The organism is Rhizobium sp. BK275 (genome assembly GCF_014193555.1).
Classification (GTDB): domain Bacteria; phylum Pseudomonadota; class Alphaproteobacteria; order Rhizobiales; family Rhizobiaceae; genus Rhizobium.
Genome location: NZ_JACHZL010000004.1, coordinates 1 through 57424, shown reverse-complemented (window position 1 = coordinate 57424; position 57424 = coordinate 1). Strand labels below are relative to the sequence as shown.

49 protein-coding genes and 1 other RNA gene (1 of these 50 cut by a window edge) are annotated in these 57424 nt (G+C 61.0%); 35 read left to right on the top strand and 15 right to left on the bottom strand.

Features of this window, described 5'->3' with window-relative positions:
• On the bottom strand, positions 1 to 1298 hold the 5' portion of the coding sequence (locus tag FHT82_RS13700) for a L,D-transpeptidase (RefSeq protein ID WP_183731182.1). It extends 91 nt beyond the left edge of the window; 1298 of the gene's 1389 nt are visible here — the first part of the coding sequence; its start codon is at positions 1296 to 1298; the stop codon falls past the left edge of the window.
• A 255-nt stretch (positions 1299 to 1553) separates the two neighbouring features.
• Here FHT82_RS13700 and FHT82_RS13695 point away from each other — a divergent pair, with 255 nt between their 5' ends.
• The 3 genes from FHT82_RS13695 (at position 1554) to FHT82_RS13685 (ending at position 3232) form a co-directional block, all read left to right on the top strand.
• Complete coding sequence (locus FHT82_RS13695) at positions 1554 to 2390, top strand: DUF4432 family protein (protein WP_183731179.1); 837 nt, start codon at positions 1554 to 1556, stop codon at positions 2388 to 2390.
• Positions 2391 to 2476: 86 nt separating this feature from the next.
• Positions 2477 to 2815: a TIGR01244 family sulfur transferase gene (locus FHT82_RS13690; RefSeq protein WP_183731176.1), complete on the top strand. Its 339-nt coding sequence runs from the start codon at positions 2477 to 2479 to the stop codon at positions 2813 to 2815.
• Positions 2816 to 2887: 72 nt separating this feature from the next.
• A complete protein-coding gene (locus FHT82_RS13685) occupies positions 2888 to 3232 on the top strand; it encodes a RidA family protein (protein WP_183731173.1) in 345 nt (114 codons plus the stop codon).
• A 59-nt stretch (positions 3233 to 3291) separates the two neighbouring features.
• Here the strand turns inward: FHT82_RS13685 and FHT82_RS13680 are convergent, their stop codons facing one another.
• Genes FHT82_RS13680 through FHT82_RS13665 form a run of 4 tightly spaced genes read right to left on the bottom strand, consistent with a single transcriptional unit; the run spans position 3292 to position 8111 of the window.
• Entirely contained in the window at positions 3292 to 4950 is a 1659-nt protein-coding gene (locus FHT82_RS13680; RefSeq protein WP_183731170.1) for a thiamine pyrophosphate-binding protein, read from the bottom strand.
• A 13-nt stretch (positions 4951 to 4963) separates the two neighbouring features.
• Positions 4964 to 6163 (bottom strand): CaiB/BaiF CoA-transferase family protein, encoded by a 1200-nt coding sequence (locus FHT82_RS13675; RefSeq protein WP_183731167.1) that lies wholly within the window; start codon positions 6161 to 6163, stop codon positions 4964 to 4966.
• 45 nt (positions 6164 to 6208) lie between these two features.
• Complete coding sequence (locus FHT82_RS13670; RefSeq protein WP_183731164.1) at positions 6209 to 7165, bottom strand: DMT family transporter; 957 nt, start codon at positions 7163 to 7165, stop codon at positions 6209 to 6211.
• 1 nt (position 7166) lies between these two features.
• Positions 7167 to 8111 carry an alpha/beta hydrolase gene (locus FHT82_RS13665; RefSeq protein ID WP_183731161.1) on the bottom strand — a complete coding sequence of 315 codons (945 nt, stop codon included), beginning with the start codon at positions 8109 to 8111 and terminating at the stop codon, positions 7167 to 7169.
• A gap of 157 nt (positions 8112 to 8268) precedes the next feature.
• Between FHT82_RS13665 and FHT82_RS13660 the strand changes: the two genes are divergently transcribed.
• From FHT82_RS13660 to metF, 4 genes are all read left to right on the top strand, one after another.
• The gene (locus tag FHT82_RS13660; RefSeq protein WP_183731157.1) at positions 8269 to 9006 is read left to right on the top strand and encodes a ribonuclease; all 738 of its coding nucleotides are present in this window, start codon (positions 8269 to 8271) and stop codon (positions 9004 to 9006) included.
• Positions 9007 to 9114: 108 nt separating this feature from the next.
• On the top strand, positions 9115 to 10764 hold the full coding sequence (gene ettA, locus FHT82_RS13655; protein WP_183731154.1) for an energy-dependent translational throttle protein EttA: 1650 nt from the start codon (positions 9115 to 9117) through the stop codon (positions 10762 to 10764).
• Positions 10765 to 10921: 157 nt separating this feature from the next.
• On the top strand, positions 10922 to 11947 hold the full coding sequence (locus FHT82_RS13650) for a metalloregulator ArsR/SmtB family transcription factor (RefSeq protein WP_183731151.1): 1026 nt from the start codon (positions 10922 to 10924) through the stop codon (positions 11945 to 11947).
• Entirely contained in the window at positions 11948 to 12850 is a 903-nt protein-coding gene (gene metF / locus FHT82_RS13645; RefSeq protein WP_183731148.1) for a methylenetetrahydrofolate reductase [NAD(P)H], read from the top strand. It begins immediately after the preceding gene.
• Positions 12851 to 13282: 432 nt separating this feature from the next.
• Here metF and FHT82_RS13640 read toward each other — a convergent pair whose 3' ends face one another.
• The 5 genes from FHT82_RS13640 to FHT82_RS13620 form a co-directional block, all read right to left on the bottom strand.
• Positions 13283 to 14188 (bottom strand): DMT family transporter, encoded by a 906-nt coding sequence (locus tag FHT82_RS13640; RefSeq protein WP_183731145.1) that lies wholly within the window; start codon positions 14186 to 14188, stop codon positions 13283 to 13285.
• A 94-nt stretch (positions 14189 to 14282) separates the two neighbouring features.
• Positions 14283 to 15509 (bottom strand): lytic murein transglycosylase, encoded by a 1227-nt coding sequence (locus FHT82_RS13635; RefSeq protein WP_183731142.1) that lies wholly within the window; start codon positions 15507 to 15509, stop codon positions 14283 to 14285.
• 83 nt (positions 15510 to 15592) lie between these two features.
• Positions 15593 to 16390 (bottom strand): GH25 family lysozyme, encoded by a 798-nt coding sequence (locus tag FHT82_RS13630; RefSeq protein WP_183731139.1) that lies wholly within the window; start codon positions 16388 to 16390, stop codon positions 15593 to 15595.
• Positions 16391 to 16510: 120 nt separating this feature from the next.
• Positions 16511 to 17182: a class I SAM-dependent methyltransferase gene (locus tag FHT82_RS13625; protein ID WP_183731136.1), complete on the bottom strand. Its 672-nt coding sequence runs from the start codon at positions 17180 to 17182 to the stop codon at positions 16511 to 16513.
• Positions 17179 to 18423, bottom strand: coding sequence for a DUF3419 family protein (locus tag FHT82_RS13620; protein WP_183731134.1), 1245 nt, complete (start codon positions 18421 to 18423; stop codon positions 17179 to 17181). The genes FHT82_RS13625 and FHT82_RS13620 overlap by 4 nt, the downstream gene beginning before the upstream one ends.
• A 196-nt stretch (positions 18424 to 18619) precedes the next feature.
• On the opposite strand from FHT82_RS13620, the gene FHT82_RS13615 reads away from it, so the two are divergent.
• A complete protein-coding gene (locus FHT82_RS13615; RefSeq protein WP_183731131.1) occupies positions 18620 to 20011 on the top strand; it encodes a serine hydrolase in 1392 nt (463 codons plus the stop codon).
• Between the two features lie 26 nt (positions 20012 to 20037).
• Here the strand turns inward: FHT82_RS13615 and FHT82_RS13610 are convergent, their stop codons facing one another.
• The 3 genes from FHT82_RS13610 to FHT82_RS13600 all read right to left on the bottom strand — a co-directional run bounded on the left by FHT82_RS13610 (position 20038) and on the right by FHT82_RS13600 (position 23026).
• Entirely contained in the window at positions 20038 to 21006 is a 969-nt protein-coding gene (locus tag FHT82_RS13610; protein WP_183731128.1) for a lytic transglycosylase domain-containing protein, read from the bottom strand.
• A gap of 115 nt (positions 21007 to 21121) precedes the next feature.
• Positions 21122 to 21757 carry a LysE family translocator gene (locus FHT82_RS13605; RefSeq protein ID WP_183731125.1) on the bottom strand — a complete coding sequence of 212 codons (636 nt, stop codon included), beginning with the start codon at positions 21755 to 21757 and terminating at the stop codon, positions 21122 to 21124.
• Between the two features lie 57 nt (positions 21758 to 21814).
• Positions 21815 to 23026 (bottom strand): pyrophosphate--fructose-6-phosphate 1-phosphotransferase, encoded by a 1212-nt coding sequence (locus FHT82_RS13600; protein WP_183731123.1) that lies wholly within the window; start codon positions 23024 to 23026, stop codon positions 21815 to 21817.
• Between the two features lie 428 nt (positions 23027 to 23454).
• On the opposite strand from FHT82_RS13600, the gene FHT82_RS13595 reads away from it, so the two are divergent.
• The 17 genes from FHT82_RS13595 to murB all read left to right on the top strand — a co-directional run bounded on the left by FHT82_RS13595 (position 23455) and on the right by murB (position 41783).
• Positions 23455 to 24162, top strand: coding sequence for a DnaJ family molecular chaperone (locus tag FHT82_RS13595; RefSeq protein ID WP_183731120.1), 708 nt, complete (start codon positions 23455 to 23457; stop codon positions 24160 to 24162).
• Positions 24159 to 24920, top strand: a complete 762-nt coding sequence (locus tag FHT82_RS13590) for an N-acetylmuramoyl-L-alanine amidase (RefSeq protein ID WP_183731117.1) — start codon at positions 24159 to 24161, stop codon at positions 24918 to 24920. The genes FHT82_RS13595 and FHT82_RS13590 overlap by 4 nt, the downstream gene beginning before the upstream one ends.
• Positions 24921 to 25183: 263 nt before the next feature.
• The gene (locus FHT82_RS13585; protein WP_183731114.1) at positions 25184 to 25801 is read left to right on the top strand and encodes a lytic transglycosylase domain-containing protein; all 618 of its coding nucleotides are present in this window, start codon (positions 25184 to 25186) and stop codon (positions 25799 to 25801) included.
• Between the two features lie 81 nt (positions 25802 to 25882).
• A complete protein-coding gene (locus FHT82_RS13580) occupies positions 25883 to 27058 on the top strand; it encodes an FAD-dependent oxidoreductase (RefSeq protein ID WP_183731111.1) in 1176 nt (391 codons plus the stop codon).
• Positions 27059 to 27115: 57 nt separating this feature from the next.
• Positions 27116 to 27509, top strand: an RNA gene (rnpB, locus tag FHT82_RS13575) — RNase P RNA component class A.
• Between the two features lie 430 nt (positions 27510 to 27939).
• On the top strand, positions 27940 to 28377 hold the full coding sequence (gene mraZ, locus FHT82_RS13570) for a division/cell wall cluster transcriptional repressor MraZ (RefSeq protein WP_246698135.1): 438 nt from the start codon (positions 27940 to 27942) through the stop codon (positions 28375 to 28377).
• A gap of 17 nt (positions 28378 to 28394) precedes the next feature.
• Complete coding sequence (gene rsmH, locus FHT82_RS13565) at positions 28395 to 29420, top strand: 16S rRNA (cytosine(1402)-N(4))-methyltransferase RsmH (protein ID WP_183731106.1); 1026 nt, start codon at positions 28395 to 28397, stop codon at positions 29418 to 29420.
• A 1-nt stretch (position 29421) separates the two neighbouring features.
• Positions 29422 to 29862: a hypothetical protein gene (locus FHT82_RS13560; protein ID WP_183731103.1), complete on the top strand. Its 441-nt coding sequence runs from the start codon at positions 29422 to 29424 to the stop codon at positions 29860 to 29862.
• On the top strand, positions 29862 to 31616 hold the full coding sequence (locus tag FHT82_RS13555) for a penicillin-binding protein 2 (RefSeq protein WP_183731100.1): 1755 nt from the start codon (positions 29862 to 29864) through the stop codon (positions 31614 to 31616). Before FHT82_RS13560 ends, FHT82_RS13555 begins: the two co-directional genes overlap by 1 nt.
• 64 nt (positions 31617 to 31680) lie before the next feature.
• Positions 31681 to 33141 carry a UDP-N-acetylmuramoyl-L-alanyl-D-glutamate--2,6-diaminopimelate ligase gene (locus FHT82_RS13550; protein WP_183731097.1) on the top strand — a complete coding sequence of 487 codons (1461 nt, stop codon included), beginning with the start codon at positions 31681 to 31683 and terminating at the stop codon, positions 33139 to 33141.
• Positions 33138 to 34571 (top strand): UDP-N-acetylmuramoylalanyl-D-glutamyl-2,6-diaminopimelate--D-alanyl-D-alanine ligase, encoded by a 1434-nt coding sequence (locus FHT82_RS13545; RefSeq protein WP_183731094.1) that lies wholly within the window; start codon positions 33138 to 33140, stop codon positions 34569 to 34571. The genes FHT82_RS13550 and FHT82_RS13545 overlap by 4 nt, the downstream gene beginning before the upstream one ends.
• Before the next feature lie 20 nt (positions 34572 to 34591).
• Positions 34592 to 35692, top strand: a complete 1101-nt coding sequence (gene mraY, locus FHT82_RS13540) for a phospho-N-acetylmuramoyl-pentapeptide-transferase (protein ID WP_183731091.1) — start codon at positions 34592 to 34594, stop codon at positions 35690 to 35692.
• 7 nt (positions 35693 to 35699) lie between these two features.
• Positions 35700 to 37112, top strand: coding sequence for a UDP-N-acetylmuramoyl-L-alanine--D-glutamate ligase (gene murD, locus FHT82_RS13535; protein ID WP_183731088.1), 1413 nt, complete (start codon positions 35700 to 35702; stop codon positions 37110 to 37112).
• A gap of 1 nt (position 37113) precedes the next feature.
• A complete protein-coding gene (gene ftsW, locus FHT82_RS13530; RefSeq protein ID WP_183731085.1) occupies positions 37114 to 38268 on the top strand; it encodes a putative lipid II flippase FtsW in 1155 nt (384 codons plus the stop codon).
• Positions 38269 to 38275: 7 nt separating this feature from the next.
• On the top strand, positions 38276 to 39400 hold the full coding sequence (murG, locus tag FHT82_RS13525) for an undecaprenyldiphospho-muramoylpentapeptide beta-N-acetylglucosaminyltransferase (RefSeq protein ID WP_183731082.1): 1125 nt from the start codon (positions 38276 to 38278) through the stop codon (positions 39398 to 39400).
• Complete coding sequence (murC, locus tag FHT82_RS13520) at positions 39397 to 40812, top strand: UDP-N-acetylmuramate--L-alanine ligase (RefSeq protein WP_183731079.1); 1416 nt, start codon at positions 39397 to 39399, stop codon at positions 40810 to 40812. The genes murG and murC overlap by 4 nt, the downstream gene beginning before the upstream one ends.
• Positions 40809 to 41783 carry a UDP-N-acetylmuramate dehydrogenase gene (gene murB / locus FHT82_RS13515; protein WP_183731077.1) on the top strand — a complete coding sequence of 325 codons (975 nt, stop codon included), beginning with the start codon at positions 40809 to 40811 and terminating at the stop codon, positions 41781 to 41783. The genes murC and murB overlap by 4 nt, the downstream gene beginning before the upstream one ends.
• A gap of 105 nt (positions 41784 to 41888) precedes the next feature.
• Here murB and FHT82_RS13510 read toward each other — a convergent pair whose 3' ends face one another.
• Complete coding sequence (locus tag FHT82_RS13510) at positions 41889 to 42818, bottom strand: SDR family oxidoreductase (protein WP_183731074.1); 930 nt, start codon at positions 42816 to 42818, stop codon at positions 41889 to 41891.
• Between the two features lie 113 nt (positions 42819 to 42931).
• Positions 42932 to 44227 carry an MFS transporter gene (locus FHT82_RS13505; protein ID WP_183731072.1) on the bottom strand — a complete coding sequence of 432 codons (1296 nt, stop codon included), beginning with the start codon at positions 44225 to 44227 and terminating at the stop codon, positions 42932 to 42934.
• Positions 44228 to 44489: 262 nt separating this feature from the next.
• Here FHT82_RS13505 and aqpZ point away from each other — a divergent pair, with 262 nt between their 5' ends.
• The 10 genes from aqpZ to ligA all read left to right on the top strand — a co-directional run bounded on the left by aqpZ (position 44490) and on the right by ligA (position 57252).
• A complete protein-coding gene (gene aqpZ, locus FHT82_RS13500; RefSeq protein WP_183731069.1) occupies positions 44490 to 45176 on the top strand; it encodes an aquaporin Z in 687 nt (228 codons plus the stop codon).
• A gap of 275 nt (positions 45177 to 45451) precedes the next feature.
• Complete coding sequence (locus FHT82_RS13495; protein WP_183732723.1) at positions 45452 to 46378, top strand: D-alanine--D-alanine ligase; 927 nt, start codon at positions 45452 to 45454, stop codon at positions 46376 to 46378.
• Positions 46366 to 47298: a cell division protein FtsQ/DivIB gene (locus tag FHT82_RS13490; RefSeq protein ID WP_183731066.1), complete on the top strand. Its 933-nt coding sequence runs from the start codon at positions 46366 to 46368 to the stop codon at positions 47296 to 47298. Before FHT82_RS13495 ends, FHT82_RS13490 begins: the two co-directional genes overlap by 13 nt.
• Positions 47295 to 48626: a cell division protein FtsA gene (gene ftsA / locus FHT82_RS13485; RefSeq protein ID WP_183731063.1), complete on the top strand. Its 1332-nt coding sequence runs from the start codon at positions 47295 to 47297 to the stop codon at positions 48624 to 48626. Before FHT82_RS13490 ends, ftsA begins: the two co-directional genes overlap by 4 nt.
• Positions 48627 to 48682: 56 nt before the next feature.
• Positions 48683 to 50389, top strand: coding sequence for a cell division protein FtsZ (gene ftsZ / locus FHT82_RS13480; protein ID WP_183731060.1), 1707 nt, complete (start codon positions 48683 to 48685; stop codon positions 50387 to 50389).
• 261 nt (positions 50390 to 50650) lie between these two features.
• Entirely contained in the window at positions 50651 to 51607 is a 957-nt protein-coding gene (gene lpxC / locus FHT82_RS13475; protein ID WP_183731057.1) for a UDP-3-O-acyl-N-acetylglucosamine deacetylase, read from the top strand.
• A gap of 272 nt (positions 51608 to 51879) precedes the next feature.
• A complete protein-coding gene (locus tag FHT82_RS13470; protein ID WP_183731054.1) occupies positions 51880 to 52749 on the top strand; it encodes an outer membrane protein assembly factor BamD in 870 nt (289 codons plus the stop codon).
• A 5-nt stretch (positions 52750 to 52754) separates the two neighbouring features.
• Positions 52755 to 54428 (top strand): DNA repair protein RecN, encoded by a 1674-nt coding sequence (gene recN / locus FHT82_RS13465; protein WP_183731051.1) that lies wholly within the window; start codon positions 52755 to 52757, stop codon positions 54426 to 54428.
• Positions 54429 to 54501: 73 nt separating this feature from the next.
• Positions 54502 to 55020, top strand: coding sequence for a DUF6886 family protein (locus FHT82_RS13460; RefSeq protein ID WP_183731048.1), 519 nt, complete (start codon positions 54502 to 54504; stop codon positions 55018 to 55020).
• 75 nt (positions 55021 to 55095) lie between these two features.
• A complete protein-coding gene (ligA, locus tag FHT82_RS13455) occupies positions 55096 to 57252 on the top strand; it encodes an NAD-dependent DNA ligase LigA (protein ID WP_183731045.1) in 2157 nt (718 codons plus the stop codon).
• Positions 57253 to 57424: the final 172 nt, after the last annotated feature.

The window sequence follows — 57424 nt, the reverse complement described above, 5'->3', positions numbered from 1 at the left end:
TGGGTGCGGCCGATCCTAGAGGGGTCGGGCGTGCCGTGGATGCCGTAGGTCGGCTTGGAAAGCGCCATCCAGACCGTGCCAACTGGGCCATTCGGGCCGGGCGGAATGTCGAGGATCTTGTCGTTTGTGCCCTGCTGGAAATTGATCTTCGGATTGTAGGTGTAGCCAGGGTTAAAGGCGACGCGCTCGACTGTCACCGTGCCAGAAGGCGAGGGCGTGTCCGTGGAGCCGATAGAGGCGGGATAGGCGGCAACGAGGTTGCCGGCGTCGTCATAGGCAAAGACCTGCTTGCGGCCCTTGTCGGCGAGGATCTTTGCGACTGCTCCCTTCTTGTTGTCGCCGGGATTGACGACCTTGATAACAGTACCGGGAATGGTGAAGTTCGCGCCGGGGTTCATCTCCTTCAGGAAATTCTCATCCATGTGGAAACGTTCGGCGAGCGCTTCCGTCACAGTCGTATAGGCGAGCGAGGGCAGGAGCGCCTTCTGCGAATAGTCTTCCGGGATCTGCGCGACATAGGGACCGGCGGCATCCGCATCCGTGATCGTGTAGTTCACGACCGGCAGACCGCCATTCATGCGCAGCTCTTCGAGGATTGCGTCCGTATTATTCGGATCGAGCTTGGTGCCGGTCATCTGTTCATAGGCGTAAATCGCCTTGGTGACATTGGAGCCCATGTGGCCGTCGATGACGCCGGGCGAAACGCCTGCGCGATCCAGAAACACCTGAAGCGCCACGATTTCCGGCTTGGACTTGTCCTTGAGCGTGATCACCGGCTCCGGCGGTGCCTGGCGGAGCTCGTCGGCCGGTGGGATCTGCTGGTCTGGCTCGATCGCGGCATAGTCGTCCTGGCCCTGCGGATCGCCGGGATAGGCCTGCTCCTCGAGCGGGCCGCGCTCGATGGCCACGTCACGCGGGATGGAGCCCGTTACCGGGCCGCGCTCGGAATAGCGCGTATCGCCGTAGCCGTTACCATCAGGATAATAGGGATCGTTGTTGTAAGGAGCGTTGGAAGCCTCACGTGTCGTGCGGGGCGAGTAGTAGCCGCGAGCGCGCATTTCCGTCGCGATGATGTTGCCGTAGCGATCGATCAGCACGCGGTTGCCGCGATAGTCCTGGGCATAGACGAAGCCGCGGCCCGGCGGGACGTAGTCGAGGATTTCGCCGCTCGGCGTCACCAGCACGATATCGCTTCTGTTGCGTCCATATTGCTGCGCGTCGGCCTGCTGCGGCGTGAAAGCAGCAAGCGCCAAAAACATGGCCGAAAAAGAAAGGGCCGATTTCATAAAGCGATTCACGTCTCACACCTCGATCAGTGGCTCGGCAGACACACACCTGCGAATTTTGACGCTAGTGTGGAATTTCTTAAGCCGTGCTGAACAAAACATAAAAACAACGGTGTTTTGCGTTTACTCGTAAACGCTTGCGCGAAGATGACGTTCCTGTGAGGTCGTCAGTTATGGTACTCCCCGGCCATCTCATCGGTCCCGATTGACGAGGGTGGCCGCACGACCTAACCCTACCGCAACCAAGATTCCCTGGGAGGACAGCCGATGATCGAATTTGCCGCCGCAACCGGGCCGCGCCTGATGCTGGACGAAACATCGGTGCTGGATATCGCCGGCTGCATCGTCGAAGGCGTCGACATCGCGCCCAAGCGGGCCATCCCCGACGACGGCGATCCGCGAATCGATCATTCGCTGGAAGGCTTCCTCTTTACCTGCGGTCCCGATCATATCCGTCACCGCCAGCCAATTCCCGGCACGGACGGTAGGATCTATCCGCTGCACGGCTCTGCCTCCGGCCATCCGGCCAAGGTACTCTGGACGACGTTGGAGAACGGCAATGCCGAATGCCGCGCCGATATCGATATCACCACGGTGGAGGGGCTGCCGCAGCGCATCGAGCGGCTGTGGCGGATCGACGGGGCCACCGGCGAGGTTTCGCTGGAGGATCGCATCGTCAATACGAGCAATGAGACCGTGCCGACCTTCCTGATGTATCATATGAACATCGGCGGCAAATGGCTGGATGCGGGGACACGGCTCGAAGGCCGGATGCTGGAGGGCGGCGGTTTTCCCTGGACTTTCGGCGAGGAGCCGGGCGGTATCTTCTGCGTCGAGGCTCCGGCCACCGAGGAGAGCTTTGCCGAAGTCCGGCTCGGGCCGATTGCGGCGACTGGCGGCAAGACGTTGAGGGTGCGTTTCCGCGCCGATACGCTGCCGCATCTGCAGATCTGGCGGAACCAGAAGGCACCGGCGCATATCGTCGGTATCGAGCCAGTCTCGCACCGCTGGGTGCTGCGCGATGAACTGGAAGCGGCCGGCGAGTTCAACTGGCTGAAATCTGGTGAAAGCCGCAGCTATGGCCTGCGTTTCGCTTTCGTCTAATGAAGGAGCGTTCGACGAAGACGTGTTGACGCTTGACAGGACGCGTCGTAGACCTTCAGCCCACCATTTTCGAGGAGATTGAGACGATGGATATCCGCCAGATCGACGATGAATACTCCGTTTCCGGCCAGATCACGGTTGACGAACTCGATGAGATCAAGGCGCTCGGCTTCAAGTCTATCGTCTGCCATCGTCCGGATGGCGAAAGCCCTGATCAACCGCCCTTTGCCGTCATCGAAACCCGCGCCAAGGAGCTTGGCCTGCAGATCACGCATGTACCGGTTGGACCGATGGGCGTGACCGAGGAGGCCGTGCAGGGCATGGTCGATGCGCTCGACGAATTCGAGCGCCCGATGCTCGGCTACTGCCGCTCCGGCGCGCGCTCCACGGCGATCTATCAGAAGACGCACCACATCCGCGCCTGATCCGGTCCCGTCCGGACATAATCCGACGCCGCCCGAAAGCGGCGTCTTTCATTTGATGAACAGGAGAACACGATGAGCATCAAGCGTATCGACATCGGCGCCCGCATGAGCGGTGCCGTCATCCACGGCAACACCGTCTATCTCGCCGGCCAGGTCGGCGAAGGCGAAAGCGTTACCGATCAGTGCAAGTCGGCACTCGGCGAAGTCGACCGCCTGCTCGCCGCTGCCGGCAGCAGCAAATCCAAGATCCTGCAGACGATCATCTATCTCTCCGACATCGCTTACTTCGCAGAGATGAACGCCATCTGGGAAGGCTGGATCGACCCGGCAAACCCGCCGGCCCGCGCCACCAGTGAAGCCAAGCTCGCTGCGCCAAAGTACAAGGTCGAGTTCATCGTCACGGCTGCTCTCGACTAAGAGCGCTAACGATCGACCAATCAAAGCCGGTGAAGTGTGAACCAGATTGGTTCACAGACTCATCGGCTTTTTGTTTGGGCGATTTCCGAGAGAGTGCGGGTCGGCGTGATGGCCTCGGGATCGAGCTTGATTTCGATGATTGCCGGCTTGCCGCTGTCGCGCGCGCGTTCGAAGGCCGGTGCGAAATCCCCGGTCTTTTCCACCGTCTCGCCATGGCCGCCATAGGCGCGGGCGAGAGCGGCAAAATCCGGATTGGTGAGATCCGTGGCGCTGATGCGGCCCGGATAGTCGCGTTCCTGATGCATGCGGATCGTGCCGTAGATGCCATTGTTGACCACGACCGTGATGATCGCCAAGCCGTAGTGCACGGCGGTCGCAAATTCCTGTCCGTGCATCAGGAAGCAGCCGTCGCCGGCAAAGCAGATGACGTCCCGATCGGGGAAGAGTTGCTTGGCGGCGACTGCGGCCGGCAGGCCGTAGCCCATGGAGCCCGATGTCGGCGCTGCCTGCGTGTTGAAGCGGCGGAAGCGGTGGAAGCGATGCACCCAGGTGGCGTAGTTGCCGGCGCCATTGGTGAAGATCGTGTCCGGCTTGGTATTGGCCTCCAGCCATTCCATGACCGGCCCCATATGGACGGCGCCCGGACCTGTTGCCGGGGGCTTCGACCAAGAAAGATAGGCCTGATGCATACGCGCGGTGCGTTCGGCCCAGCGCGGCTCGGCGGGGGCTTCGAGATCGGCAAGTGCTTGGACGAAATCGATGGGGCTGGCGCAGATAGCAATGTCTGGGCGGTAGACGCGGCCAAGTTCCGACGGGTCCGGATAGATGTGGACGAGCGACTGGGCCGGGTAGGGGATATCGAGCAGCGTATAGCCCGAGGAGGGCATTTCCGACATGCGGCTGCCGAGCAGGATCAGCAGGTCGGCCTCCTTGATCTCTTTCGCCAGCGCCGGATTGATGCCGATGCCGACATCGCCGGCGTAGCAAGGATGCAGGTGGTCGAACAGCATCTGACGACGGAAGGAACAGCCGACGGGCAAGTTGAAGCGTTCGGTGAAGGTCTGGAAATCGGCAACCGCATCGGCATCCCAGCGCGTGCCGCCGAGAATGACCATCGGCCGCTCGGCTTTCAGAAGGCGCAGATAGAGATCGTCGATCTGGCTGCGGCCCGGATGGGCCTCGACGCGGGTGTAGCGCTTCGCTTTCGGGGCCTCCACCTCGTCGCGCAGCATGTCTTCCGGCAGCGTCAGCACAACCGGACCCGGGCGGCCGGATGTGGCGATCGCAAAGGCGCGGGTGACGAATTCGGGGATGCGGGCGGCATCGTCGATCTCGCCGACCCATTTGGCAAACTCGGTGAAGGCGCGGCGGAACTCGACTTCCTGGAAGGCTTCGCGTTCGCGCGCCTCCCGCTGCACCTGGCCGATGAAGAGGATCATCGGGATCGAATCCTGCCTGGCGATGTGCAGGCCGGCAGAAGCATTGGTTGCACCTGGACCGCGGGTGACCATGCAGATGCCGGGCTCGCCGGTCAGCCGACCCCAGCAATCGGCCATCATCGCCGCCCCGCCTTCCTGACGGCAGACGATGACCTCGATATCGCTGTCATGCAGCGCATCGAGCACCGCAAGGAAGCTCTCTCCCGGCACGCAGGAGAGGCGTTTGACCCCATTTGCCTTCAGGGCCTCGACGATCAACTGCCCGCCTGTCCTCTTCATGGCCATTTCCTTCTCAAGGCGATGTCTTCCTCTCCCATTCCTGAAGTTCGGCCAGAACCTCTTCGTTGTGTTCGCCGAGGCGCGGACTTGGTCGCTCGTAGCGCAGTGGCGTTTCCGACAAGACGACCGGAGTGCGCACGCCGGGGATCATGGTGCCCGCGGCGTCCGGCAGATCGATGCGCAGGCCGCGCGCGGTAATCTGCGGATCGGCAAACATTTCCTCGATCGTGTTGATGGCACCTGCCGGCACGGCATTGTCCTCGCAGGCCTTCAGGAGATTGGCCTTCTGCCATTTCAGCGTTTCGGTGGAGACCATCCGGCGCACTGCATCTCTGTTGGCGACGCGGGCCTTGTTGGTCGCGAAGTTCTCGTCATCGCCGATGACGAGGCCGAGGATGGTGCACAGCCGGCGGAACTGGCCGTCATTGCCGACGGCGAGGATGAGATAGCCGTCAGCCGCCGGCACGACCTCATAAGGCGAGATATTCGGGTGCGCGTTGCCGAGGCGCACGGGCGCGCGGCCGGAAACCAGATAGTTCATGTTCTGGTTGGCAAGCACTGCCGATTGCACATCGAGCAGCGCCATGTCGATCAACTGGCCTTCACCCGTCTTCAGGGCATGGATGAGGGCGGCTTCGATCGCCGAGACCGCATAGATGCCGGTGAAGATATCAGCAATCGCGACACCCGCTTTCATCGGCTGCCCATCCGGTTCACCCGTTATCGACATGAAACCCGACATGCCCTGGACGATATAGTCGTAGCCGGCGAGACTGGCATAGGGGCCGGTCTGGCCGAAGCCAGTGATGGAGCAATAGACGAGGCGCGGATTGATCGCCCTCAGGCTCTCATAGTCGAGACCGTATTTGACGAGGCCACCGAGCTTGAAATTCTCGATCAGCACATCGGCAGTGGCGACGAGGCGGCGCACCAGCGACTGGCCTTCTTCGCTTTTCAGGTCTGCGGTAACGGAGCGCTTGCCGCGATTGGCGGAATGATAATAGGCGGCCGAGAGGTTTTCGCCATCCGCGCCCTCGACGAAGGGCGGCCCCCAATGCCTGGTGTCGTCACCTCCATCGGGGTTTTCCACCTTGATTACGTCGGCGCCGAGATCAGCCAGCATCTGTCCCGCCCAAGGGCCGGCGAGCACGCGCGCAAGCTCGATGACCCGGATGCCCGCAAGCGGCGGCTTCTTCTTCACGTCCTGCGTCATGTTCTTCCCAGTTTCCTCCCGGGCTGCTTCCATGGCTATCGGATTTCAGGGCGCCCGCGTTGCCTCAGATGTATCGGATACGGGTTTGGAAGCAAAGCGCTGCTCACGCCAGATGATGTAGAGGCCGGACGCGATGACGATCAGGATGCCGACCCATTTCAGCGCATCCGGGAAATCGGCAAAGACCAGCCAGGCAAAGACCGTGGCCGAGACGATTTCCAGATATTGCAGCGGCGCCAGCGTCGAGGCCGGGGCGGCGCGATAGGCGTAAGCGGCGAGGATGCCGGTTATCGCCGCCGCAATGCCGGTGCCGAGCAGGTAACCGAAGGCTGGAAGATCGGGCAGGGCCGTATCGATGATGTCGGAGCCGCTGCCATGGCCGATGAAGAGGATGACGGCGCAGAAGAAGATGCCCCAGAGGCCGGTCTGGAACTGCATGGCCCAGGGGTCCTCCCGGTGTGACAGCACGCGCGTCATCAGCGCGAAAACGGCGATGCAGAAGGCGCTGACGACGGGCAGCAAAGCGATATAGCCGACCTGCTCGAAGCTCGGCTGGATGATCAGCAGGGCGCCCAGGAAGCCGACGGCGCAGGCGCTGTAGCGCCGCCAGCCGATCGTCTCCTTCAGGAAGATGCTGCCGAGGATCGTGAGAATGATCGGCTCGACGAAGAAGATGGCGATGGCATCGGCAACCGCCATGACCTTCAGCGTCGTGACGAAGCAGATCATCGAAATGGTGACCATGGCGCCACGGATGGCATGATACCAACTCTGCTTCACCGAAAACTGGATTTTCGCGCCGCGCAGGAAAACGAAAGGCAGCATGGTGAGCGACTGGATGACGAAGCGGAAGCCGGCGACTTCGGTGGACGAGATCGTTGCGGTCGCGAGCTTCGAGAAGATGTCGATCAGCGGCGAGATCATCACCGACAAGAACATAAAAAGCAGGCCGAACGTCACCTCGGAGGCGGCGGGATGGCGTATGGAACTCGTGCTCGTCATCTCAGATCCTTTCGTTCGGGATCGCGCGGATCGCCGCGTCGCACCAGCCGGCGAAATCCGCAATTGCCGTTTGCGCGCCGATCTCGTTCAGCGTTTCATGCCGCATGTCCTGATATATCTCCGTGCTGATACCGGAAAAGCCCTGACGTCTCAAACGCTTTGACAGCCAGAGGACGGCTTTTCCATAGATGGTTGCCGGGTCCTGGCCGCCGCCGACCAGATGGATCGGCAGGTCTCTCGGCAGCCTCGCGATCCGCTCCTTCTCGATGCCGCGGAAGGTGAGGGCGAAGACATCGAGCCAGAGCGATACCGAGGGGTCGAAGCCGCAGAGCGGATCGGCGATATAGGCATCGACCTCGGCCGGATTGTGCGACAGCCAGTCGAATTCCGTCCGGTGATTGGGAACGGATTTGCCCCAGGCGGCAAATGTCAGCCTCGGCAGCATGTCGCTTGGCACATCCGAGCCTTTGAGCATGCGCTCGGTAAGTAGGATCGCCTGTGCGGCGCGGCCAGAAAGTCCAACCGCGAAATTCGAATTCCAGAGGGCAAGGGCTGCGAAACGGCCGGGGAGGTCGGCGGCGGCATTGAGCGCGATCAGGCCGCCCATCGAGTGGCCGAGGAGGATGACGGGCAGGCCGGGGTGGCGGGTCGTGGCAAAGTCATGCACGGCGGCGATATCATTGACGACGCGCTCTATGCCGTCCCGTCTTGCGAAGCGGCCGAGCGGTGCATCGGGTGCGCTTGTCTCGCCGTGGCCGCGATGGTCATGCGCATAGACGTGATAACTTCTTGCCGCCATGGCCTCGGCAAAGTGCCAGTAACGGCGGGAATGTTCGGCAAGACCATGTGAAATCATCAGGATAGCGTGCGCCTGGCCCTCTGCAGGCTGGTGATGGCACGCAAGCGAAGCTCCGGCATTCTGAAGCCGCAATGTCTCGGAAAACATGCATTCCTCCCGCGCCCAAAAGACCAGATCGCGGGGCAAATGCAATATTGCGGTTCTCCTCATACATGGGAAAGCGCGACTTTGCTGCGATTCAGGGTTGCGCAATCTTCGGCTTCATGCTTGTTTGTTCCTGTATTGTTCTTTGTCGGGGCTATCAATGGGCAAGTTTTTCCTTTCGGTTTCCATCCTCTTTCTTTCGCTATCGTCAGTCGGTTCCGTATCCGCGCAGGAAAGCGGGCGCACACGCTTCATTCTCGCGGCAAGCTGGCAGCCGGCTTTCTGCCAGACTAACCAGAAGAAGGCGGAATGCGCCAGCCAGGGCGGCGACCGCTATGACGCCACCAATTTTTCCCTCCACGGTCTGTGGCCGATGCGGCAGGACTATTGCGGTGTACCCGCCGACCAGAAAGCCGCCGACAAGGACGGTCAATGGACGAGCCTGCCGGTCGTAGCCCTCTCTCCCGAGACGAAGACCGCGCTCGACAAGGCGATGCCTGGCACGCAATCGGGGCTCGAGCGGCATGAATGGACTAAGCACGGCACCTGCACGAAGATGAGCGCCGACGATTATTTCGCCACCGCCATTCACCTCATGGGCGAACTCAATGCTTCGGCCGTGCGCGATCTCTTCGCCGCTAATGTCGGCAAGGTGCTGAAGGCCGATGCGATCAAGGCCGCCTTCGATAAGAGCTTCGGCGCCGGTGCCAGCGACCGCGTGAAAATGAGCTGCCGCCGCGTCGGCAATATCAGAGTGATCAGCGAGCTGACGATCGGGCTTTCGCAGGATGCCGTTTCGGCGCAAGCGAAGGAGAAGGGCCTCGGCGGCCTTATCCAGGGGGCAGGGCAGACGTCCTTCGGCTGTGACGAAGGCATTGTGGATGCTGCCGGCTTCTGATGGAAACACGCCGAAATCCTGACGAAACAGGGTTTCGGCGTTGCTCCAGGGCGTGGTTTCGCCTACATAGCGGCCACGATTTCAAGTTTCCGCCCGGAGCATCCCAGCATGGCACGTCAGTTCATCTATCACATGTCCGGCCTCAACAAGGCCTATGGCAACAAGAAGATCCTCGAGAACATCCATCTTTCCTTCTACCCCGATGCCAAGATCGGTATCTTGGGTCCGAACGGCGCCGGTAAGTCCACCGTGCTGCGCATTATCGCCGGCCAGGACAAGGAATATACCGGCGAAGCCTGGCTCGCCGAAGGTGCGACAGTCGGCTACCTGGAGCAGGAGCCGAAGCTCGATCCCAACAAGACGGTGTTCGAGAACGTCATGGAAGGCGTTGCCTCCAAGACGGCGATCGTCGAGCGCTACAACGAACTGATGATGAACTATTCCGATGAGACGGCGGAAGAGGGCGCGAAGCTTCAGGACATCATCGACAGCCAGAACCTCTGGGATCTGGAAAGCCAGGTCGAGATGGCGATGGAAGCCCTGCGCTGCCCGCCGCGCGACGCCGATGTCACGACGCTGTCGGGCGGTGAGCGCCGTCGTATCGCGCTCTGCCGCCTGCTTCTGTCGCAGCCGGACCTGCTGCTGCTCGACGAACCGACCAACCATCTGGACGCCGAAACCATCGCCTGGCTCGAAAAGCATCTGCGCGACTATCCGGGCGCCGTGATGATGATCACCCACGATCGCTACTTCCTGGATAACGTCACCGGATGGATCCTCGAACTCGACCGCGGCCGTGGCATTCCGTACGAAGGCAACTACTCGGCCTACCTGCAGGCGAAGGCCAAGCGCATGCTGCAGGAAAACCGCGAAGAGGCAGGCCGCCAGAAGGCCATCAGCCGTGAACAGGAATGGATCGCCTCCAGCCCGAAGGCCCGTCAGGCCAAGTCCAAGGCGCGTATCAAGTCTTACGAACAGCTGGTCGAGGCCGCCGAGAAGCAGCGTCCTGGCGACGCGCAGATCATCATCCCGGTCAGCGAGCGTCTCGGCCAGGTGGTCATCGAGATGGACGGCATCACCAAGGGCTTCGAGGGCCGCACGCTGATCAACGATCTGTCGATCAAGCTGCCGCCGGGCGGCATCGTCGGCATCATCGGCCCGAACGGCGCCGGCAAGACGACGCTGTTCAAGATGATTACCGGCCAGGAAAAACCGGATGGCGGTTCGATCCGTATCGGCGAGACCGTGCATCTCGGTTATGTCGACCAGAGCCGCGATGCGCTCGACGGCAACAAGACCGTCTGGGAGGAAATCTCCGGTGGTGCGGAAATCATCAAGCTTGGCAAGTTCGACATGAACTCGCGTGCTTATTGCGGCGCCTTCAATTTCAAGGGCGGCGATCAGCAGCAGAAGGTCGGCAACCTCTCGGGTGGTCAGCGCAACCGCGTTCACCTTGCCAAGATGCTGAAGGCCGGCGGCAATGTTTTGCTGCTCGACGAACCGACCAACGACCTCGATACGGAAACGCTGGGCGCTCTGGAAAGCGCGCTGGAAGCATTTGCCGGCTGCGCCATCATCATCAGCCACGATCGCATGTTCCTCGACCGTCTGGCCACGCATATTCTCGCGTTTGAAGGCGAGGGCCATGTCGAGTGGTTCGAAGGCAACTTCGAGGATTATGAACAGGACAAGGTTCGCCGTCTTGGCCCCGACGCCCTCAACCCCGGCAGCCAGGCTCACAAGCGTCTGACACGCTAATCGGTTTTTCGTGCATTTCGAAGCCCCGGCTGGTCCGGGGCTTTTTTGATGTCTGCTGTCGTTATCACCATAGGCAATTTCGCAAATCGGTGAAATGCCGCTTGCCTCCATTATCCAAATCACATAAAGATATCTTTATATCTTGATTGGGTAGAATATGAGCGAACCCTTAAGGCTTGGACTGGATGCGCTGGTGGACGTCTTGAAGGCGGCAGGCGAACCGACGCGCCTGCGGCTCCTCGCGCTGCTGGCGGCGGGCGATCTCACCGTCACCGATCTTACGGAAATTCTCGGTCAATCCCAGCCCCGCATCTCCCGGCATCTGAAGCTGCTTGGCGAGGCAGAACTGATCGACCGTTATCAGGAAGGCGCCTGGGCCTATTTCCGCCTGGCGCACGAAGGCAAGGCAGCCGCGCTTGTGCGAGCGCTGCTGAAGCATGTCTCCGAAAACGACCCCGTCGTTCAGCGTGACGGTGAGCGCCTTGCCACCGTCAAGCGGCAGCGCGCCGAGCGGGCGCAGGCCTATTTCAGCCGCAACGCCGCCGAATGGGACGAGCTTCGCCGTCTGCACGCCGCTGACGAAGAGGTGGATGCTGCCGTCATCAAGCTGCTGGGCTCCAACCCGATCGATTCCCTGCTCGACCTTGGCACCGGCACTGGCCGCATGCTGGAGCTTCTGGCCGGTCGTTATCGCCGGGCGATCGGTGTCGATGCCAGCCGCGACATGCTGAGCGTGGCGCGCGCCAATCTCGACAAGTCGCGGATCACGACGGCTTCGGTGCGCCATGCCGATATCCTGAACCTGCCGTTCGAGGGGCAGGACTTCGATCTGGTAACGATCCATCAGGTGCTGCACTTCTTCGATCAGCCTGATATTGCAATCACGGAAGCCGCGCGCATGCTGCGGCCGGGCGGGCGCCTCGTCATCATCGATCTCGCGCCGCACAGCCTCGAATATCTTCGCGACGAACATGCCCATGTCCGTCTTGGCTTTTCGCATCAGGCCATGTCGGACTGGGTGCGCAAGGCGGGGCTGGATGTCGAGCAGGTCGTCGACCTTCATCCGGGTCAGCAGGGGGAGAAGGGCCTTACGGTCACGATCTGGCTGGCGCGCGACCCGAGGCGCCTTATGGCTTCGCTGGAGAGCGAAGGCGCGATACCTACATTTGCCGGGAGAGAATAAATGACCCAGAAAAACGACGCCCGCCGCCGCGATATCGCGATCTCCTTCGAGTTCTTCCCGCCGAAGTCCGAGGAGATGGAGGGCCAGCTCTGGAACACCGTCCGCGATCTGCAGGATTGGAACCCGGAATTCGTCTCGGTGACCTATGGTGCCGGCGGCACCACCAAGGCGCCGACGCTCTCCACGGTCACGCGCTTTCTGGCCGACACGCCGCTGGCGACCGCCTCGCACCTCACCTGCGTCAGCGCCACGAAGGAAGAGACGCATCAGGTCGTCGACAGCTTCCGCAAGGCGGGTGTTACGCATTTCGTTGCGTTGCGCGGTGATGCGCCGGGTGGCGTCGGTGCGCCCTACCAACCCCATCCGGGCGGTTATGCCAATGCGGCGGAACTGGTGGCCGGCCTCAAGCAGATCGGTGATTTCGAGATCTCCGTCTCGGCCTATCCGGAAAAGCATCCGGAAAGCCGCGATCAGGCGGCTGATATCGACATGCTGAGGCAGAAGGCCGAGAACGGCGCCGACCGCGCGCTGACGCAGTTCTTCTTCGATAACGACAATTTCGAGCGTTATCTCGACAAGGTGCGCGCCGCCGGTGTCAAAATCCCTGTCGTGCCTGGTATCATGCCGATCCAGAACCTGACGCAACTGAAGCGCTTTGCCGGTGCCTGCGGCACGGTCATCCCGGCTTTCCTCGACGAGCGTTTCGCCGGATATGACGACAAGCCGGAAGAGCGCGCCAAGGTCGCAGCCGAGGTTGCAGCCGAACAGATCGAGGATCTCATCCGCCGGGGTCTGCACGAGTTCCATCTCTATACGATGAACCGTGCGCCGCTGGTTTCGGCAGTTCTCGACAATCTCGGTTTCTCGCGCCAGACGGTCAGGAGCGCCGGCGCGGCAGCCTGACCCGCGACATATCGTTTTCGACAAAAGAAAAGCGCATGGCCGGGCGGGGCATGCGCTTTTCAGTGTTCGGGGTTATTTATCATTCAGGAGTGTAGGTATCTCAGTTTTTGACGCCTCGCATCGGCTCAAATGAAGAGCATGGATACGACGAATGCGAACGCTGCACTGACCAACAGGACATTCAAGGATTGCGTAAGTCCCATGTCTGCCTCCTCGCGCTAACCGGCTAATAATATGTCGGAAATGTGTTGGTTGGGAAGCGCTTCTTGTGCTGCGCTGCCGAAGAGGATAGGGGATAAGTCTAACAACAATCCTATAAACTACTGAAATATAATCAGAAAAATCCGCTCTCAAAATTTAACGATCCGTTACAATCCGGTAGTCGCGATTCACGCTTTTGGCGGAAGAATGGCGCACTGCAGCATAATCATTTCAGGCTATGGCGCCAGAGCGGCGGTAGATGCGGCCGTCCAGTATGACAAGTCCCGCGCCGATCAGCGCCATGCCGGCTATCTCGGTCATCTCCAGTCGCTCGCCCAGGAACAGGAAGCCGAGCAGGATCGCGCTCGGCGGCACGAGCAGCGTCACTAGAGAGGCGTTGGTCGCGCCCGCCGCGGCCATGATGCGGAAGTAGATGATATAGCCGACGGCTGTGGACAGCAGGGCAATCGCCAGAACGGCCGCGATGACGTTGATTGACGGCATGGCAAGTGCCCAGGGGTGATCCATGACGAGCGACAGCGGCAGGGCCACCAGCGAGGATGCCGTCATCTGGCCGGCAGCGATAACAGGCGGCGCCATGCCCCTGAAGCGCTTGCCATAGGTGGCCGCAAATCCGTAGCAGACCGCGGCGACGACGGGCAGGAGGAGCGCCCAGAGGGGCAGGTCGCTGCCATCGGTGATTCCAGGGCCGATGAGGACGACTGTGCCGAAAAGGCCGGTGAGGCAGCCGATGATCTTGGCCGAGGAGAGTTTCTCGTCAGATGTCAGGTAATTGGCGATCAGCACGGTCCAGATCGGCGTCGTGGCATTGAGAATGGAGGCGAGACCGGCGCCGATGCGCGTCTGGCCAAAGAAAATCAGCGCATGGGGCAGGGCATTGTTGAGGATGCCGAGAATGAGGAATTCGCGCCAACGGCTCTTCAGCAGCGGATAGATGCCGAATCGCCCGGCGATGTAGATATGCAGCGCAAGGGCCGCAATGGAGAGGCGCAGGAAGACGAGGGTAAGCGGCGGCACCTCGGCAACGGCGATGCGCGCGAAGAAGAAGGAGCCGCCCCAGATCAGACCGAGGAGGGCGAGAAGCCCCCAGGTCAATGTGCTCATTCTCTGTTCCATGCCGATCCTCCCATCTGCTGGCAGGTTCAACCGATCGGCGGGGAGGCGCCACCCGATTCATGTGTCCGGGTGGCGAAAGGGCAATTGTGAGGGATCAGAGAGAGTTCAGCAGCGCCGGGGTTGCCCAGCCGTCGGCCGGTATGCCCAAGCGAAGCTGTTCTTTCTGGATCGCGACACGGGTACCGGAGCCGAGGATGCCGTCGATCTCGCCGACATCGTGGCCGAGCGAATCGAGCTTCGTCTGCAGCTGTTTCATCTGGTCGTTGGAAAGGCCCTGCTCAGGTGTGCCCTTCTGATAGGTTGGGGCACCGGAGAGGCGGGTCGCGAAATAGGCGGCCGAGGTCGTGTAGATGAACGACTTGTTCCATTCCAGATAGATCTTGAAGTTGGGATAGGCGATGAAGGCCGGTCCGAGGCGCCCCTGCGGCAGGATGAGATCGCCTTCGAGATTGGCGAAGGCGGTGTTGCCGTCGCGCGGCTTGACGCCGAGGTTGAACCATTCGCCTGCCGTCATCGTGCCGCCGAGGCCCGACTTTTCCCAGGGCAGGTTATCTGGCACCGTGACTTCCTGCAGCCAGGGCTGGTCGCGCTCGAAGCCGAGATGCTGGATGAACTTGGCGGCCGTCAGGATCGCATCCGGGCTGCTCTGTTTGAGGCGTACATGGCCGTCGCCATCGCCGTCCATGCCATAGGCGATGATATCGCGCGGCAGCATCTGCACCTGGCCGATCTCGCCTGCCCATGCGCCGGTATTGGTCTGCGGATCGAGATCGCCATGCTGCACCATCTCGATGAGGGCGATCAGCTGCGGACGGAAGAGTTCCGGGCGGCGGCAATCATGCGAGAGCGTCACCAGCGCGTTGCGCGTGTTGAAATCGCCCTGCACGGCGCCGAAATCCGTTTCCATCGCCCAGAAGGCGGTTATGACGCCCGAGGGAACGCCGAATTCCTGCTCGGCGCGGGCGAAGACATCGGCATATTGCTTCATTTTCTGGCGGCCGATGTCGAGGCGGGCCTGGCTGACGGTGCGCTGCGAGAATTCGAGGAAGGTCTGGCGGAAGACGCCCTGGGCGCGGTCGCGGCTCAGGACCTTGGGGTCGATCTCAGCGCCGGCGAGCGCCTGATCTGCTGCTTCGGCGCTCGCGCCTGCTGCAATCGCATCGTTCTTGACGCCCTGAAGGAAGGCGGAGAGATCGCCGCCGCAGGGGGCTGCCGGGGCTGAAGCTGCGGCAGCCGGGGCCTGCTGGGCGGCAGCGCCTGTTGCAATGGCGCAGGCAAACAGAAGGGTGAGTGCAGAGCAGCCTTTAAGCGAGCGGTGCATGAAACGATCCTCGTAAAATCACATAGAATTCCGCCGACTTCACAGATGAATGTGACGGAAGCAAGAAAGATTGGGGCACGTTACTAAGAATTTCTATTCTTGGAAACGTCAGCCACCCAATTGTTCCAGTTTTTCGCGGAGCCGGCGAAGACATTGATGTCGGTCGGCCCTTTGATGCCCGGAATGACGCCTGTCGACGTATATTGCCAGAAGGCCCAGCGACGGTCGGCATAGGTCACGTCGGGGTGTTTGGCGGTCGAGCGGACCCAGAAGTGATAGTCCTGGAAATAGCCGTCGAGATTTTCGCGGTGGAAATCGACAGAGGTGTAGATGATCGGCCGCTTGCCGTAATAGGCTTCCAGGCGATCCATGAAGCGCTGCATTTCGGAGCGAACCGTCGCCGGGTCGGGGCGGAAGCGGCAGGTCTTCGATTCTGCATTCCATTCCACATCCAGCACCGGCGGCAGGCGCATGGATTCCCTGGGAACGTTGCGGATGAACCAATCGGCCTGCTCATCGGCAGACGAGCAGAAATAATAGAAGTGATAGGGTGCATGCGGAATGCCCGACGCGGATGCTTCGCGCCAGTATTCGTCAAAGCGAGGATCGACCCTGTCCTTGCCTTCGGTCGCCTTGATGAAGGCAAAGGCGACGCCCGACTTGCGCACTGTCTGCCAGTCGATATCACCCTGCCATTTGGAAATGTCGATGCCGTGGATGGCGTTTTGCTGCGGCTGCCTGGGACCGAAATCCTGGGGATCGGTATCCTTGAAGCGGGTCTTCGGCTTTATGGAGGCGGTTTCGAGATAATCGTAACCCGTGGAACTGCAACCGGCGAGCATCAGGGCAAGCGGCAGGACGCAAAACAAAAGCCGACGCATGAATATTCCGTCGTGATGATGGATCTGCCCCACAGCCTGACCTTCGAAAACACGCGCCCAGCAGAGGGAACGACCCTCTTTTCTGATATCAACGTAAAAAAATCGTTATTTACAAGCGAATTATGAGCGCTTGCTGATGGCAGCTGCTCGCCAGGCGTAGCCGCCGCCGATTGTTTCGAACGACAATCTCGCGCTGTTTTCAATGGCTTGCGCTTCCAGAACCTCGCGCAGATTGGCGCGGGGCGTGACGTGGAATTTGGCGAGCCAGGCCTGCAGAAGCTTGCGGAACCAGGCGGGCAGGCCTTCCTGCTGGCCGAAATCGACGATGTGGAGCTGGCCGCCGGGATTGAGTGCGGCAATCGATGCATCCACCGCACGCTCCCAATCCGGGATCATCGACAGCGCGTAGGAAATGAGGATACGGTCGAACCCGGTGACGCCAAATTCGCGCGGCGTATAGGCGGTGGCATCCGCCACCCGGAAATCCGGGACCGTCGCCTTGGTGGCAAAGGTCTTGCGGGCGGAAATCAGCATTTCCTGGGAAATGTCGAGGCCGTAGAGCCTGGCGGTCGGGAAGTGCTTGTGCGCGAGTGCCATGTTACGGCCCGTGCCGCAGCCGACTTCGAGCAGCGTGCCGCCCTGGGGGACGTTGAGATTGCGTATCGTGCGGTCGCGGCCGAGAAGATAGTATTTGCGGGTCAGGTCGTAGAAATGGCGCTGGTAGCGGTACATGCCGTCCATCAGGTCGGCATGTTCTTCGCTCTTGACGGTCATCTCGCTGGATTCGCTCACGCCTTCTTCCCGTAGATGTGGAAGCCGCCGTAAATCGCCGAGCGGTCCTGGGTGGTCATTTCACGCGACTGTTCTTCGAAATAGTGCCACTGGTCGCGAATTTCAGGGGCGAGGCGGCCCTCGATGATGCTCTTTTCGGCTGCCGTCCGGAAGATCACGCGAGCGCCGTCGCGCGCAGTGCGGGTGATTTCGCGCCAGACATCGTTGAGCTGCTGGTCGGTCATCCAGTCCTGTGCGTCGAGCAGAATGTAGCGATCGCGCGAAGCGGCGGGCTCGCTGGTCAGAAGCTCGGTGAAGCTCGCATGATGAACGTTGACGCGGTCGACATTGGCGCGGATCACCTCATAGTGCTCCGGCTTCAGATAGGTCGGCAGCGGGCCTTCCTCTCCGTCTGCATAGCGGCGTGCGAAAGCCTGCCAGGCGAAGTAGTTGTCGCGCATCGGGAAATGACAGGCGAGCTTTTCCAGGCGGTGTTTCAGAACCGGCGCAATGGAATTGTCGGCGGCAAGGCTTGCCAGCTCGTCATATTGCTGCGGCGGGATGCCGAGACCGAAGAGCGAGCTCTTGCGGTTGGTGATCCAGCGTACGACGGGCTTTTCGAAGAGGGGAGCGATCTGGTCGTCGAAAAACTGGCGCTGTTCGCGGATCGACCGGGTCTTGGTCATTTCCTGCAGCTTCACGCCATGCAGGCGGGCGAGCAGGTGGGCGGCACCGATGAAGCGGCCGAGCAGGCCTGTTTCATAGATGTTACGGTTGAAGACGGTGACGCGACGACGACCGAATTTGCGGGTGTTCCAGTAGGCGCGAGTGGTCTCATCGAGGTTGGACGACAGGACGCTGTCGAAAAGCCGGCTGTTCGACTTCTCGTTCGGCATCGCCAGGAAACGTACGAGATCGGAATGGCTTGGCAGGTTCTTGAAAGCGGCAAGCTTCAGCCTGTTCAGCGCAATATGGTGCGGATTGAGGTCTACCACATCGATCGAAGCAGGCGCCTTGGAAAGGTAGGCGAGCATATTGCAGCCGCCGGAGCCGATCGTGACGATGCGGTGATTGGGCCTCAGCTCCATCGCCTGCATATCGAGATCCGGGTCTTCCCAGATCTGCGGATAGACGAGGCCGGAGAAGAGAAGGCCGAAGAGGCGTTCGGAGAAGCCGTCCTTTGAAAAAGCCTTGTGGCGGAGAAGCGCTGCCTTGAGTTTCCGGTTCTTGCGGAAGCCGGTATCCGGTGCAAATTCCGACATGAGTCTGTCACCTTTTTAGCGTTCAGGGCGTGTAACGCGCCTCTGCTACAGTTTGATGACGAGCCCTGTGGGCCAAAGCTTCCGCGTAAGCAGGCGAGGACTTCAGCGAAAATTGAAGCCGATTGAAAGGCTTCTTTTCGCTTCTCTCTTTTCGCGAGCCAAGTTTCCTGCTTCTCTCCGTTGCGTGGAGGATTGCATGCGAGTTGTTCCGCGTATCTTCAAGGGCTTGGCCCTGCTCATCATTCTCGTTGGTATAGGTGGAGCCATGTGGCTCTCCATCAGCCCGCCGGAGCTCCTGAAGGTGGGCAACGGCTATGCCGCCAAGATCGTCTGCTCCAATGTCTTCATTGCCGGCCGTGATCCCGATGCCGTGCTTTACGACGATGTTCAGGCGCCTGGAAACCCGCTGCTGCGTCTGATGCGCGTCGAGGTCGATCATGACAGCGGGCGGGTGACCTCGCGCTTCATGGGCCTGTTTGCGCCGAGCTACGCGCTTTATCGCGGCGCCCTCGGGTGCACGAGCGTGCCTGACGGGGATTTCGATGCCGCTGCTAAGGCCGCGCCGCTCTTGCCGGCATCGCGGGCGGGCGAAAACGATGCAGTCTGGCCGGACGGCGAGCGCGTCGATCCGGCGGCGGTCAATACCAGGGTCTCAGCCCTTCTGACGGACGCCAAGCTTGCCGGACCGGCGATGCGGGCGATGGTGGTCGTGCAGGACGGCCGCATTATTGCCGAGAGCTATGGGCCGGGAATAAGCGCCAGCACACCGCTGGTGGGCTGGTCGATGACGAAGACGGTCAATGCGGCGCTGATCGGCCGGTTGATGCTGTCGGGCAAGATTTCCTTCGACGACACGCATCTGCTGCCGCAATGGGCGCATGATCCACGCCGCGACATCAAGCTCTCCGACCTGCTCGGCATGGAAAGCGGGCTTGCCTTCAACGAGGATTATGGCGCTGTCGCCGATGTGACGCGCATGCTCTACCTCGACCCCGACATGGTTTCTCTGCCGGCAGGTGCGCCACTGGTGGCTGCACCGGGCACGAATTTCCATTATTCCAGCGGTACGGCCATGCTTCTGTCGCGCATCTGGATGAATAAGGTCGGCGACCCGCAGGCGGCCTTCGATTACCCCCGTGATGCGCTGTTTTCTCCGCTCGGCATGACGAGCGCAGTCTTCGAAGCCGACGAGCGCGGTACGTTTACCGGCAGTTCCTATCTCTATGCCACGGCGCATGACTGGGCGCGATTCGGACAGTTCCTGCTGCAGGACGGCGTGTGGAACGGGCAGAGACTTTTGCCGGAAGGCTTTGTTGCGATGATGCGCACGCCGACGGCAAGTTCGGGCGGCCAGTATACGCAAGGCCAGGCCTGGCTCGCAGGGCCGGGCGGCGAGGCGAGTGCGGAGTTCGGGCTGCCGCAGGATACGTTCTGGCTGCAGGGCCATGACGGACAGTCGGTCGCGATCATTCCTTCGGCCAATCTCGTCTTTGTCCGCATGGGACTGACGCCGAGCTGGTTGCGCTACAGGCCGCAGGTAATGCTGAAGGAAATTCTCAACACGCTTCAGTCGGCAAAAGCCGGCTGACGTTCGTCAGCGATGATGTCTTAGTATCAGTAGTTGCCCTGGGCGATGTCGGTCATGCCCTTGCGCTTGGCGTCGTAATAGTAGCCGCGCGCATAGAGACGAACGGCGTCGTCTTCCTTCTTGTCGGCAACCTTCCAGGCGCCCTGCAGGTATTTGCCGGCATATTTGATATTGGTCTCAGCGTCGAAGAGGCCGGCGGCACTGCCGTTATAACCCATCGATTTTGCAGTGTTGTACTTGATCTGCATGAGGCCGAAGTAGCCGCGCTTGTTATAGGCCTTGGAATTGTAACGGCTCTCGCGATGAACGACGCGGTGGAGCAACGACTCCGGGATTTCGTAAAGCTTGGAATATTTGCTGATGAGCTTGCTGACGAGGCTCTTTTCGACGGTCGGCGCGTCGTCGCTGTCGTTATCGCTGAACATCGGCGGGGCTGCCGGCGGATCGATCGGGCCGGACTCATCGAAGCCGTAATCCATCGTGAAGCGCGGCGTGGTATCGACGGCGGCGAGCGCTGCGAGCGCGCCGTTCTGCGGCGTCGTGGCTGCGAAGGCAAGCTGCGTCGAGGGGCTGGCGGGCGAGCCCGGCCGCGGCGTCGGAATGACGGACTGGATCGCTGTCATCTCAGGCGTCAGCGGAATGGGGGCATAGCCATTGACGGTAACCTGCTGGACACCGCCCTGCATGGCGAAATCGCCAGCCTGCTGCTGCACGGGGGAGACGACATTCGGCATGGCGGCTGCGGTAAGAACGGGTGCGGCGGCTGCTGCCTGGGGATTGAGAGTGGCGACGGCCTCGCCGGTTGCGCCTTCGGCAGTCGGAACCGCAGCCAGCGTTGCGTCTTCACTCGGCTTCGGCATGGGAATCACGGTCTGTGCGGCGGTCAGTTCCGCCTGAGAGGTATATTCGACGCTCGCGCATCCGGAAATGACACCGCAGAGCATGGTAGACACCACGAGACTGCGTTTCAGGCCGGAAAATCCGATCGCTACCATTCTCTCACTTTCGTGAATCGCGCCGCCCCGGCAGCGTCTTAAAAGTTATCAAATACCTTAAGCCTGAGGGTAGGCATTAACCTATTCGTGGCTTTCCGGCAACCACGGAATATTTCTAGGCTGCAATACGGCGATACCCGGCGGTTACGGCGCCGGCAGCGATGAGGAGAGTGCCACCGGTGCGGTTGACCGCGCGCTGAACGCTGGCCTTGCGAATCAAGCCGCGCGCGGCGTGGGCGGCGAGCGCGTAGCAGGAGGCATTGATGGTGGCGAGCACGAGGAATGTCGCTTCCATGATCAGCATCTGATCGAAGAAGGGAAGGGCGGGGTTGAGGAACTGCGGCACGAAGGCGACGAAGAAGACGATGCTCTTCGGGTTCAGTGCCGTCACGACATAGGCATGCAGAAAGATCCGCAGGGACTTTTCTTCCGGCAGATTATCGTTGTCGGCGATGTGTTCGCCGACGATCGGGGCTCGCCAGAGCTTGATTCCAAGCCAGATCAGATAGGCGCCGCCGATCCATTTCAACACCGTAAACAGCGTCGCCGATGCGGCGAGCAGGGCGCCAAGGCCGAAAAGCGAGGCGGTCATGGCCGTGAAATCGCCGAGTGCCACGCCCGAAACGGTCGCAAGCGCCGTCTTCCGGCCATGCCCAAGCGCATAGGAAACGACCAGAAGAATGGTCGGTCCCGGTATGGCGAGCATGATGGCGGATGCGGCTGCAAAAGCGAGCCAGGCTTCAAGCGACATGGAATCTCCTCCTATTCCCAGAGAACAAGCAAAGACACCATATTAGCCATCCGTCAATCATGCCGCCCTGTATTTTTGCCCGATCTGGCTCATTACTTCGCCAAACCATCCGGTTGAAAGATCAAATGGCTTGCCACCCTTGATGCGGGGAAATTCTATTGTGCGCAACTTGCCATTCTGCGCTTCGTCATGGCCGGTTACGCCTGAAATCTTGTTGAGGGCGCTTTCGACGGCGAGATCGACCATGCTCTGGATCAGGCGCAGGTCTTCGCCGTTTGCCGGTGCAGAGCGCGCAAAATAGCCGGATTTCTGGACGAGCGAGCGCTCTGCATCGAGCAGGCTTGCGAACTGCTTCTGGAACCAGGCGCCGACATTGATCGTGTCGATCTTCACATGGCCGAAGGCGTCGCGCTTGACCGTCTCGCCGGCAGCTTCGCGCTCGGCGACGATGGCATCGAGGCAGGCGCCTTCCGACACGAAGACCGTGGCATGGCCGGTGCGGTCCATGATTTCCTTCAGGCGCGCGGCTTCGGCATCGAGGTCGAAAGCCATTTCCGGCAGGTAGACGGCATCGATGCTCTTCATATGCGCGTTCATCATCAGGCCATCGACATATTCATTGCCTTTGGTGCGCTGGAGATAGGCGCGGGCGGTGGCGGCCGTCAGCCAGCCGCAGTGACGACCCATGACCTCGTGGATGACGAGCGTGCGCGGGGCGGCGGTCTGTTCATTGCTGACATTGTCGAAGAAATGCGCGCCGACCTCGGCAGCCGTCCAGGCGCCGAGCGACTGGCGGATCGGCACGACGTCGTTATCAACCGTTTTCGGCAGGCCGACGACGGTCAGGTCATAGCCGTTTGCCGCGAGATAGGCGGCGAGATCCGCGGCTGTCGTATTCGTGTCGTCGCCGCCGATCGTGTGGAGGATGGTGACGCCGTCATTGGCAAGACGTTCAGCGGCAACCCGCAGCGGATTTTCGCCTTCCTTGACGAGGCCGCGCTTCACGCAATCGGCGGCATTGGTGAGCTTCACGCGGCTGTTACCGATGGGGGAGCCGCCATAACGGTGCAGGAGCGGCGCCTTCTCGCGCATCTGCCCATTGATTTGAACGCTGTCGCCGAGCAGCACGCCCTGATAGCCGGACTTGTAGGCGATGAGTTCGATATCGGGTGCAACATCGCTATAGCGCTCGATGAGGCCGCCGACGGCAGATGAGAGGCAGGGCGCCAGGCCTCCGGCGGTCAGCATTGCGACTTTCTGTTTGGCCATAATCCCTCCTTTGGCGCTCGATGAGCGACTGCGTGCAAGCTCAAGTCTTTGTTTTACGCATGTCGTTATCGCAAAACCGCTGCGCACTTTTGCGCGACATGCTTCAGGTAACGCATGGATGCGGCAGGGGAAGTGGCCTGTAAAGTAAAGAATTTACGAAAAACGCGCCTTTCTGCAGAGCAGGCGCCGGAAGCGGCGATATAATCGGTTCAAAGCCAGTTCCACCTATCCATAAGTGTTGTGGAAATCGTCGAGCGTTGTGCGAATACTGTAGAAGTGGCGGGCACAGCGGATGGTCGTGTTTTGGCGACCGTTACCGAATTGTGAAAACAGTTTTCGAACCTACGACCAATAGCTGCCTTGCAATGGCGACGATTATTTGGTCAAGGTGTTTCTTCCAAAACTTGCTGCATTGCGAGAAGATGACGATGTCTTTCTGGGAAAAACTGGTGAATGCCATTGGCAATATCGCGGGCAATGCGCTCTCCGCGGTGGTCGAGGCTATTCGCACGGTTTTCGAAGGCGATCCGGAGACGCGCCGCAAGGTTGCCTTCTCGGTGGCCGTCATTGCGCTGTCTGCCAAGATGGCGAAGGCTGACGGCATCGTCAGCGAGAAGGAAGTGCAGGCCTTCCGCGATATATTCGAGTTTCCTCCGAGCGAGGCGAAGAATGTTGCGCGCCTCTATAATCTCGCCCGCCAGGACGTTGCCGGTTACGAGGCCTATGCCGCGAAGCTGTCAACGCTCTGCTCGACTTGTGCTGCCAATTGCCCGGTCCTGGAAGATGTGCTCGACGGCCTGTTCCATATCGCCAAGGCAGATGGGCTGATCCACGAGAAGGAAATGAATTTCCTGCACCATATCGCCGAGATCTTCCAGATGAGCGAGGCCCGCTTCGATCAGATCGCTGCACGCCACGTCTCTGATGGACGCGACCCCTACAAGGTTCTCGGGGTTTCGCCGGCAGATGACTTCCCGACGATCCGCCGCCATTATCATGTGCTCGTCAGCGAGCATCATCCGGATAGGCTGATCTCGCGCGGCGTGCCGGAAGAGTTCTATGTGATCGCCAATGAACGCATGGCAGCCCTGAACGACGCCTATGCGGCGATCGAAAAGGAACGTCGCGCCGCATGACCTCATTCGAGGCCGATTACAGCAAGGCGCGCGTCCAGCCTTCGCCGAACCATGGCGAACGCGCTGACGGACGCAAGCCCGATATGATCCTGCTGCATTATACCGGCATGCCGAGCCCGGAAGGAGCGCTTGACTGGCTCTGTCGGGACGAAAGCCAGGTCTCCAGCCATTATTTCGTGCATCCAGACGGCGAGGTCGTGCAGCTCGTGCCGGAGGGCCGCCGCGCATGGCATGCGGGCAAAAGTTTCTGGCACGGCGAGACGGATATCAACTCGCTGTCGATCGGCATCGAGATCGCCAATGCCGGCCATCCGGGCGGGCTTCCGGACTATCCGAAAGAGCAGATCGCGGCGGTGATCGAATTATGTCGCGATTGCGGCGATCGCTGGTCAATCGCGCCTGAAAGGGTGCTCGGCCACTCTGATGTGGCTCCTGTGCGCAAGGTCGATCCGGGCGAAAAATTCCCCTGGGGCGAGCTGTATCGGGCCGGCGTCGGCCACTGGGTAGAGCCGGCCGCCATCACTGGCGGACGCTTCTTCCAGCGCGGTGACCGTGGACAGCCGATAGAGGCGCTGCAATCCATGCTGTCGCTTTATGGATACAGCACTGAGATCACAGGCGAATTCAACGATAAGACGGCTGGTGACGTCGAAGCCTTCCAGCGGCATTTCCGCACCGAGCGGGTGGACGGGATCGCCGATTTCTCGACGATCGATACGCTGCACCGCCTGCTTACGGCGCTGCCGCGATATTCCTGATCTCCAATGGTTTCCGACATTGCCGATTTTCCATGTTTGAATGCGAAATTCGGACTGCCACATCATTTCCCTATTATCTCCTCATTGCGATGGTCTAAGAACTTCCGCTAAGCGGCGCCGATGGTTGTTCCCAAGCTAAATCGAAGGCGTCATGTGAAACGATAAGAATTGCTGCGAAACCTGATCAGTCCTTGGTCGGGAATTCTCCATGACGGCGGGGCGCGCAGTCCGGCAATTCTTTGGGTCGGAGTGTTTAAGACTACATGAGAAAACTGATTGTTGTTGCTGCAGCATGCGTTGGCATGGTGCTGGCGGGAAATAGCTTTGCCTTTGCGAATGACTGGGGCGTAAGAGCCGATGCGCCCGTGAAGAAAGTGGAGCGCCCGCAGAAGACCGCGGAGCGCGTGCATAAGAAAGAGCGTCCGCAAAGGACTGCGCAGCGTGTGCAGAAGAAAACGGAGCGTCCGCTGAAGACGGTCGAGCGGCAGAGTGGCTATCCCGTCGCCGACGTTTCCGGCAATTCCTATTCCGCACTGATCAGCAAATATGCCAATCAATATAATGTGCCGGTGGCGCTTGCGACTGCTGTCATCCGTATCGAAAGCAATTTCAATCCGAGGGCGCGCGGCAGCCACGGCGAAATCGGCCTTATGCAGATCAAGCCGGCGACGGCCCGCATGATGGGCTATTCCGGTAGTGCCAAGGGTCTGTTCGATCCGGAAACCAACATCAAGTATGGCATGAAGTACCTGGCGACCGCCCACGATCTCGGTGGCGGGCAGACCTGCAATACCATCCTCAAATACAATGCCGGCCATGGCGCGACGCGCATGAACCCGGTCTCCAAGTCCTATTGCGGCAAGGTTCTTGCGATGCTCTGAGCCGGAAGCGCTTTTCTCTGACAAACGTCGGATGATTCAGTGCGATTGCCATGTTATCGCTAGCCTTTAGCGAGGTGCGATATGGCAGTCGATTTCAGGTTCATCGTCATCGGTCGCGGCATGATGGGTGCCGCGGCCGCTAAATATCTGGCACGCCAGACGGACGGCGTTGCCGTCATCGGTCCGGACGAGCCGGCTGATCGCAAGGTGCATGGGGGAGTTTTCGCCAGCCATTACGACGAAGGCCGTATCACGCGGACCATCGATCCTGATTGCGACTGGGCGTTGCTCGCCAATCGCTCGATCGTACGCTATGGCGAGATCGCAAGCGAAAGCGGCATCGATTTCTATACGGAGGCGGGCTGCGTCGTTGTAGCGCCTCCCGAGAGTGCTTACCTCGCCGGTACACGGCAGGCCGCGGTTTCGCTCGGCGTCGAAACGACATCTTTCGATGAGGCTGGGCTGAAACGACGGTTTCCCTATTTCGCTTTTCCCGCCGGCAGTGCCGGCATTTTCGAAGCGAAGGGAGCAGGGCATATTAGCCCGCGGAAGCTCGTGAAGGCACAGTCGCTGCTTGCCGAAAAGGCGGGTGCGACCGTGATCCTCGACCATGCCGCCTCCATCCGCGAGGAGGGCCGGGTGGCCGTCGTGACCACGGCGGGCGGCAAGGTTTATCGCGCCGAGAAGGTGCTGCTGGCGGCTGGCGGTTTTTCCATTTCGCAGAATCTCTTGCCGCAATCCGTTGACATGACGGTTTATGGACGCACCGTGACCCTATTCGAGGTGGCGGACGAGGATGCTCCGCGCCTTGCCGGCATGCCGTCGCTCATCCTCGAAGCGCCTGGCATCGACATCTATCTATTGCCGCCGATCCGCTATCCCGATGGAAAGCTCTATCTGAAGATCGGCGGGGATCCCGACAATCTGGTGCTGAGCAACGATACGGACATGCGCGCCTGGTTTCGCACGGAGGGACGCGAGGTTGCGCGCGAGCATCTGAAGGGCATCGTTGATCGTATTGTGCCGGAGCTTGGGGCGCGGTCCATTTCCTCCGCATCCTGCGTCGTCTCCTATACGAAGAGCCGCTATCCGATGATCGGCTATACGTCCTCGCCGCATATTGGGGTGCTGACGGGCTGTGCGGGGACCTCGGCCAAGAGCTCGGATGAAATCGGCAGGCTCGGAGCCGAACTGCTTCTTGCAGACAGAATCAAGGACCAGGGCTACGCCACGGATTTCGCACCTTATTTCCGTTAGGCCTGTCCCCCATATTTCGTTGGCATTTGCGGGCTTCCTCGTTTAAGGGAGCCCCTGCCAGTTGGCCGGGCAGCCGCGCTTTACCAATGCCGAAAGGCGGTAGGGTGAGGAAAGTCCGGGCTCCACGGAAACACGGTGCCGGATAACGTCCGGCGAGGGCGACCTCAGGGAAAGTGCCACAGAAAGCAAACCGCCTGTCATGACAGGTAAGGGTGAAAGGGTGGGGTAAGAGCCCACCGCATCTCCGGCAACGGATATGGCACGGTAAACCCCACCGGGAGCAAAACCGAATAGGGATGACGCGGTCGGCGAAAGCCTTCCGGCCTGTTTCTGGGTCAGTCATCCGGGTGGGTTGCGTGAGGCAGCGTGCAAGCGCTGTCCCAGATGAATGGCTGCCACGTTCCGGTTCGCCGGAGCCATACAGAACCCGGCTTACAGGCCAACTGGCGATTAACTTCTGCGACGTCCGTATTGCAGCGGAATCCGATTTCTCTCCCGTCAAGTCATTGAAATGTCGGGAATAGAGGCAAGGTCTCATGGATCTTGTCCGGCTGGATTTCCTGTTCCCGAGAGGGACTTCAGGCAGCGTTTGAGAATCGCTTTCCTAACCCTTTGTTAAACTTAACAGCTTATAAATCTTTGATACTGCGCCCACCTCAAAATGGGCTCATCCCATTGACGCCCATATGGTCCCATGCTATCCCAAATGCGCACTGCATCAGGGCAATCATCTGCCCATCCATCGCAAAGCAAAGGCGCCTTCCGGATCGGAAGCGTCGGGAGGGCCTTGGTTCTTTCGGCTTGCGAAGCTGTGCCTGACTTTGAGGGTTTCGGGCGGCAAAAAGCTTTCCGGGCTCTTTCGGAAACGGATGTTTCGTGTCATGAGCCGCTTCCTTTCGAATGCGACCAACAGGATCGATGTCAAGGGCCGGGTTTCCGTGCCGGCGGCATTTCGTTCCGTGCTGGCGCAGCGCAACGTTCAGGAGCTTTACTGCTTCCAGGACTTTGTGTTTCCGGCGATCAGCGTCGGCGGTTCGGATCTTCTGGAAAGGTTCGAACGGCAGATTGCGGCGGAGGATCCGTTTTCGCCGGAGGCAAACGAGATGTCGCTTCTCATTCATGGGGGCGGGGTCTTCATGAAGCTCGACGCCGAGGGGCGGTTGATGGTCACGGATTTCATTCGCGACTTCACTGGTATTTCGGACGAAGTGACCTTTGTCGGTCGGGCGGACCACTTTCAGCTCTGGCAGCCGCAAGCATTCGCGGCCGCGCAGGCGCAGGCACGAGGGGAGCGCAAGCTGGCGGGCAAGCGTTCCTGAACGAACGAGGGAACGGAATGGCGGCGAATCCTGGCGGAGGTTCAACTGAAGCCGGTGGCGGACCGGTTCGCCACATTCCGGTTCTTCTCAAGGAAGTGCTTGCGGCGCTGGAGCCTTCTTCCGGCAAGGTCGTTCTCGATGGTACGTTTGGTGCCGGCGGCTATACGTCCGCTATTCTCGATGCCGGCGCCGATGTGATCGCGCTTGATCGTGATCCGACGGCGATCGCAGCCGGCCAGGCGCTCGTCGCCGCGCATGGCGGTCATCTCAAGCTCATTCATTCGCAATTCTCGCAGCTTGCCGATCATGCGCCCGATAGCGGGCTTGATGGCGTCGTGCTGGATATCGGCGTTTCCTCCATGCAGATCGATGAGGCCGAGCGCGGCTTCTCTTTCCAGAAGAGCGGCCCGCTCGACATGCGTATGTCGGCCGCGGGCGTTTCTGCAGCCGATGTCGTCAACCGCGCCAAGGTGGCCGATCTCATCCGCATCTTCCATTATCTCGGCGAAGAGAGCCAGGCGCCGCGCATTGCGCATGCCATCGAAAAGCGCCGCATCGAAAAGCCTTTCGAGACGACGCGTGATCTTGCCGGCCTCATCGAGCTGGTGACGCCGCGCAAGATGAAGGACAAGATCCATCCCGCAACGCGCGTCTTTCAGGCGCTGCGCATCTTCGTCAATGACGAGCTTGGCGAGTTGGCGCAGGCGCTGTTTGCTGCCGAGCGGGCACTGAAACCCGGCGGTCGCCTCGTTGTCGTCACCTTCCATTCGCTGGAGGATCGTATCGTCAAGAAGTTCTTCTCCGATCGGGCCGGCAAGGCATCCGGTTCCCGCCACCTGCCGATCGCGCATGAGCGGGCCGCGACCTTCGAGCCTGTCGGCAAGTCGATGGTTTCGGCCAGCGAGGAAGAAGCCGAGATCAATCCGCGCGCCCGTTCCGCCAAGCTGCGCGCTGGCCAGCGTACCGTTGCACCCGCTGAGGCCGAGGACATGTCGCTCTTCGGATTCCCGAATCTCGCCAGTCTCGGAAAGCTTGGAGGTTGATATGCTGAGAACGTTCGATCTTGTACTCATCGGCGTCATGACGGCGGCAGCCGCCGTTACCTACACGATCAAGCACCGCGCCGAGCTGAAGCTCGAGGAAGTTCAGCGCCTCGAAGCGGAGATCAAGCTGGAGAAGGATACGATCGACCTCCTGAAGGCCGATTGGGCGCTGCAATCGCAGCCGAACCGGCTGGAGCGCCTCGTCAATGCCTATAACGGCGAGCTGCAGCTGCAGCCGACGGATTCGACCGCACTTGCCCACGCGCGCGAGCTGCCGATGCTGAAGTCGCAGGTTCCTCCGCCTGACGTTACTGAAGCTAAGGCTGGAGACGCCAAGGCAGGCGCTAAGCTGGGTGTTGCTGCCAAGTCTCAGCCGATCCCGATGCCGGCGCCGCGAGAGGCCGAAGACGCGGACCAGATCGAAACGGGAGCGGTGGAATAATGTCCTTTCTTTCCCGCATCATGGTACTGAAGAGCCAGGCGCATTTTTCCGCCGGCGTCTACAATCGTTTCGGCGCCCCCTCCGGCATGGCGATCGAAGGCTCGCGCAAGCGCAAGGCCGGGCAGGCCAAGAGCCGCGTCGGCCTGCTCATCGTCGGCTTTACTGCCCTCTACGCCGTTATCGGCGCCCGTATGGTCGAATATGCGATGAAGGAACCGGAATCCGTCTCCTCCATCCTGCCGCCCGACCGGCTGATGGCGTCGCGTCCCGATATTCTCGACCGCAACGGCGAAGTGCTGGCAACCGATATCCGCACCGTTTCGCTGTTTGCAGAGCCGAACAAGATCGTCGATACGGACGAGGCCGTCGAAAAGCTGCAGACGGTGCTTTCCGATCTCGACGTCAAGGACACCTATAAGAAGCTCTCGAACCGCACCTCGCATTTCGCCTGGCTGCGCCGCCAGCTGACGCCGAAGCAGCAGAGTCAGATCCTGGCGCTCGGCATTCCCGGCATCGGCTTCAGGCCGGAAAAACGCCGTTTCTATCCGGGTGGCCCAACGGCTGCGCATATCCTCGGCTACGTCAATATCGACAACCGCGGCGTTGCCGGCATGGAAAAATATATCGACGATCAGGGGCTTGCCGATCTTGCCTCGGTCGGCATGACGAGCAACCAGTCGCTGGAACCGGTGCGCCTTTCGATCGACGTGCGTGTGCAGGCGATCGTGCGCGATGCAGTCATCAACGCCGTCAATAACTTCCAAGCCAAGGGCGCTGGTGCTGCGGTCATCAATGTGCATACCGGCGAGGTGCTGGGTATGGCGTCGGCGCCGGATTTCGATCCTAATAATCCGCAGGAAGGTGCCAAGGACGGTTGGCTCAACCGGATGACCAATGGCACGTTCGAAATGGGCTCGACTTTCAAGACTTTCTCGTTGGCGATGGCCCTCGACACCGGCAAGGTGAAGATGACGGACAGCTTCGATGCCAGCAAACCAATCTATATCGGCGGCTTCACCATTAAGGACTTTCACGGTCAGCGCCGCTGGCTGACGGTGCCGGAGATTTTCCAGTATTCGTCGAACATCGGTACGGCCCGCGTCATCGACATCGTGGGCATCGACGCCCAGAAAGATTACCTGACGCGCCTCGGTCTGCTGACCAAGCTGCAGACGGAGTTGCCGGAAGTGAAGATGCCGAGCCAGCCGCGCGTCTGGAAGAAGATCAACTCCATTACGATTTCCTTCGGTCACGGCGTTTCCACGACGGCGCTCCAGACCGGCGTTGCCGCGGCGGCGCTCGTCAATGGTGGTAAATTGATCGAACCAACGTTCCTTCCGCGTACGCGCGATCAGGCCGATCAGATCGCCCAGCAAGTCATCAGCAAGAAGACCAGCGACGAGATCCGGTATCTGCTCGATTTCAATGGCTCAAAGGGGTCCGGGCGCGTAGCTCGCGTGCCGGGTTTCCAGGTGGGCAGCAAAACAGGCACTGCCGACAAGGTGGTCAATGGCCGCTATTCGTCAAACCTGAACTTTAATTCCTTCATCTCTGCTTTTCCGATCAACGATCCGAAATATGCCATCATCACTTTCTGCGACGAGCCCAAGACCGGCGAAAAGGCCTATGGCGGTACGATCTCGGCGGGTACAGCAGGCCCCATCGCCCGCGAAATCATCCGCCGCGCCGCACCCATCCTCGGAGTCGAGCCGCAATTCGGCGAAGACGGCTCGGCCTTGTTGGTGTCTTATTGAGTGTGAATCAATATCGGTGTCGATTCGTAAGGGGCGGTCGACCTGAACCAGAGAAGTGCATTCGATGAAATTGCGGGACCTCGCCGGAAATGCGTTTCCGGAACTCAAAGCTGAACTCGAAGGGCCGGCCGGCGCGCTGGAGATTTCCGGTCTGTCTTCCGACAGCCGCAAGATCGCGCCCGGCATGGCTTTCGTGGCGATTGCCGGCTCCAAGGCCGATGGCGCAGGCTTCATTGCCGATGCTGTTGCCAAGGGTGCTGCCGTCGTCATCGCATCGCACGCAGTCGAAACTCGCGCGCCGGTTCTGGTCGTTGCCGAACCGCGCCGTTTCCTCTCCGTTGCCGCCTCGCGTTTCTACGGCCGCCAGCCGGCGACGATGGTCGCGGTGACGGGCACCGCCGGCAAGACCTCGGTTGCCTCCTTCGTCAGGCAGATCTGGGCGCAGGCCGGCCACGCTGCCGCCATGATCGGCACGACCGGCGTCGTTTCGCCGACGCGCAATGAATATGGCTCGCTGACGACGCCCGATACTGTATCGCTGCACCAGCTGCTTGCCGAACTCGCCGACGAGGGCGTCACGCATGCTTCGATGGAGGCCTCCAGCCACGGGCTCGACCAGTATCGCCTCGACGGCGTGAAACTTGCCGCCGCCGCCTTCACCAATCTCGGTCGCGACCATATGGATTACCATCCGACGGTCGAAGACTATATGGCCGCCAAGATGCACCTCTTCGACCGAGTGCTGCCGAAAGGTTCGCCCGCCATCATCTTCGCCGATGATCCATGGTCGGAGCAGGCGATCAAAGCGGCGACGGCTGCGGGCCATGACGTTCGCACGGTCGGGCGCAAGGGCGGCTATCTGACACTGAAGCGCGTCGAGCATTTCCGCCACAAGCAGGTTGCGGAAATCCATGCCGAAGGCGAGATCTTCGAGGTCGATATTCCGCTTGCCGGCGATTTCCAGATTGCCAATGCGCTGGTTGCCGCGGCCCTTGCCATGTCCACGGGCGTTCCGGCGAAGCTCGCGATGGCCGCGCTCGAAAAGCTGCAGGGCGCGTCCGGCCGCCTGGAGCTTGTCGGCCATACCAAGGACGGTGCGCTCGCCTATGTCGATTACGCGCATAAGCCGGACGCGCTGGAAAATGTGTTAAACTCTGTGCGTCCGTTCACAACGGGCCGCGTCATCGTCGTGTTCGGCTGCGGCGGCGACCGCGACCGTGGCAAACGACCGATCATGGGCGAGATCGCCTGCCGGCTTGCCGATGTCGTCATCGTCACCGATGACAACCCGCGCTCGGAAGTGCCGGCTGAGATCCGCGCCGAGATCATGGCGGCGGCGAAATGCGCTTCCGAAATCGGCGACCGCGCAAAGGCGATCCGCGAGGCGGTTCTGCAGCTGAAATCCGGCGATACGCTGATCGTTGCCGGCAAGGGACATGAAGAGGGGCAGACGGTCGGCAGCGTCACGCTGCCGTTTTCCGATCATGCCGAAGTGCGCAAGGCTTTGGAGGAGCGGGTACCATGAACTGGCTCTGGACCACCGAAGACATGATCGCCGCGATGGCGGGCCGTCCCTTCGGTTCGTTGCCGCAAGGCATTACCGGCATTTCCATCGACAGCCGCTCGATCACGCCGGGTGAGGCTTTCTTCGCGATCAAGGGCGACCGTGTTGACGGGCATGACTTTGCCTCGATGGCCGTTGCCAATGGTGCGACTCTGCTCGTCGTCAGCGAAGGCCGTCTGCCGGCCATGGGGCGCCTGACCGTGCCGATGATCGTGGTCGAGGACGTGCTTGCTGCCCTCGGCAAGCTGGGGCAGGCGTCGCGCGAGCGCTCGCGGGCAAAGATCATTGCCGTTACCGGTTCAGTCGGTAAGACGACGACCAAGGAGATGCTGCGCCATGTGCTGTCTCCCTCGGGCAAGGTGCATGCGTCGGTCGCCTCCTTCAACAATCACTGGGGTGTGCCGCTGACCTTGGCGCGCATGCCGATCGACACCTATTTCGGCGTCTTCGAAGTCGGCATGAACCATCCGGACGAGATCCGGCCGCTGGTGAAGATGATCCGCCCGCATGTCGCCGTCATCACGACGATCGCGCCGGCCCATCTCGGCAATTTCCAGAATGTCCAGGAAATCGCTGCCGCCAAGGCAGAGATCTTCGAAGGCCTGGAGCCGGGCGGTGACGTCGTTCTCAACCGTGACAATGAGCAGTTCAATTTTCTGGAGCAGACCGCCCAGGCGCTCGGCATCCAGAAGATCCATTCCTTTGGCCAGCATGCCAAGGCGGAATTCCGTCTTGCCGAGTTCAACGGCTCGGACGAAAGCTCGACGCTCTGGATGACTGTCGGTGGCGAGACCAAGGAAGTGCGCATCGGCGCGCCGGGCCGCCACATCGCTGAAAATGCGCTGGCTGCATTAGGCGTCGTGACGATCGTCGGCGCCAGCCTCGACAAGGCAATCGACGCGCTCGCGACGCTGAAGCCGGAGAAGGGCAGGGGCAAGCGCTACAGGCTGCCGATCGGCAATGGCAGCTTCACGCTGATCGATGAAAGCTATAACGCCAATCCGGCCTCCATGCGCGCGGCGATCGCGCTGCTGGCATCGGCCGAGCCGACCGGCCGGGGCCGCCGCATCGCCGTTCTCGGCGACATGCTGGAGATGGGCGAGTTTGCCGAGCAGGTTCATACGGATCTCGCAGGTCCGCTGCTCGCTGCCGGTCTGGAACATGTCTGGCTCGCGGGGCCTGAGATGATGGCGCTGAAGGGCTCGCTTCCGGAGAGCGTCGCGGTCGAGCATCGCGAGAAGACGGAAGAATTGTTGGAATTCGTTTTGAACTCGGTCGCACCTGGCGACGTGTTGATGGTGAAGTCGTCTTTGGGGATCGGTTTCGGCAAGATTGTTGCCGCGCTCCTTGACAAGTACCCGCCAGTTTCAGACACGCAACGCGATCTATGATCGGGGAAAAGGGGCTTTGAATGCTGATTTGGCTGGTTGAACTGTCGGAATATTTCAAATTTCTGAATCTGTTCAGGTACATTACCTTCCGTGCGGGTGCCGCTCTTTTCACCTCCGCTCTCACCGTTTTCCTCTTCGGGCCTGCTATCATCAATTCGCTGCGCATCCGGCAGGGCAAGGGCCAGCCGATCCGCGCAGACGGGCCGCAGACGCATTTCAAGAAGGCCGGCACCCCGACCATGGGTGGGCTGATGATTCTCGCCGGCATTGTCGGGGCGTCGCTGCTCTGGGCCGATCTTTCCAACGTCTATGTCGTCGCCACCCTGCTCGTGACGCTCGGTTTTGGCGCTATCGGCTTCTATGACGACTATCTCAAGGTTACGAAGCAGAGCCATAAGGGCTTTTCCGGCAAGGCGCGCCTCGGCATCGAATTCATCATCGCCGGCATCGCCGTCTATTTCATGATGCGTACGGCATTGGCCTCCGGCCCTGCCGGCTCGACTTTCGGCTCCTCGATCGCATTCCCCTTCTTCAAGGACTTCATGATCAATATCGGCATCATGTTCGTCGTCTTCGGCGGCTTCGTGATCGTTGGCGCCGGCAATGCCGTGAACTTGACCGACGGCCTCGACGGCCTCGCCATCGTGCCGGTCATGATTGCCGCTGCCGCCTTCGGCATCATCGCCTACCTCGCCGGTAATGCGGTCTTTGCGAATTACCTGCAGATCAATTTCGTGCCCGGTACCGGCGAGCTGGCCGTGGTGCTCGGCGCGGTTATCGGCGCTGGTCTCGGCTTCCTTTGGTTCAATGCTCCGCCGGCCGCAATCTTCATGGGCGACACCGGATCGCTCGCGCTCGGCGGCACGATCGGCACGGTTGCCGTTGCTACCAAGCATGAGATCGTCATGGCGATTGTCGGCGGTCTGTTCGTCATCGAGACGCTGTCGGTCATCATCCAGGTCGGCTTCTTCAAGATGACCGGTCGGCGCGTCTTCCTCATGGCGCCGATCCACCATCACTTCGAAAAGAAGGGCTGGACGGAAAGCCAGGTGGTCATCCGGTTCTGGATCATTGCCGTCGGTCTTGCCATGATCGGTCTTTCCACGCTGAAGCTGCGGTGAGGCGGTCATGATCCCCGTCACGACGCTTGCAGGAAAAAAGGTCGCTCTCTTCGGTCTCGGCGGCTCGGGTCTCGCGACGGCCAAGGCGTTGGTTGCTGGTGGCGCCGATGTCACGGCCTGGGACGACAATCCTGACAGTGTCGTCAAGGCTGCGGCAGACGGTATCGCTACTGCAGACCTGCACATGATCGACTGGAGCGCGCAGGCGCTTTTCGTACTTTCGCCCGGCGTGCCTCTCACCCATCCGAAACCGCATTGGACCGTCGATCTCGCGCGTGCCGCCGGTGTCGATATCGTCGGCGACGTCGAGCTCTTCGTGCGCGAGCGCCGCGCGCATGCTCCCGATTGCCCGTTCATCGCCATCACCGGCACCAACGGCAAATCGACGACGACGGCGCTGATCGCCCATATCCTGAAATCGAGCGGCCGCGATACACAGCTTGGCGGCAATATCGGCACGGCCGTGCTGACGCTCGATCCGCCGAAGGCCGAGCGCTATTTCGTCGTCGAATGCTCGTCCTATCAGATCGACCTTGCGCCGACACTCAATCCGTCCGCCGGCATCCTGCTCAACCTGACGCCCGATCACCTCGATCGTCATGGCACGATGCAGCACTATGCAGATGTCAAGGAACGGCTTGTCGCCGGCAGTGATGTCGCCATCGTCGGTGTCGATGACAGCTTTTCGGTGCTGATCGCCGACCGTATCGAGCGGGCAGGGGTGAAGGTGGTCAGGATTTCCCGCCGCAACGTGCTGGCTGACGGTATCTACGCCGAAGGCACGAAGCTCATCCAGGCAGTAAGTGGGGCGATGCTGCCCTTCGTCGATCTCGACGGCATCCAGACGCTGCGCGGCGGCCACAATGCGCAGAATGCCGCTGCCGCGGTCGCTGCCTGCCTTGCCGTCGGCGTTTCCGCCGAGGAGATCCGCGCGGGCTTGGCATCCTTTCCCGGCCTCAAGCACCGCATGCAGCCGGTCGGCCGGCGCGGCAATGTCGTCTTCGTCAATGATTCCAAGGCGACCAATGCGGATGCTGCAGCACCGGCGCTTTCAAGCTACGATCGCATCTACTGGATTGCCGGCGGATTGCCGAAGGCCGGTGGCATCACGACGCTTGCACCCTATTTCCCGCGCATCGCCAAGGCCTATCTGATCGGCGAGGCGGCGGCGGAATTTGCCGCGACGCTTGGCGAGGCGGTGCCTTACGAAATTTCAGGCACGCTGGAGCGGGCAGTCCTGCATGCGGCGGCGGATGCCGAAAGGGACGAGACCGGCCCTCTGGCCGTGATGTTATCCCCGGCTTGCGCAAGCTTCGATCAATATAAGAACTTCGAAGTCAGGGGCGATGCCTTTGTTGGTCATGTGGCTGCCCTTGACGGCGTGACGATGCTGATCAATTCGGCAACAGGAGGCAAATGACATGGTGAGCCGCGCAGAACGTGGAGCATTGGCCGATTGGTTCTGGACCATCGACCGCTTTTTCCTGGCCTTGTTCCTGTTCCTGATGGGCATCGGCTTCATGCTCTCGTTTGCGGCTTCGCCGGCGGTTGCCGAGCGTATCGGCCTGGAACCCTTCCACTTCGTCAAGCGTCACGCGGCCTTCATGATCCCGTCGATCGGCGTTATGCTCGGCCTTTCCTTCCTGACGCCGCGCCAGGTGCGGCGCACCGCGATCATCCTGCTGATCGTCGCCCTTGCTATGATGCTTCTGGCGTTGTTCTTCGGCATCGAGGTCAAGGGGTCCCGCCGCTGGGTCACGCTCGCGGGTGTTTCGATCCAGCCGTCGGAATTCATGAAGCCGGCCTTCGTCGTGGTCTGCGCCTGGCTCTTTGCCGAGCATGCCCGCCAGCCGGAAATTCCGGGCAATCTCTTTGCCATCATCCTGTTCGGCATTGTCGCAGCCCTTCTCGTGGCGCAGCCTGACCTTGGCCAGACGATCCTGACGACGGCGGTGTGGGGCGGCATGTTCTTCATGGCCGGCATGCCGTGGCTCTGGATCATCGTGCTCGGCGCCGGCGGCGCGGGTGGCCTGGTGACCGCCTATTACGTCTTCCCTCACGTGGCGGGCCGAATAGACAAGTTCCTGACCGGCGAAGGCGATACGTTCCAGATCGATACTGCCCGCGAGGCGATCATCCGCGGCGACTGGTTCGGCCAGGGGCCGGGCGAGGGCATCGTCAAGCGCATCATTCCAGACGCCCATACCGACTTCATCTTTTCGGTCGCGGCCGAGGAATTCGGCATCGTCTTCTGCATCGCGCTCGTTGCCATCTTCACCGTGCTGGTGCTGCGCGGCCTGTCGCATGCTTACCGCGAACGCAACGACTTCAACCGTTTTGCCGTCGCCGGGCTCGTGCTGCAGATGGGTATCCAGTCGATCATCAATATCGGCGTCAATCTCGAACTGCTGCCGGCCAAGGGCATGACGCTGCCGCTGATTTCCTACGGCGGTTCATCGATGGTGGCGATCTGCGTGACGGCCGGCTTCATTCTGGCGCTGACGCGCCATCGTCCGGAAAAACGTGCGCAGGACCGGAGCCTCTTCCGCGTGCCGCACGGCATGCCGGCGGAGTAAGGGGATTATGAGCAAGGGCATCGTCCTTCTTGCCGCCGGGGGAACCGGCGGCCACGTCTTTCCGGCAGAAGCGCTTGCCTTCAAGCTCAGGGAGCGCGGCTATTCCGTGCATCTCGTCACCGACAGCCGTGCGGAGCGCTATGCCGGCAAGTTTCCGGCCGACGAGATCCATGTCGTGCCGTCGGCGACGATCGGTTCGAAGAACCCGGTCGCCGTTGCCCGCTCGCTCTGGAAGCTCTGGACCGGCATGCGGGCGGCAAAAAGGCTGATCCAGCGGCTGAAGCCTGTCGTCGTCGTTGGCTTCGGCGGCTATCCGACCGTGCCGCCGTTGCTCGCCGCCACGCGCCTCGGCGTTCCCTCGATGCTGCATGAGCAGAATGCCGTCATGGGCCGCGCCAACAAGGCGCTGGCGCCGCGCGTCAGGGCGATTGCCGGCGGCTTCCTGCCTGAGAGCGGCGGACCATTTTCCGACAAGACGGTCGCGACCGGCAATCCCGTGCGCCCGGCGATCCTTGCCGCAGCCGAGCAGCCCTATGTGCCTTCGCATCCCGGTGAGCCGTTCAATCTCGTCGTCTTCGGCGGCAGCCAGGGCGCGCAATATTTCTCCAAGGCGATGCCGACGGCGATCAGCCTGCTCGACGATGCGCTGCGCGCGCGGCTGAGGGTAACCCAGCAGGTTCGCCCTGAGGATATGGAGACGGTGCGCGGGTGCGTGGTGCAGCTGCAGATGGCTGCGGATATTGCGCCGTTTTTCAACGACATGGCGGAGCGTCTTGCCAAGGCGCATCTGGTCATCTGCCGTTCGGGCGCCTCGACGGTTTCGGAAATCTCGGTCATCGGCCGTCCGGCCGTGCTGGTACCTTATCCGCATGCGCTCGACCATGATCAGGCGGCCAATGCCGCAGCGCTTGCGGCGACCGGCGGAGCCAAGGTGATCGCCCAGTCGGAGCTTTCGCCGGAGCATATCGCCTCCATCCTGACGCATGTGATGAACGATCCGGAAAAGCTTGCCGGCATGGCGGCTGCCGCCAAGCGTGCGGGAAAACCTGACGCGGCGAACTTGCTTGCCGACATGGTTGAGGCTATTGCCGCCGGCAAGACAGTTACAGAATTCAAGGGGGCACGCGCATGAAGCTGCCAAAGGCGATAGGCCTTGTCCATTTCATCGGCATCGGCGGTATCGGCATGAGCGGTATCGCCGAAGTGCTGCATAATCTCGGCCATAGGGTGCAGGGATCGGATCAATCCGACAGCGCCAATGTCCAGCGCCTGCGCGACAAAGGCATTGAGGTCTTCGTCGGCCACAGGGCGGAAAACCTCGGCGATGCCGAAGTCGTCGTCGTGTCGACCGCGATCAAGAAGAGCAATCCGGAACTCATTGCCGCGCGCGAAAAGCTCTTGCCGGTCGTGCGCCGCGCCGAAATGCTGGCCGAGCTGATGCGCTTCCGCAATGCGATCGCCATCGGCGGCACGCACGGCAAGACGACGACCACCTCGCTCGTCGCCGCACTGCTCGAGGCCGGCGGGCTGGACCCGACCGTCATCAATGGCGGCATCATCAATGCCTACGGCACGAATGCGCGCATGGGCGAGGGCGAGTGGATGGTGGTCGAGGCGGACGAATCCGACGGTACCTTCCTGAAGCTGCCGGCCGATGTGGCCGTCGTCACTAATATCGACCCCGAACATCTCGACCACTACGGCAATTTCGATGCCGTTCGCGCCGCCTTCCGGCAGTTCGTCGAGAATGTGCCTTTCTACGGCTTCGGCGTCATGTGCCTCGATCATCCCGAGGTGCAGGCGTTGGTCAGCCGCATTGAGGACCGCAAGGTCATCACCTATGGCGAAAACCCGCAGGCCGATGTGCGCTTCATGAATGTGCGCATCGACGGCACGCGCTCGATCTTCGACGTCGAGATACGCCGCCGCCGCACTGGTCAGGTCATTCGGCTCAACGATCTCATTATGCCGATGCCCGGCCGTCACAATATTTCGAATGCGACTGCGGCCGTTGCCGTGGCCAACCGGCTTGGCATCTCCCGCGAGGATATCGCCAAGGGGCTTGCCTCCTTCGGTGGTGTGAAGCGTCGCTTCACGCTGACGGGCGAATGGAACGGCGTGCAGATCTTCGACGATTACGGCCATCACCCGGTCGAGATCAAGGCGGTGCTGCGCGCTGCCCGCGAAGCCTGCAAGGGCCGGATCATCGCGGTGCACCAGCCGCACCGCTACACACGCCTGTCGAGCCTCTTCGAGGAATTCGCGGCCTGCTTCAACGATGCCGACAGCATCTTCATTGCGCCTGTTTATGCCGCGGGCGAGGATTTGATCGAGGGAGCGGATTCGGAATCGCTCGTTTCCCGCATCAAATCGGGTGGCCATCGTGACGCCCGTTTCCTTCCTTCGGCGGAGGCTCTACCTCAGATGGTAGCAGAGATTGCAAAGCCCGGGGACTTTGTGGTTCTGTTGGGGGCTGGTAGCATTACATATTGGGCAGCAGCGCTGCCGAAGCAGTTGCAAGACCTTTCAGGAAAGTCCGCATGAAACAGGTTAACGGGGAAAAGCTTCTTGCCTCTCTCGGAGAAGGCGTAAAGGACATTCGCGGCCGACTGACGCCGGATGCCCCCATGGATCGCGTCACCTGGTTCCGCGCCGGCGGTCTGGCCGAGCTGATGTTCCAGCCGCATGACGAGGAAGACCTGATCGCCTTCTTGAAGATTCTACCGGATGAAGTGCCGCTGACGGTGGTCGGCGTCGGCTCGAATATCCTGGTGCGCGATGGCGGCATTCCGGGCGTCGTGCTGCGCCTGTCGGCCAAGGGCTTCGGCTTTGTCGAACTCGCCGGCGAAAACCGCATTCTTGCCGGCGCCATCTGCCCGGACAAGCATGTGGCCGCCATGGCGATGGACAACGGCATCGGCGGTTTCGCTTTCTATTACGGCATTCCCGGCGGTATCGGCGGTGCTGCCCGCATGAATGCCGGCGCCAATGGCTCCGAGACGAAGGATCGCGTCGTCGAGGTCCGCGCGATCGACCGCAAGGGCAACAAGCATGTCCTGACGAATGCCGAGATGGGCTATTCCTATCGCCACTCCGATGCTGCGGATGATCTGATCTTCACATCGGTGCTTTTCGAGGGCTATGCCGATGACCGTGCCAAGATTCGCGCCGAGATGGATGCCGTACGCAATCACCGCGAGACGGTACAGCCGATTCGCGAAAAGACCGGCGGCTCGACTTTCAAGAACCCCGAGGGTCATTCGGCCTGGAAGCTGATCGATGAAGCGGATTGCCGCGGTCTCGTCATCGGCAGCGCGCAGATGTCGTCGCTTCACTGCAACTTCATGATCAACATGGGGCAGGCGACGGGTTACGATCTCGAATATCTGGGCGAGGAAGTGCGCCGCAAGGTTTTCGAAATGTCAGGCATCAAGCTCGAATGGGAAATCAAGCGTCTCGGCCTTTTCATGCCCGACCGCGAGGTTCGCCCCTTCCAGGGCGTGACGTCAGAGTAAGCTTTAAAGCGTGTCGCGATCTTTCAGATCCGCTTGGCACGCTTTAACTCTTTGTTTGACGCATGTCGTTGTCGAAAACGGCTGCACACTTTTGCGCGACATGCTTTAGTTCACCGCAAGCCTCAGGCCTTCGCGCGGCGTGATGACTGGCGACCAGCCCAGCACGTCGCGCGCATGGGATATGTCGACCTGCAGCGAGCCGCAGAGGCGCTGATAGACGGCTTCCTTTCCGGTGATCCTGGCTGCCATATGCATCAGGGACGGGGGGAAGGGCAGCAGCATCGGTTTGACGGAGAGGCCTGCTGCAATGCCCTCGACCAGCGCGGGCGTCGAAAGATCTTCGCCATCTCCGGCAAGGAAGGTTTCGCCGGCGGCGGCGGGATGCTGCATGCAGGTGATGATCAGGTCGACGAGGTTCTGCACTGCGACCAGCGTGCGGCGGTTTTTCAGCGAGGCGAAGGGCAGCGGCAGTTTCTTGCGGACAAGCCCGACAAGCAGCGCGAAGTTGCCGCGCGCGCCGGGACCGTAGACCAGCGGCGGCCGGACGATGACAACCTCCATGCCGGTGCAGGCGGCGATCTCGCGCAGGCCGATTTCGCTTTCCATCTTGGAGATGCCATAGGGATCGAGGGGCTTCGGCGTGTCGTCGTGCCTGAACGGCCGGTCGTTCTCTTCGCCATTGACCTTGATGGTGCTGATGAAGACGAACCGTTTCACACCCGCACGGGCGGCCTGTTCGGCAAGGTTCAGGGTGGAAGCGGTGTTGGCGCGGCGGAAGTCCGCCAGTGGATCGGCCGAACGATCGTTCATGATGTGAACGCGGGCGGCGAGATGGACGATGACGTCGACGCCGTCGAGTGCTGCCGTCCAGTCGGTCTTCTCGGTGATATCGACCGGGAAATGCCTGATATCGGACGGGAAGGCCGATGTCGCGAAACGTGTCGTGACCGTTACGTCGCAAATCCGCTCTCTGTGCAGCCGTTCGACAAGCGGACCGCCGACGAAGCCGGCTGCGCCGGTGACGAGGCATCGCATGATCTTCTCCCTGTTCGCCCGTAGAGGCCTTGGCTAACCGGAAGCGCTGGCTGCATCAATAAAAAAAGCCGCGACGGCGGGCGGCGCGGCTTTTTGTTCAGATGGTAAGTGGCTCAGACTTCTTCGCGACCCGACAGCAGGATGCAGATCAGCGAGATCGCAGCCGAGGCGGCGAGATAGTAGCCGACATAGTTGAGGCTGTAGTTGGTTGCGAGCCAGGTGGCGATATAGGGAGCAAGCGAAGCCCCGAAGATGCCGCCGAGGTTGAACGTCATCGAGGCGCCGGTGTAGCGCACCATGGTCGGGAAGGGAGCTGCCAGGGCAGCGCCGATCGGACCATAGGTGAATCCCATCAGGCCGAGGCCGATGATCGAGCACAGAACCGCGCCGGTCAGGCCTGCCGTCAGCAGGCTCGCATAGAAGAAGCCGAAGACGGCGATGGCGATCGTCGTCAGGATCAGGATCAGGCGACGCGAGTAGCGGTCCGACAGCCAGCCGGAGAGCGGGATCGTCAGGCCGAAGAAGACGACGCCGACGAGCTGGATGACCAGGAACTGCTCGCGCGAATAGCCGAGTTTCGTCGTGCCCCAGGACAGCGTGAAGACCGTCATCAGGTAGAAGAGCACGAAGGTGGCGACTGCGATGAACGTGCCGAGGATGAGGCTGCGCAGGTGGCCGCGGAAGACGGTCGCGACGGGAACGGCGACGCGCTCGTGCTTTTCGACAGCCTTCTGGAATTCAGGCGTTTCGGCGATCTTCAGGCGGACATAGAGACCGACGGCGACGAGCGCGAGACTGGCGATGAAGGGAATGCGCCAGCCATAGGCGAGGAAGTCCTCGTTGCTCATGGTTTCCGCAAGGATCAGGAAGAAGCCGGAGGAGAGGATGAAGCCGATCGGCGCGCCGAGCTGCGGGAACATGGCGTACCAGCTGCGCTTGCCGGGAGGTGCGTTTTCCGTCGCGAGCAGCACGGCGCCGCCCCATTCGCCGCCGAGGCCGAGGCCCTGGCCGAAGCGGCACAGCGCGAGCAGCAACGGAGCGGCGATGCCGATCGCATCATAACCCGGCAGGATGCCGATCACGACGGTAGACAGGCCCATGGTCATGAGGGCGGCCACGAGCGTCGCCTTGCGGCCAACCTTGTCGCCGAAATGGCCGAAGACCACGGCGCCGAAGGGGCGGGCGAAGAAGGCGATCGAGAAGGTCACGAGCGACTGCAGGAGTGCGGAGGTCGGATCGCTCGAGGGAAAGAAGAGGTGCGGGAAAACGATGACGGCTGCCGTCGCGTAGACGTAGAAGTCGAAGAATTCGATGGTGGTGCCGATGAGGCTGGCAATCAGGACGCGTGCCGGAGAATTGACCTGCGTGCTGGTCGAAGGGCTCGGCGATACGGAGATCGCTTCTGTCATGTTCATTCCAATCAGTATTTTTATCGATTTGCTTGGGAGCTGCCGCTCTTAACGCAATTTTAAGGCTGAGAAAATGCCCGGACACGCAAGAATATGACGCTAACGACATTATCCGCGGGTGTGACCGGGCTGCCTCGATGGGCAGGCTCGGCGCTTTTTCAACCTTGCGCCAAGCTTGGCATGGGCTAGCCGCGAACTTGACCGGAATCAAATTGTAATTGACTGATAAGTACTCTCTGGTTGAGAGAATGGAGGGGCACACATGCAAAAAAGTCTTGCTGCCGAGTTTTTCGGTACATTCTGGCTGGTCTTCGGCGGATGCGGCAGTGCTGTGTTCGCGGCCGCCTATCCTGAACTTGGCATCGGTTTTGCCGGCGTGGCGCTGGCGTTCGGTTTGACCGTCCTCACCATGGCCTATGCCGTGGGCGGCATTTCCGGCGGCCATTTCAATCCCGCCGTCTCTCTCGGCCTTGTTGTTGCGGGACGTTTTCCCGCGGCTAGCCTCGTTCCCTATGTGGTCGCACAGGTGGTCGGTGCCATCGTCGCTGCCGCAGCGCTCTATCTCATCGCCAGCGGCAAGGCGGGTTTCGAGCTCGGCGGGTTTGCGGCCAACGGATATGGCGAACATTCTCCGGGCGGTTATTCGCTGCTTTCGGCACTGCTGATCGAAGTTCTGTTGACCATGTTCTTCCTGATCATCATCCTGGGATCGACAAGCAGCCGGGTACCCGCAGGCTTTGCGCCGCTTGCGATCGGCCTGGGGCTGACGCTGATTCACCTCGTCTCGATCCCCGTGACAAATACCTCCGTCAATCCGGCGCGTTCGACCGGGCAGGCGCTTTTCGTCGGCGGCTGGGCGCTGCAGCAGCTCTGGCTGTTCTGGATCGCGCCACTCGCGGGCGGTGCGATCGGCGGCCTCGTCTGGAAATTCTTCGGCGATAAGGACTGACTGCAAAACATCAGGACATGCCATTGAACCCGCGTGGTTTTTCCGCGCGGGTTTTTCATTTTCCATCGCCTTCCCGGTCGGCTCGCTGTGATGTTCGCGCGGCCGCAAGGGCAGAAAAATGAAGCATTCGGCAAGGCGGAGTTAACGAAAGTAAACGGTTCGTTAACCATAATGATGTTCTAATGCACCCAAGTCAGACAAAGGCCACGAACCGCGCAGACCAGCTTCGCGCAAGCCTTGGTTCTGCATAGTGAAAGTTATTTTTGGGGGTGTTGATGAGTCGCGAGCACGTAGCTGTCCTGATGGGCGGGTTTTCCTCGGAGAGGCCTGTCAGCCTTTCCTCGGGAAAAGCGTGTGCCGATGCCCTTGAAGGTGAAGGCTTCAAGGTGACGCGCATCGATGTCGAGCGCGACATTTCCGAAAAGCTCTCCGCTCTAAAACCTGATGTTGTCTTCAATGCCTTGCACGGGCCTTTCGGCGAGGACGGTACTATCCAGGGTATCCTCGAATATCTGCAGATCCCCTATACGCATTCGGGCGTGCTTGCCTCGGCACTTGCCATGGATAAGGGCCGGGCGAAGCGGGTGGCTGCCGCTGCCGACGTTCCGGTTGCCGAATCGCAGGTTCTGAACCGCTTCTCGTTTCCATCGGAGCATCCGATGAAGGCGCCTTATGTGGTGAAGCCGGTGCGCGAGGGTTCCAGCTTCGGTGTCGTCATCGTCGGCGAGGATCAGGCGCACCCGCCGCAGGTCATCGGTTCGGCCGAATGGCGCTACGGCGAGGAAGTCATTGTCGAGCGCTATATCCATGGTCGTGAACTGACCTGCGGCGTCATGGGTGATCAACCCATGGATGTCATCGAGGTGGTGCCCCAGGGCCACAATTTCTATGATTACGACTCCAAGTATGCGTCAGGTGGTTCAAAACACGTCTTGCCGGCTAAAATTTCACCGAAAATTTACCAAAAAATACAAACATTGGCGTTAAGGGCGCATCAAGCAATCGGTTGTCGCGGCGTCAGTCGGTCCGACTTTCGTTACGACGATCGTTTCTCCGAGGACGGCGAGCTCATCTGGCTGGAGGTCAATACCCAGCCGGGCATGACTCCAACCTCCCTTGTGCCCGAAATGGCCGGCCATGCCGGATATTCCTTTGGTGCATTTCTCCGGTGGATGGTGGAGGACGCGTCTTGTTTGCGTTGACGGTCAAAAGGATAGGGCGCCCCAGCCGTTATGCCGAGCTTCCCATCGTAGAAGCCGACGAACGCCTCGTGCTGCCGCGTCCGCTGCGCCGCGTCGTGCGCTTCCTCGTCAGCCTCGGTACCGGCCGCATTCATATTCCGGCCCATACGGGCACGGTTTCGGCGTTCGGCTTCCTGGCTGCGACCGGTCTCTACGGCATGTCGCTCGGCGGTCATACGGAAGCCGTCGCGCAGGCAACGACCAGCGCTGTCGGCTTTGCCATCGAGGACGTGAAGGTTTCCGGCAACAACCAGACTTCCGAAATCGAGATCCTGCAGCTTCTCGGCCTCGATGGCGCGACGTCGCTTGTCGCTCTCGACGTCGATGCTGCGCGCCAGAAGATCGCACGCCTTCCCTGGGTCGAGAATGTCGAAGTCCGCAAGGTCTATCCGAAGACAATCGAGGTGAAGCTCTCTGAGCGCAATGCCTATGCCATCTGGCAGCACGGTCAGGAGCTGTCGCTGATCGAGAAGAGCGGCAGCGTGATCGCGCCGCTTCGCGACAACAAGTTTTCGACCCTGCCGCTCGTCGTCGGCCGTGATGCCGAAACGGCTGCGGCCTCCATCGAGGACGCCTTCGCCAAGTGGCCGGATGTCAAGGCTCGCGTGAAGGCTTATGTCTGGGTTTCCGGCCGCCGCTGGGATCTGCACATGGATAATGGCGTCGTCGTCAAGCTGCCGGAAGATGACCTCGATCAGGCGCTCGCGACGCTTTCGAAATTCGACAGGGAACAGCAGCTTCTGGAGCGTGATGTCGCTGCAGTCGATCTCAGGCTGCCGGATCGCACGACGATCCAGCTGACGCCCGAGGCGGCAGCCCGCCGACAGGCCGCGGTAGCGACGCGCACCAAGGAATTGAAGAAGGCGGGGCAGAATATATGAGCATGTTCGGTTCATCCCATTTTGGATTGCCGCGCCTGAAGCCGCTTTCGTCGAAGCGGTCGCATATCGTTTCGGTGCTCGACATCGGCTCGACCAAGGTCGTCTGCATGATCGGCCGGTTGACGCCGCGTGAGGAAAGCCAGATCCTGCCGGGCCGCACGCACAATATCGAGATCATCGGCATCGGCCATCAGCGTTCGCGCGGTATCAAGACCGGCGTAATCGCCGATCTCGACGCGCTGGAAAGCGTCATCCGTCTCGCAGTCGATGCGGCCGAGCGCATGGCGGGCCTCACCGTCGAAAGCCTGATCGTCAACTTGACGGCCGGCCGTCTCGGCAGCGACATCTACACGGCGACCATCGATCTCGGTGGTCAGGAAGTCGAGCTGAACGACCTGAAGAAGGTGCTTTCGGCGGCCTGCCAGCAGTCGCTGCGCCAGGACCGCGCCGTTCTGCATTCGCTGGCGACAGGCTTCTCGCTCGATGGCGAACGCGGCATCCGCGATCCGTTGGCAATGTACGGCGATGCGCTCGGCGTCGACATGCATGTCGTGACGGCTGAACGCTCGGCGCTCAAAAATCTCGAGCTCAGCGTCAACAGGGCGCATCTTTCGGTGGAAGGAATCGTTGCGACACCTTATGCATCCGGTCTTGCCGCACTCGTCGACGATGAAGTCGAGCTTGGTTGTGCGGCGATCGACATGGGCGGCGGCACGACGACGATTTCGGTCTTTGCCGAAGGCAAGCTTGTCCATACCGATGCTGTCGGCCTCGGCGGTCATCATGTGACGACCGACCTCGCACGCGGCCTTTCCACCCGGATCGAGGATGCTGAGCGTTTGAAGGTGGTTCATGCTTCGGCGCTGAGCAATTCTTCCGATGAGCGCGAACTGATCTCCATTCCGCCGATCGGCGAGGATGACCGGGATCAGCCGAGCCAGGTGCCGCGGGCTCTCGTCTCGCGCATCGTTTCGGCGCGTATCGAGGAGACGATGGAACTCATCCGCGACCGCATCCAGCGCTCGGGCTTCAGCCCGATCGTCGGCAAGCGCGTCGTGCTGACGGGCGGCGCCAGCCAGCTGACCGGCCTTGCCGAAGTGGCGCGGCGCATTCTGGCCCGCAACGTCCGTATCGGCCGTCCGATGGGTGTTTCGGGTCTTCCGACGGCGGCCAAGGGTCCGGCCTTTTCGACGGCCGTCGGGTTGATGATCTATCCGCAGGTCGCGGACATGGAAACACATGCGTCACAGAGCAGCCTGCTCCTGTCGCTTGGGGGTAATAACAGCCGTATCGCCCGCATGGGCCAGTGGCTGAAGGAAAGCTTTTGAAATTGAGTGAATTGGCCGGCGTGGCGATGCGGCCAGAGAGAGAAGGAACAGGTACCATGACTATCAAGCTGCAAAAGCCTGACATCACCGAGCTGAAGCCGCGCATCACCGTGTTCGGCGTTGGCGGCGGCGGCGGCAATGCTGTCAACAACATGATTTCCGCCGGTCTCCAGGGCGTCGACTTCGTCGTTGCCAATACGGACGCCCAGGCGCTGACCATGACGAAGGCCGAACGGATCATCCAGCTCGGCGCCAACGTCACCGAAGGTCTCGGCGCCGGCTCGCAGCCGGAAGTCGGCCGCGCGGCTGCCGAAGAGTGCATCGACGAGATCATCGACCACCTGAACGGTACACATATGTGCTTCGTTACCGCCGGCATGGGCGGCGGCACCGGCACTGGCGCTGCTCCTGTCGTCGCGCAGGCCGCCCGCAACAAGGGCATCCTGACGGTCGGCGTGGTCACCAAGCCATTCCACTTCGAAGGCGGACGCCGCATGCGTCTGGCCGAATCCGGCATCCAGGAACTGCAGAAGTCGGTCGATACGCTGATCGTCATTCCGAACCAGAATCTTTTCCGGATTGCCAACGACAAGACGACCTTCGCCGATGCCTTCGCCATGGCCGACCAGGTTCTCTACTCCGGCGTTGCCTGCATCACCGACCTGATGGTGAAGGAAGGTCTCATCAACCTCGACTTCGCCGACGTCCGTTCGGTCATGCGCGAAATGGGCAGGGCAATGATGGGTACGGGTGAAGCTTCCGGTTCGGGCCGCGCCATGCAGGCCGCCGAAGCGGCGATTGCCAACCCGCTGCTCGACGAAACTTCGATGAAGGGCGCACAGGGCCTGCTGATCTCCATCACCGGCGGTCGCGACCTCACGCTGTTCGAAGTCGACGAAGCTGCGACCCGCATCCGCGAAGAAGTCGATCCGGACGCCAACATCATCCTCGGGGCAACCTTCGACGAATCGCTCGAAGGTATCATCCGCGTCTCGGTCGTCGCCACCGGCATCGACCGTGCGATGAACCAGGCTGCCGACCGTGGGTTCCAGCCGGCGGCAAAGCCCGCTATCCGTCCCTCCGCGGCCGTTGCTCCGGCACCGGCCGCAGTTCAGCCTGCTCCAGTCATGCAGGCACCGAAGGCCGACCAGATTGCGCAGACCATCCGCGAGGCTGAAGTCGCGATGGAACGTGAACTGGAAATCCCGGCCCCACGTGCCGCTGCTCCTGTCCAGCAGCAGCCGGTGATGCAGGAAACCTTCCGTCCGCAGAGCAAGATCTTCGCTGCACAGGAAGCAGCTCCGGTCATGCGTCAGGCTCCGCTGCAGCCGGCTCCGATCATGCAGCAGCCGGCTCCACAGCCGGTCATGCAGCAGCCGGTCCGTCATGAGCCTGTCATCCGCCAGGCGCCCGAACAGGTCCGCATGCCGAAGGTCGAGGATTTCCCGCCGGTCGTCCAGGCCGAGATCGACCATCGCTCGCAGCCTGCTGCTTCGCATGTCCAGGAAGAGCGCGGCCCGATGGGTCTCTTGAAGCGAATCACCAACTCGCTCGGCCGCCGCGAAGAGGAAGTCGCTCCGGAAATGACGTCTGCGCCGGCTGCCTCCTCGCAGCAGCGCCGTCCGTTGTCGCCGGAGGCAAGCCTCTACGCACCGCGTCGCGGCAACCTCGACGACCAGGGTCGTGCCGTTCCGCAGGCCCGCATGATGCAGGAAGACGACCAGCTGGAAATCCCTGCATTCCTGCGCCGCCAGTCGAACTGAGAAGAACGCTTCTCCACAGAAAACGCCCGGGGCCGAAATCCTGGGCGTTTGCATTTCTAGGTGCTTGAATTCTAGATGTTTTTGGCACCGAGATTTTCGTAACAAACCGAAACGAACAGTGATTTGGATTGCGGCGTGCCTCCACGTAAGTATGAAGCAAGCGAACTGCTCCAAGAGTCTGCTTTAAGCGGCACCGGGCAGTGTAGAAGAACACCGGACCGGCTGGCAGCGACGGGTGCGGAAGAATAAAGGCAGAATTTTATGGGACTTGGCTTGTTGGGCTTTCAGACGACGGTATCGCGTCCGGTAACTCTTTCGGGTATCGGCGTTCATTCTGGTGCCGACGTTTCGATCACCTTCAATCCGGCCGAAGCCGGTACCGGCGTTATTTTCCAGCGCGTGCATGACAACGGCGACGTCACCGAACTGAAGGCCGTTTCCTCGCAGGTCGGCAATACCGATCTCTGCACCGTTCTCGGCTTCTCGCCGGCCCATTCCGTCGCGACGATCGAACATGTCATGGCAGCCGTTTATGCGCTCGGCCTCGACAATGTCGTCATCGAAGTCACCGGCGCCGAAATGCCGATCATGGATGGCAGCTCGGTTCCCTTCGTCGAAGCTATCGAGCAGGTCGGTCTTGTTTCCCTCGGCGTCAAGCGCCGCTACATCCGCATCACCAAGCCGGTTCGTATCGAGCATGGTGGCTCCTGGAGCGAGTTCCGCCCCTATGACGGCACGCGCTTTGAAGTCGAGATCGATTTCGAATGCCCGCTGATCGGCCGCCAGAAATGGGAAGGGGATCTCACCGCCACCGTCTTCAAGACCGAGCTGTCGCGTGCGCGCACCTTCGGCTTCATGCGCGATGTCGAGCGCCTCTGGGCTTCGGGCCATGCTCTCGGCTCTTCGCTCGAAAACTCCGTCGTCATCTCCGACGACAACACTGTCATCAATGTCGAAGGTCTGCGCTACGCCAAGGACGAGTTCGTGCGTCACAAGACGCTCGATGCCGTCGGCGATCTGGCGCTTGCCGGCGCACAGTTTATCGGCTGCTACCGTTCTTATCGCGGTGGCCACAAGATGAACGCCAACGCTCTCAAGGCACTGCTCAGCGATCCCACGGCCTATGAAGTGGTCGAGACGTCGATACCGCGCCAGCGCGTTACCGTTCGCGAGTTCATTGCAGTCAGCGCTCCGGAATTCGCCCCCTGGTCGGCATGACCTCCAGTATACCAATTAAGGCCAGGGCCGCCTCCCAACGGGGGCGGTTTTTTTATGGGGAAGGGGCGGAATAGCGCGCGATAGATGTTTTGCGGCATATATTTAGCCAATGCCGCTTTGAATGCCGTGAAAAGCCTGACATTCTCGGCAGTGCTGCCACAAAAATGCGTTAATGCGTGATCATTGCGTTGCTCTCGATGCACATTTGTGGCTAGAAACGCCAGCTAGGCGTGGCTGCTGTGGAGTGGACGGCGGCGGTGGGATTCTTTCGAATGGCTTATGCAAGGTCTGACATGATGATGAAGACAGCGCGCGCTTTGCTCGCATCCGTGATGGTGCTGAGCGCAGGCGCCTTGATTTCCGGCTGCCAGTCGGACCCGGATATCGACATCACCAAGCTCGGCCTCGAAACCGATCCGCCTGACGTGCTCTACACGCAGGGCCTCGCCAACATGAAGGCCGGCAACATGGCCGAGGCGGCACGCAAGTTCGACGCGATCGATGCGCAGAATCCCTTCTCGGAATGGGCGCGCAAGGCGCTCGTCATGAGCACCTTCGTCAAATACCGCCAGGGCCGCTTCGACGACGCGCTTGCATCGGGCAACCGCTATATGGCGCAGTATCCGAAGTCCAAGGATGCCGCTTACGTGCAGTATCTCGTCGGTCTCACCTATTCCAAGCAGATCGTCGACGTGACGCAGGACCAGCGCGCGGCACAGAAGACCATCGACGCCATGCAGGCCGTCGTCGACAATTATCCTGATTCCGAATATGTCGATGATGCGCAGGCCAAGATGCGCTTTGCGCGCGACCAGCTCGCCGGCAAGGAGATGCAGGTCGGCCGCTATTACATGGAGCGTAAGGAATATCTTGCCGCGATCTCGCGCTTCCGCATCGTGGTCGAGAAATATCCGAACACGAATCAGATCGAAGAGGCGCTCGCCCGTCTTGTCGAAGCCTATTATGCGATGGGCATCGTCGAGGAAGCGCAGACGGCGGCTGCCGTTCTCGGTCACAATTATCCAGATAGTCAGTGGTATGCTGATTCCTACAAGCTGCTGCAGTCGGGTGGCGCGGAGCCGCGTGAAAACAAGGGTTCGTGGATCGCTGCAGCGGGCAAGAAACTCCTTCTCGGTTCCTGAGGCCAATGCTGATCCAGCTTTCGATCCGCGATATCGTCCTGATCGAGCGGCTGGATCTTGCCTTCGAGACCGGCCTCTCCGTGCTGACGGGTGAGACGGGTGCCGGCAAATCCATCCTGCTCGACAGTCTTTCGCTGGCCCTTGGCGGGCGGGGCGATGGCGGCCTCGTGCGCCATGGAGAGGACAAGGGTCAGGTCACGGCCGTCTTCGATGTCGGCATGGATCACGGCGCGCGGAAGCTTCTGCGCGAAAACGGCATCGACGACGAAGGCGACCTGATCTTCCGCCGCCAGCAATCCTCGGATGGACGCACCAAGGCCTATGTGAACGACCAGCCGGTGAGCGTGCAGCTCATGCGCCAGGCCGGCCAGATGCTGGTCGAGATCCACGGCCAGCACGACGACCGCGCGCTGGTCGATACCAATGCCCACAGGACGCTGCTCGACGCCTTCTCGGGCATCAGCGAAGATGTGCAGACCGTCGGCGCGCTTTACCGCCAGTGGCACGATAGCGAGCGCACGCTGAAGAAACACCGCGAGAAGGTCGAGGCCGCGGCCCGCGAGGCGGATTATCTGCGCTCCTCCGTCGAAGAGCTGGAAAAGCTCTCGCCGCGCGATGGCGAAGAAGACGAGCTTGCCGACCGCCGCCAGAAGATGATGAAGGCGGAGCGCATTGCCGGCGATATTGCCGAGGCTTCCGAGTTCCTCAACGGCAATGCCTCTCCTGTGCCGCATATCGCCTCGCTGGTGCGCCGTCTGGAGCGCAAGAGCCATGAGGCGCCCGGCCTGCTCGAAGACACCGTAGCGCTGCTCGACGCGGCGCTGGACCAGCTTTCGAACGCGCAGATGGAAGTTGAGGCGGCACTGCGCAAGACGGAATATGATCCGAAGGAACTGGAGCGCGTCGAGGAGCGGCTGTTTGCATTGCGCGCCGCCTCCCGCAAATATTCCGTTCCCGTCACCGAGCTTCCGGCGCTCGCCGTGCGCATGATCAGCGATCTAGCCGATCTCGATGCCGGCGAGGAGCGGCTTACCAAACTCCAGGCCGAGGTGGGCGTCGCCAAGACGAATTTCGATATGGCTGCCCGCTCGCTCTCCGAAAAGCGTCATCATGCCGGCGATGCGCTGGCGCAGGCCGTGATGGCCGAATTGCCGGCGCTGAAGCTTGAGCGCGCCCGTTTCATGGTGGAGATCACCACCGATGCGGAGGAGGCGACCGCCGAAGGCATCGATGTCGTCGAATTCCACGTCCAGACCAATCCGGGCACGCGGCCGGGGTCGATCATGAAGGTTGCCTCCGGTGGCGAACTCTCGCGTTTTCTGCTGGCGCTCAAGGTAGCGCTTGCAGACCGCGGTTCGGCGCCGACGCTCGTCTTCGACGAAATCGACACCGGTGTCGGCGGGGCAGTGGCGGACGCGATCGGCCAGCGGTTGAAGCGGCTTTCTGACCGCGTACAGGTTCTCTCCGTCACCCATGCGCCGCAGGTGGCAGCACGTGCTGCCACGCACCTGCTGATCTCCAAGGGGCCGTCGGGCGAAGGCTCCGACAAGATCGCCACGCGCGTTGCCACTATGGCCGAGAAGGATCGCAGGGAAGAGATCGCCCGCATGCTCGCCGGCGCCTCCGTCACGGAAGAGGCGAGGGCGGCGGCTGCACGGTTGCTGGCGGGTAACGGCTAGACATCCATTGTGGGTGACAAGGCTTGGGCACTGCGTTATCAGGCGTCATCCCCACGGTAAGGTCCTGCATGCCATGCGGCTCTTCCATTTCAGCGACGATCCCACCATTACGATTTTCGAGCCTCGACCGGTGCGTATCGCCTCCGAGCGCCCGCCGGGCAGGGAGTGGCTGAATGGTCCGCTCGTCTGGGCGATCGATGATGTCAATGACTTCATGTATCTCTTTCCGCGTGACTGCCCGCGCATCCTGATCTGGGCAAAGCCGGAGACATCGGAAGAAGATCGGCAGCTGTTGGGCAGATGGCGCGGTGCGGCTTATATCGAACGCGGCTGGCTGGAGCGGCTGGAGGCTGGACGCATCCATCGCTACGAGATGCCGACGGAGAGCTTCGAGAATTTGCAGGATGCGGGAATGTGGGTGTCTCGCAAGTCGGTCGTGCCGCTAGCGCTCACGGTTGTTTCCAGGCTCGATTGCGAATTTGCGCCGCGCGGCATCGAGCTTAGGGTCGTTGACAGCCTGATGCCTTTGAAGGCGCTGGGGGAAACGACGCTGCATGTCAGCGCCATAAGGCTGCGCAACGCGCAGCCGTGATTTCCGAAGGTTGATACTATTTCAATCGACGGATTTTGCTCTAAAACCATTGCAGATTCTCTGGAGTGAAGCTGCATGTCGACCGAATCCGTCTCTGTTGAGGACCTGACCCTTGAAGACGCCGCTGCCGAACTGGGGCGGCTGGCCAAGGAAATCGCGCATCATGACGCGCTCTACCACGGCAAGGATCAGCCGGAGATTTCGGATGCGGACTATGACGCGCTGAAGCGGCGCAACGATGCGATCGAGGCACGTTTCCCGGAACTTATCCGCGAGGACAGTCCGTCACGCCGTGTCGGCGTTGAGCCATCCAACACTTTCGCGCCCGTGGTCCATTCGCGGCCAATGCTGTCGCTCGACAATACGTTCTCGCAGGAGGACGTGCGCGATTTCGTTGCCAGCGTCTATCGCTTCCTTGGCCGCCTGCCTGATAATTCCATCGCTTTCACGGCCGAGCCGAAGATCGACGGGCTTTCCATGTCGATCCGTTACGAGAATGGCAGGCTGGTGACGGGTGCCACGCGCGGCGACGGCACGACGGGCGAGAATGTCACGGCTAATATCCGCACCATCAGGGAAATCCCGAACGAGCTGCCGAAAGGTGCCCCATCAATCGTCGAGGTACGCGGCGAAGTCTATATGGCCAAGAGCGACTTCATGGCGCTGAACGCCCAGATGGAGGCCGAGGGAAAGCAGACCTATGTCAATCCGCGCAACACGGCTGCAGGATCGCTGCGCCAGCTCGATGCGAAGGTGACGGCGAGCCGCAAGCTGAGATTCTTCGCTTACGCGTGGGGCGAGATGTCGGAGATGCCTGCCGATACGCAGATGGGCATGGTCGAAAAGTTCAGGGAGTGGGGCTTCCCGGTCAACACGCTGATGAAGCGGTTGAGTTCAGTCGACGATATCCTTGCCCATTACAGCGAGATCGGCCTTGAGCGGCCCGACCTCGACTATGATATCGACGGCGTCGTCTACAAGGTCGACAGCCTCGAACTGCAGCAGCGCCTTGGTTTCCGTTCGCGCAGCCCGCGCTGGGCGACGGCGCACAAGTTCCCGGCCGAGCAGGCTTTCACCATCGTCGAAAACATCGACATTCAGGTGGGGCGCACCGGTGCGCTGACGCCGGTGGCGCGGCTGACGCCGATCACCGTCGGCGGCGTCGTCGTCACCAATGCGACCCTGCACAACGAGGACTACATCAAGGGTATCGGCAATAGCGGCGAGCGCATCCGCGAGGAGGAGCACGATATCCGCATCGGCGACACCGTCATCGTGCAGCGTGCCGGCGATGTGATCCCGCAGGTGCTCGATGTCGTCATGGAGAAGCGCCCGGCCGAGGCACAGCCCTATCAGTTTCCGAAAGTATGCCCGGTTTGCGGTTCGCATGCGGTGCGTGAACGGCACGAGAAAACCGGCAAGCTCGATTCCGTCACCCGTTGCACCGGCGGCTTCATCTGCCGGGCGCAGGCGACGGAGGAGCTTAAGCACTTCGTCTCGCGTAATGCCTTCGATATCGAAGGGCTTGGCTCCAAGCAGATCGACTTCTTCTTCGAGAGCGAGGACGAGGCGCTGCAGATCCGCACTGCGCCCGATATCTTCACGCTTGAAAAGCGGCAGGCCGCTTCGTTGACCAAGCTGGAGAACATCGACGGCTTCGGCAAGGTCAGCGTCGGCAAGCTCTATGCGGCGATCAACGAGAGGCGCAGCATCGCCCTTCACCGCTTCATCTACGCGCTCGGCATCCGCCATGTGGGTGAGACGACGGCAAAGCTGCTGGCGCGCTCCTACAACACTTACGAGGCCTTTGCGGCTGCAATGAAGGAGGCGGCGACGCTTTCAGGCGATGCCTGGAACGACCTCAACGCCATCGAAGGCATCGGCGAAGTGGTGGCACGCGCCATCGTCGAATTCTACAAGGAGCCGCGCAATATCGAGGTGATCGGCCGTCTGCTCGACGAGGTGACGCCGCAGGAGGCCGCGCAGCCGGTCACGTCGGGCAGCCCGGTAGCAGGCAAGACCGTCGTCTTCACCGGTTCTCTGGAAAAGTTCACCCGCGAAGAGGCGAAGGCGAGGGCCGAAGGCCTCGGCGCCAAAGTAGCGGGTTCCGTCTCCAAGAAGACCGACATCGTCGTTGCCGGTCCCGGTGCCGGCTCCAAGCTCGACAAGGCCCGCGAACTCGGTGTCCAGACGATGGACGAGGACGAGTGGCTGGCGCTGATTGGCGGGTGAGGGGAGCACTGCGCTGGACGTCGGGCCTCCGTCTTTTGACAGGCCTGCTTTTTACTTGCCGTCATCCTCGGGCTTGTCCCACTGCTGTCCGGTTTAAGTTTAGCCTATTGGCAGAGGGATTTGTCGTGGGTCTGATCTTGTTGCAGGCGGTTGCCTTCGCAGCGCATCGATT

What these genes read in the sequence shown, in the direction of transcription:
- FHT82_RS13695 (WP_183731179.1), top strand. Translation starts at nt 1,554, where the DNA reads ATGATCGAATTTGCCGCCGCAACCGGGCCGCGCCTGATGCTGGACGAA.
- FHT82_RS13690 (WP_183731176.1), top strand. Translation starts at nt 2,477, where the DNA reads ATGGATATCCGCCAGATCGACGATGAATACTCCGTTTCCGGCCAGATC.
- FHT82_RS13685 (WP_183731173.1), top strand. Translation starts at nt 2,888, where the DNA reads ATGAGCATCAAGCGTATCGACATCGGCGCCCGCATGAGCGGTGCCGTC.
- FHT82_RS13680 (WP_183731170.1), bottom strand. Translation starts at nt 4,950, where the DNA reads ATGAAGAGGACAGGCGGGCAGTTGATCGTCGAGGCCCTGAAGGCAAAT.
- FHT82_RS13675 (WP_183731167.1), bottom strand. Translation starts at nt 6,163, where the DNA reads ATGACGCAGGACGTGAAGAAGAAGCCGCCGCTTGCGGGCATCCGGGTC.
- FHT82_RS13670 (WP_183731164.1), bottom strand. Translation starts at nt 7,165, where the DNA reads ATGACGAGCACGAGTTCCATACGCCATCCCGCCGCCTCCGAGGTGACG.
- FHT82_RS13665 (WP_183731161.1), bottom strand. Translation starts at nt 8,111, where the DNA reads ATGTTTTCCGAGACATTGCGGCTTCAGAATGCCGGAGCTTCGCTTGCG.
- FHT82_RS13660 (WP_183731157.1), top strand. Translation starts at nt 8,269, where the DNA reads ATGGGCAAGTTTTTCCTTTCGGTTTCCATCCTCTTTCTTTCGCTATCG.
- ettA (WP_183731154.1), top strand. Translation starts at nt 9,115, where the DNA reads ATGGCACGTCAGTTCATCTATCACATGTCCGGCCTCAACAAGGCCTAT.
- FHT82_RS13650 (WP_183731151.1), top strand. Translation starts at nt 10,922, where the DNA reads ATGAGCGAACCCTTAAGGCTTGGACTGGATGCGCTGGTGGACGTCTTG.
- metF (WP_183731148.1), top strand. Translation starts at nt 11,948, where the DNA reads ATGACCCAGAAAAACGACGCCCGCCGCCGCGATATCGCGATCTCCTTC.
- FHT82_RS13640 (WP_183731145.1), bottom strand. Translation starts at nt 14,188, where the DNA reads ATGGAACAGAGAATGAGCACATTGACCTGGGGGCTTCTCGCCCTCCTC.
- FHT82_RS13635 (WP_183731142.1), bottom strand. Translation starts at nt 15,509, where the DNA reads ATGCACCGCTCGCTTAAAGGCTGCTCTGCACTCACCCTTCTGTTTGCC.
- FHT82_RS13630 (WP_183731139.1), bottom strand. Translation starts at nt 16,390, where the DNA reads ATGCGTCGGCTTTTGTTTTGCGTCCTGCCGCTTGCCCTGATGCTCGCC.
- FHT82_RS13620 (WP_183731134.1), bottom strand. Translation starts at nt 18,423, where the DNA reads ATGTCGGAATTTGCACCGGATACCGGCTTCCGCAAGAACCGGAAACTC.
- FHT82_RS13615 (WP_183731131.1), top strand. Translation starts at nt 18,620, where the DNA reads ATGCGAGTTGTTCCGCGTATCTTCAAGGGCTTGGCCCTGCTCATCATT.
- FHT82_RS13610 (WP_183731128.1), bottom strand. Translation starts at nt 21,006, where the DNA reads ATGGTAGCGATCGGATTTTCCGGCCTGAAACGCAGTCTCGTGGTGTCT.
- FHT82_RS13605 (WP_183731125.1), bottom strand. Translation starts at nt 21,757, where the DNA reads ATGTCGCTTGAAGCCTGGCTCGCTTTTGCAGCCGCATCCGCCATCATG.
- FHT82_RS13600 (WP_183731123.1), bottom strand. Translation starts at nt 23,026, where the DNA reads ATGGCCAAACAGAAAGTCGCAATGCTGACCGCCGGAGGCCTGGCGCCC.
- FHT82_RS13595 (WP_183731120.1), top strand. Translation starts at nt 23,455, where the DNA reads ATGTCTTTCTGGGAAAAACTGGTGAATGCCATTGGCAATATCGCGGGC.
- FHT82_RS13590 (WP_183731117.1), top strand. Translation starts at nt 24,159, where the DNA reads ATGACCTCATTCGAGGCCGATTACAGCAAGGCGCGCGTCCAGCCTTCG.
- FHT82_RS13585 (WP_183731114.1), top strand. Translation starts at nt 25,184, where the DNA reads ATGAGAAAACTGATTGTTGTTGCTGCAGCATGCGTTGGCATGGTGCTG.
- FHT82_RS13580 (WP_183731111.1), top strand. Translation starts at nt 25,883, where the DNA reads ATGGCAGTCGATTTCAGGTTCATCGTCATCGGTCGCGGCATGATGGGT.
- mraZ (WP_246698135.1), top strand. Translation starts at nt 27,940, where the DNA reads ATGAGCCGCTTCCTTTCGAATGCGACCAACAGGATCGATGTCAAGGGC.
- rsmH (WP_183731106.1), top strand. Translation starts at nt 28,395, where the DNA reads ATGGCGGCGAATCCTGGCGGAGGTTCAACTGAAGCCGGTGGCGGACCG.
- FHT82_RS13560 (WP_183731103.1), top strand. Translation starts at nt 29,422, where the DNA reads ATGCTGAGAACGTTCGATCTTGTACTCATCGGCGTCATGACGGCGGCA.
- FHT82_RS13555 (WP_183731100.1), top strand. Translation starts at nt 29,862, where the DNA reads ATGTCCTTTCTTTCCCGCATCATGGTACTGAAGAGCCAGGCGCATTTT.
- FHT82_RS13550 (WP_183731097.1), top strand. Translation starts at nt 31,681, where the DNA reads ATGAAATTGCGGGACCTCGCCGGAAATGCGTTTCCGGAACTCAAAGCT.
- FHT82_RS13545 (WP_183731094.1), top strand. Translation starts at nt 33,138, where the DNA reads ATGAACTGGCTCTGGACCACCGAAGACATGATCGCCGCGATGGCGGGC.
- mraY (WP_183731091.1), top strand. Translation starts at nt 34,592, where the DNA reads ATGCTGATTTGGCTGGTTGAACTGTCGGAATATTTCAAATTTCTGAAT.
- murD (WP_183731088.1), top strand. Translation starts at nt 35,700, where the DNA reads ATGATCCCCGTCACGACGCTTGCAGGAAAAAAGGTCGCTCTCTTCGGT.
- ftsW (WP_183731085.1), top strand. Translation starts at nt 37,114, where the DNA reads ATGGTGAGCCGCGCAGAACGTGGAGCATTGGCCGATTGGTTCTGGACC.
- murG (WP_183731082.1), top strand. Translation starts at nt 38,276, where the DNA reads ATGAGCAAGGGCATCGTCCTTCTTGCCGCCGGGGGAACCGGCGGCCAC.
- murC (WP_183731079.1), top strand. Translation starts at nt 39,397, where the DNA reads ATGAAGCTGCCAAAGGCGATAGGCCTTGTCCATTTCATCGGCATCGGC.
- murB (WP_183731077.1), top strand. Translation starts at nt 40,809, where the DNA reads ATGAAACAGGTTAACGGGGAAAAGCTTCTTGCCTCTCTCGGAGAAGGC.
- FHT82_RS13510 (WP_183731074.1), bottom strand. Translation starts at nt 42,818, where the DNA reads ATGCGATGCCTCGTCACCGGCGCAGCCGGCTTCGTCGGCGGTCCGCTT.
- FHT82_RS13505 (WP_183731072.1), bottom strand. Translation starts at nt 44,227, where the DNA reads ATGACAGAAGCGATCTCCGTATCGCCGAGCCCTTCGACCAGCACGCAG.
- aqpZ (WP_183731069.1), top strand. Translation starts at nt 44,490, where the DNA reads ATGCAAAAAAGTCTTGCTGCCGAGTTTTTCGGTACATTCTGGCTGGTC.
- FHT82_RS13495 (WP_183732723.1), top strand. Translation starts at nt 45,452, where the DNA reads ATGAGTCGCGAGCACGTAGCTGTCCTGATGGGCGGGTTTTCCTCGGAG.
- ftsA (WP_183731063.1), top strand. Translation starts at nt 47,295, where the DNA reads ATGAGCATGTTCGGTTCATCCCATTTTGGATTGCCGCGCCTGAAGCCG.
- ftsZ (WP_183731060.1), top strand. Translation starts at nt 48,683, where the DNA reads ATGACTATCAAGCTGCAAAAGCCTGACATCACCGAGCTGAAGCCGCGC.
- lpxC (WP_183731057.1), top strand. Translation starts at nt 50,651, where the DNA reads ATGGGACTTGGCTTGTTGGGCTTTCAGACGACGGTATCGCGTCCGGTA.
- FHT82_RS13470 (WP_183731054.1), top strand. Translation starts at nt 51,880, where the DNA reads ATGGCTTATGCAAGGTCTGACATGATGATGAAGACAGCGCGCGCTTTG.
- recN (WP_183731051.1), top strand. Translation starts at nt 52,755, where the DNA reads ATGCTGATCCAGCTTTCGATCCGCGATATCGTCCTGATCGAGCGGCTG.
- FHT82_RS13460 (WP_183731048.1), top strand. Translation starts at nt 54,502, where the DNA reads ATGCGGCTCTTCCATTTCAGCGACGATCCCACCATTACGATTTTCGAG.
- ligA (WP_183731045.1), top strand. Translation starts at nt 55,096, where the DNA reads ATGTCGACCGAATCCGTCTCTGTTGAGGACCTGACCCTTGAAGACGCC.